Annotated in this window: 36 protein-coding genes and 1 pseudogene (1 of these 37 running past the window's edge); 26 read left to right on the top strand and 11 right to left on the bottom strand. The window is 48.4% G+C overall.

The genetic code is table 11. The features are described from left to right. From GEV47_RS10430 to GEV47_RS10505, 16 genes and pseudogenes are all read left to right on the top strand, one after another. Nucleotides 1–576, top strand: partial view of an SIR2 family NAD-dependent protein deacylase gene (locus GEV47_RS10430; RefSeq protein ID WP_153234682.1) — the 3' portion only. Its footprint begins 3,135 nt before the window's first position; only the last 576 of its 3,711 coding nucleotides appear in the window; its start codon lies beyond the left edge, outside the window; it ends in the stop codon at nucleotides 574–576. 376 nt (nucleotides 577–952) lie between these two features. Continuing rightward, the gene (locus GEV47_RS10435; protein WP_153234683.1) at nucleotides 953–1,333 is read left to right on the top strand and encodes a hypothetical protein; all 381 of its coding nucleotides are present in this window, start codon (nucleotides 953–955) and stop codon (nucleotides 1,331–1,333) included. A gap of 139 nt (nucleotides 1,334–1,472) precedes the next feature. Continuing rightward, entirely contained in the window at nucleotides 1,473–1,724 is a 252-nt protein-coding gene (locus tag GEV47_RS10440; RefSeq protein WP_153234684.1) for an AbrB/MazE/SpoVT family DNA-binding domain-containing protein, read from the top strand. Further along, entirely contained in the window at nucleotides 1,718–2,038 is a 321-nt protein-coding gene (locus tag GEV47_RS10445; RefSeq protein WP_322741609.1) for a type II toxin-antitoxin system PemK/MazF family toxin, read from the top strand. Before GEV47_RS10440 ends, GEV47_RS10445 begins: the two co-directional genes overlap by 7 nt. Nucleotides 2,039–2,179: 141 nt before the next feature. Beyond that, entirely contained in the window at nucleotides 2,180–3,121 is a 942-nt protein-coding gene (locus GEV47_RS10450; RefSeq protein ID WP_194270636.1) for a LysR family transcriptional regulator, read from the top strand. A 220-nt stretch (nucleotides 3,122–3,341) separates the two neighbouring features. Further along, a complete protein-coding gene (locus tag GEV47_RS10455; RefSeq protein WP_194270637.1) occupies nucleotides 3,342–4,604 on the top strand; it encodes an SGNH/GDSL hydrolase family protein in 1,263 nt (420 codons plus the stop codon). 72 nt (nucleotides 4,605–4,676) lie between these two features. After that, complete coding sequence (locus tag GEV47_RS10460) at nucleotides 4,677–5,198, top strand: GNAT family N-acetyltransferase (protein WP_153234687.1); 522 nt, start codon at nucleotides 4,677–4,679, stop codon at nucleotides 5,196–5,198. Nucleotides 5,199–5,548: 350 nt separating this feature from the next. Continuing rightward, a complete protein-coding gene (gene leuB, locus GEV47_RS10465) occupies nucleotides 5,549–6,616 on the top strand; it encodes a 3-isopropylmalate dehydrogenase (protein WP_153234688.1) in 1,068 nt (355 codons plus the stop codon). A 263-nt stretch (nucleotides 6,617–6,879) separates the two neighbouring features. Beyond that, nucleotides 6,880–8,418, top strand: a complete 1,539-nt coding sequence (locus GEV47_RS10470; RefSeq protein WP_194270638.1) for a CYTH and CHAD domain-containing protein — start codon at nucleotides 6,880–6,882, stop codon at nucleotides 8,416–8,418. Nucleotides 8,419–8,577: 159 nt separating this feature from the next. Next, complete coding sequence (locus GEV47_RS10475; protein WP_153234690.1) at nucleotides 8,578–9,351, top strand: 5'-3' exonuclease; 774 nt, start codon at nucleotides 8,578–8,580, stop codon at nucleotides 9,349–9,351. Between the two features lie 69 nt (nucleotides 9,352–9,420). Beyond that, entirely contained in the window at nucleotides 9,421–9,795 is a 375-nt protein-coding gene (locus tag GEV47_RS10480) for a nucleotide pyrophosphohydrolase (protein ID WP_153234691.1), read from the top strand. 33 nt (nucleotides 9,796–9,828) lie between these two features. Beyond that, the gene (locus GEV47_RS10485; RefSeq protein WP_153234692.1) at nucleotides 9,829–10,971 is read left to right on the top strand and encodes a D-alanine--D-alanine ligase family protein; all 1,143 of its coding nucleotides are present in this window, start codon (nucleotides 9,829–9,831) and stop codon (nucleotides 10,969–10,971) included. Nucleotides 10,972–11,073: 102 nt separating this feature from the next. Continuing rightward, nucleotides 11,074–11,337, top strand: coding sequence for a hypothetical protein (locus GEV47_RS10490; RefSeq protein ID WP_153234693.1), 264 nt, complete (start codon nucleotides 11,074–11,076; stop codon nucleotides 11,335–11,337). Between the two features lie 92 nt (nucleotides 11,338–11,429). Further along, a pseudogene (locus GEV47_RS10495) lies at nucleotides 11,430–12,812 on the top strand (HdeD family acid-resistance protein). Between the two features lie 328 nt (nucleotides 12,813–13,140). Then, on the top strand, nucleotides 13,141–14,853 hold the full coding sequence (locus GEV47_RS10500; protein WP_194270639.1) for a peptide-N4-asparagine amidase: 1,713 nt from the start codon (nucleotides 13,141–13,143) through the stop codon (nucleotides 14,851–14,853). Nucleotides 14,854–14,997: 144 nt separating this feature from the next. Then, on the top strand, nucleotides 14,998–15,135 hold the full coding sequence (locus tag GEV47_RS10505) for a hypothetical protein (RefSeq protein WP_153234695.1): 138 nt from the start codon (nucleotides 14,998–15,000) through the stop codon (nucleotides 15,133–15,135). A gap of 32 nt (nucleotides 15,136–15,167) precedes the next feature. Here GEV47_RS10505 and GEV47_RS10510 read toward each other — a convergent pair whose 3' ends face one another. The 3 genes from GEV47_RS10510 to GEV47_RS10520 form a co-directional block, all read right to left on the bottom strand. Beyond that, complete coding sequence (locus tag GEV47_RS10510) at nucleotides 15,168–17,060, bottom strand: potassium transporter Kup (RefSeq protein ID WP_153234696.1); 1,893 nt, start codon at nucleotides 17,058–17,060, stop codon at nucleotides 15,168–15,170. 104 nt (nucleotides 17,061–17,164) lie between these two features. Next, the gene (locus tag GEV47_RS10515) at nucleotides 17,165–17,623 is read right to left on the bottom strand and encodes a hypothetical protein (protein WP_153234697.1); all 459 of its coding nucleotides are present in this window, start codon (nucleotides 17,621–17,623) and stop codon (nucleotides 17,165–17,167) included. A 192-nt stretch (nucleotides 17,624–17,815) separates the two neighbouring features. After that, complete coding sequence (locus GEV47_RS10520) at nucleotides 17,816–18,313, bottom strand: cupin domain-containing protein (RefSeq protein ID WP_153234698.1); 498 nt, start codon at nucleotides 18,311–18,313, stop codon at nucleotides 17,816–17,818. 99 nt (nucleotides 18,314–18,412) lie between these two features. Between GEV47_RS10520 and parS the strand changes: the two genes are divergently transcribed. Both parS and GEV47_RS10530 read left to right on the top strand, forming a co-directional pair. Beyond that, nucleotides 18,413–18,970, top strand: coding sequence for a type II RES/Xre toxin-antitoxin system antitoxin (parS, locus tag GEV47_RS19790; protein ID WP_153234699.1), 558 nt, complete (start codon nucleotides 18,413–18,415; stop codon nucleotides 18,968–18,970). Next, nucleotides 18,967–19,431 (top strand): RES family NAD+ phosphorylase, encoded by a 465-nt coding sequence (locus tag GEV47_RS10530; protein ID WP_153234700.1) that lies wholly within the window; start codon nucleotides 18,967–18,969, stop codon nucleotides 19,429–19,431. The genes parS and GEV47_RS10530 overlap by 4 nt, the downstream gene beginning before the upstream one ends. Here the strand turns inward: GEV47_RS10530 and GEV47_RS10535 are convergent, their stop codons facing one another. Further along, nucleotides 19,432–20,412, bottom strand: coding sequence for a threo-3-hydroxy-L-aspartate ammonia-lyase (locus tag GEV47_RS10535; RefSeq protein WP_153234701.1), 981 nt, complete (start codon nucleotides 20,410–20,412; stop codon nucleotides 19,432–19,434). Between the two features lie 162 nt (nucleotides 20,413–20,574). Continuing rightward, nucleotides 20,575–20,907: a hypothetical protein gene (locus GEV47_RS10540; RefSeq protein WP_153234702.1), complete on the bottom strand. Its 333-nt coding sequence runs from the start codon at nucleotides 20,905–20,907 to the stop codon at nucleotides 20,575–20,577. A 178-nt stretch (nucleotides 20,908–21,085) separates the two neighbouring features. Between GEV47_RS10540 and GEV47_RS10545 the strand changes: the two genes are divergently transcribed. From GEV47_RS10545 to GEV47_RS10555, 3 genes are all read left to right on the top strand, one after another. After that, nucleotides 21,086–22,540, top strand: a complete 1,455-nt coding sequence (locus tag GEV47_RS10545) for an aminotransferase-like domain-containing protein (RefSeq protein ID WP_153234703.1) — start codon at nucleotides 21,086–21,088, stop codon at nucleotides 22,538–22,540. Between the two features lie 396 nt (nucleotides 22,541–22,936). Next, nucleotides 22,937–24,757, top strand: coding sequence for an aminopeptidase P family protein (locus tag GEV47_RS10550; protein WP_153234704.1), 1,821 nt, complete (start codon nucleotides 22,937–22,939; stop codon nucleotides 24,755–24,757). Nucleotides 24,758–25,016: 259 nt separating this feature from the next. Beyond that, nucleotides 25,017–26,915: a potassium transporter Kup gene (locus GEV47_RS10555; protein ID WP_153234705.1), complete on the top strand. Its 1,899-nt coding sequence runs from the start codon at nucleotides 25,017–25,019 to the stop codon at nucleotides 26,913–26,915. Nucleotides 26,916–26,981: 66 nt separating this feature from the next. On the opposite strand, the gene GEV47_RS10560 is transcribed toward GEV47_RS10555, so the two are convergent. Beyond that, a complete protein-coding gene (locus GEV47_RS10560) occupies nucleotides 26,982–27,239 on the bottom strand; it encodes a BTH_I0359 family protein (RefSeq protein WP_153234706.1) in 258 nt (85 codons plus the stop codon). A gap of 289 nt (nucleotides 27,240–27,528) precedes the next feature. Between GEV47_RS10560 and GEV47_RS10565 the strand changes: the two genes are divergently transcribed. Together GEV47_RS10565 and GEV47_RS10570 are read left to right on the top strand one after the other, a co-directional pair. Next, complete coding sequence (locus GEV47_RS10565; RefSeq protein WP_153234707.1) at nucleotides 27,529–28,134, top strand: tRNA-uridine aminocarboxypropyltransferase; 606 nt, start codon at nucleotides 27,529–27,531, stop codon at nucleotides 28,132–28,134. 154 nt (nucleotides 28,135–28,288) lie between these two features. Further along, nucleotides 28,289–28,660 carry a response regulator gene (locus GEV47_RS10570; protein ID WP_194270640.1) on the top strand — a complete coding sequence of 124 codons (372 nt, stop codon included), beginning with the start codon at nucleotides 28,289–28,291 and terminating at the stop codon, nucleotides 28,658–28,660. 35 nt (nucleotides 28,661–28,695) lie between these two features. Here GEV47_RS10570 and GEV47_RS10575 read toward each other — a convergent pair whose 3' ends face one another. Then, the gene (locus GEV47_RS10575) at nucleotides 28,696–30,066 is read right to left on the bottom strand and encodes a YifB family Mg chelatase-like AAA ATPase (protein WP_322741610.1); all 1,371 of its coding nucleotides are present in this window, start codon (nucleotides 30,064–30,066) and stop codon (nucleotides 28,696–28,698) included. A 56-nt stretch (nucleotides 30,067–30,122) separates the two neighbouring features. Between GEV47_RS10575 and GEV47_RS10580 the strand changes: the two genes are divergently transcribed. From GEV47_RS10580 to GEV47_RS10590, 3 genes are read left to right on the top strand one after another with little or no spacing between them, the layout of a single operon-like run. Next, nucleotides 30,123–32,051 (top strand): hypothetical protein, encoded by a 1,929-nt coding sequence (locus GEV47_RS10580; protein ID WP_153234709.1) that lies wholly within the window; start codon nucleotides 30,123–30,125, stop codon nucleotides 32,049–32,051. Next, a complete protein-coding gene (locus GEV47_RS10585; RefSeq protein ID WP_153234710.1) occupies nucleotides 32,048–34,948 on the top strand; it encodes a site-specific integrase in 2,901 nt (966 codons plus the stop codon). The genes GEV47_RS10580 and GEV47_RS10585 overlap by 4 nt, the downstream gene beginning before the upstream one ends. Continuing rightward, entirely contained in the window at nucleotides 34,945–36,141 is a 1,197-nt protein-coding gene (locus GEV47_RS10590) for a site-specific integrase (RefSeq protein ID WP_153234711.1), read from the top strand. Before GEV47_RS10585 ends, GEV47_RS10590 begins: the two co-directional genes overlap by 4 nt. 46 nt (nucleotides 36,142–36,187) lie before the next feature. Here GEV47_RS10590 and GEV47_RS10595 read toward each other — a convergent pair whose 3' ends face one another. The 4 genes from GEV47_RS10595 to GEV47_RS10610 all read right to left on the bottom strand — a co-directional run bounded on the left by GEV47_RS10595 (nucleotide 36,188) and on the right by GEV47_RS10610 (nucleotide 41,543). Further along, nucleotides 36,188–37,933 (bottom strand): DUF4236 domain-containing protein, encoded by a 1,746-nt coding sequence (locus GEV47_RS10595; protein ID WP_153234712.1) that lies wholly within the window; start codon nucleotides 37,931–37,933, stop codon nucleotides 36,188–36,190. A 177-nt stretch (nucleotides 37,934–38,110) separates the two neighbouring features. Next, on the bottom strand, nucleotides 38,111–39,136 hold the full coding sequence (gene xopAX, locus GEV47_RS10600) for a XopAX family type III secretion system effector (RefSeq protein ID WP_153234713.1): 1,026 nt from the start codon (nucleotides 39,134–39,136) through the stop codon (nucleotides 38,111–38,113). An 18-nt stretch (nucleotides 39,137–39,154) separates the two neighbouring features. Next, a complete protein-coding gene (locus GEV47_RS10605; RefSeq protein WP_153234714.1) occupies nucleotides 39,155–39,922 on the bottom strand; it encodes a hypothetical protein in 768 nt (255 codons plus the stop codon). Further along, a complete protein-coding gene (locus GEV47_RS10610; RefSeq protein WP_153234715.1) occupies nucleotides 39,912–41,543 on the bottom strand; it encodes an RNA-directed DNA polymerase in 1,632 nt (543 codons plus the stop codon). Before GEV47_RS10610 ends, GEV47_RS10605 begins: the two co-directional genes overlap by 11 nt. Between the last annotated feature and the right edge of the window lie 72 nt (nucleotides 41,544–41,615).

The raw sequence follows: 41,615 nt of genomic DNA on the forward strand, positions 1-41,615 counted from the left end.
CGTTTTGAACAATTACAGTTACTTTATGAAGAGGTGGAGAAGGCGTTCCATGTCATACCAGCCTTCGTTTTTTTTGTAGAAGCGAATGATGATGTTGCAAATGCAGTTGAAAAAATCATCCGTAAAGCTTTGCAAAGCAATCATGCCAATACAGTAAGTTATGCGGCTTTAGGAATACAAAAATGGGCGGAGTTATCCGAGGAAGTGGAGTTTCCCCACCTTGAGCGTTTGATTTCCAGATTAATTATCATAATCGAATCAGGACGCACGACAGGATTAGCGGCCTTACTTGATGTTGCAAATAACCTCGTCAAGAAGCAGCAATTGTCCAAGCAGCATATTGCGACGCTGATTGAGACTATACCCAGTATTTTTAGTGCAGTTTCCTATGTTGATATTAAATCTCATAGCCCTGAAGAGGTTAGTGCATCGAGCATTCGAGCAGCGTGTGTAAAATTGGCTGATGTACTTCTTAGACAAAACAAAGATGCCATTGCGTTGCGAAATTTGCTTGAGGAGTCTCAATCGGATGCTCTTCCAGAAGTGCGTTTTGCCATCAATTCAGAGGAACCATAAATTTCTTTTCTACTTTTTAAGAGTCCGATGAGTCGATTTTCGATATCGGATTGATGTCACGTGAGGCGCAATACGCTACGCTAATGACACCCTACATTACGTCTTCTCTTATTGTTCAACATCCTCTCCTAAGAGTACAATGCACCTGTCCCAAATAAAAATGGGAACTGGTTTCGCAGCCAGAGTTACAAAAAGCGCACGAGCCGCGCAACGCGGTTTTTTTACGTGTGTACTGTTGCGCCCTCAATGGGCGGCAGTGACGGGGAGCCTTCGGGCTGCCGGTTTTTCTTTTTGTGCCGGTCTGCGAACCCTGTCATTTGCCGCCCTCCCCGTTTCGCAGCGGAGAGGCGGTTTAACCATACAAAAAGAGACCAGCATGCGCAGCCCAACTACACCTGCACCACCTAAAAATCCGTATTTCAACAATCCCGAACGCGCACCATACGAACTCGGTCATTTGCTATTGCAACTACCCGAAAATTTTTCTCCCTTCATTCCGCAACCAGAAAATATCTTGCTTAAAGCCAGTGCGGCCGTCAGCCATGCTTACAGCGCCAATCACGTTCTAATGCACGGGCTGGAATCGTTAGGAAAAATGCTGATGGTCGTCGGCACCAATGAAGAATGGGCTATCGATAATGACGCGTTGATTAATCTCGGTTTGCTAATTCAGCATGTCGCCGTTGAGGCGCAATTTATGCAAGAGACGGAAACGCATTTGAGTTTCACTTTGCGTCATCAGGCCAAAATGCAATAACAAGGTTGGGCTGAAAAGCCCATCATTTACCCCGAAGTAACTGATGACGGTTGCCCATCACAATATCAGCTTGTCGTTTTTATGTTGTAACATTGTGGATATTATTTAATGTTACAATTTTGTTATAACGGAGGATGATATGAAAACAGTATTAAGAAAAATGGGAAATTCACGTGGTGTGTTGATTCCTAAGCCATTTTTGATACAAACGGGATTGGATATTGATGAGGTCGATATTCAGGTAGAGAACGATCGTATCGTGATTAGCCGTCCTGAAAAAACAGTGCGTGCTGGTTGGGCGCAAGCGAGTCAGAAGATTGCTGATAGTGGCGATGATGTTCTTGTCTGGCCGGATTTTGCAAATGAAGATGATCAGGAGCTTGTGTGGTAACGCGAGGTGAAATCTGGTTGGCTGCGCTAGATCCAACGGTCGGTAGTGAAATACAGAAAACACGCCCCTGCGTAATCATTTCTCCTGCTGAAATGCACGACCATCTGCGAACTGTATTGGTAGCGCCAATGACGACGGCGAGTCGACCGGCGCCGTTTAGAATTCCGATTACTTTTATGAAGAAAAAGGGCTTGATTTTGCTCGATCAAGTACGTGTACTTGATAAAACTCGCTTGGTTAAAAAATTGGGTACAACGACCGGTAAAACGTTGACGGAAGTTTTGGAAACACTGCAGGAAGTTTTTGTGGAATAAAAGAGATCGTGGATGTCATGTTGGCACAAATCTAGTTTGAAGACAGATGCTTGCTCAATCGTCTGTATTCAAATCTGTCTTAATGTGTCAACGATCTTAATTTTTTATCCTTACCAGCTTTTGATTAGTGACAATCAAGCTATGCTAAAACCACCTTTCAATTTAAATCTTCTTCGTTCACTGGATGTATTACTCGAAACGCGCAATCTGACGGCTGCGGCAAAAGCGCTTGGGCTGACGCAATCGGCGTTGAGCCGACAGCTGGTGCAATTGCGCGAACAGACTGGTGATCCTTTGCTGATACGCGAAGGCCAACGTTATTTGCTGACGCAGCAGGCTGAGGCGTTGCGCGGCCCGCTTAAAGCACTATTGGCAAATATGGAGGCGCTGCTGCTTGCGCCGGATTTCGATCCTGCGCTATGCGCGCGCCAATTTTCGATGTGCGGATCGGACTATATTGCCGATCATATGCTGCCGGAACTGCTGCAAAGTTTTTCGTTGCAGGCACCGCATCTGCGTGTTGACTTGCGCATGTGGGAACCGGGTCACTATCGATTGCTGGCCGATGAAGGAATCGATCTGGTGCCAGTGATTGCCGACGTGATTCCCGATAATCTTCATGGTCGAGCAATGGGCGAAGACAAGCCGGTGTGCGTGATGCGTAAGAGTCATCCGCTGGCACAGCTAAGCGATATCAGTCTGGAAGACTATATTTATTACCCGCAGATAAAAATCGCTGGCGGCAGCGACAAAAACAATATTATTGAACAGCATTTGGCGCGACTCGGCGTAAAACGCAATATCCGTCTTAGTGTGCCGTTCTACAGTTCCGCATTAAAACTCTGTGTGGATAACGATTTGTTGCTGACGATTCCAATGCATATCGCCATTGCTCTGGCACGCACCGCTGCTATCGTCTGGAAGCCGTTGCCGTTTGATGTGCCGTCGTACCGTTACTGGCTGTTGTGGCACGCACGCAATCATCACGATCCGGCACACCAGTGGTTTCGCAAGCAGGTCTACGATGTATTGCAACGTTCTATGTTCGGCGTGACGCAATTTAATGCGATCAGCGATACCTGATCGCCATTCCCTGCATTCATACCTACTATGCGTTAATCGCCATTGTTCCTTTAACTGCCATCCATTAGACTCCGCTCATCATCCGGTCGGGGGAGAAATCGCGGATGCACCGCTCCACCGGCAAACACTTTTATTTCGGTATGGCGTTGCTGCTTGCTGTGGTTGTCGTCGTTGGATTTTGTCATACGCTGCAATTGATTTTCAATTAAAGGATATGAGTATGAATTGCTCCAGGTTTATCGGCGTCGTGTTCGGTATTGTGTGCAGTTTTATCATCGGTATCACGTCTGCATGGGCAGATGAAAACAACTGGGTGGAAAGCTGGGCCGCTGCGCCTGATCAGGCAGGAAAACCATTGCAAGCGTTGACTGTGCGCGAGGTTGTTCGTACCAGTATGGGAGGCGCCAAGGTAAGGATCAGGTTCTCCAACCTGTACGGCACTGGTCCGGTCAGCATAGCTGCTGCCCACGTTGCGCTACATGCCAGCGGCTCAGCGATTCAGCCGGGCACCGACCATCCACTTACCTTTGGCGGTTCGCCTGTTTTGACGATGAATAAAGGTGAATCGGTATTGAGTGATCCGGTCAATATGTCCGTCGCGCCATTGCAAGAATTGGCGATCAGTCTATACATCAAAACCGATACAGGGCCTTCAACGATACACGGTGTTGCGATGGCGAGTACGTATATAAAAAACGATGTTGATGCAACTGCAGCGATCAACTTAGATGCAACTAAAACTGTCACCAGCTGGTATTTCTTGAGCGATGTCGAAGTTGCCGGCAACGATCATTCCGGCAGCATTGTTGCTGTCGGTTCATCGATTGAAGACGGCGTCGGATCAACCATGGATGCCAACCGCAGATGGCCGGATTTATTGGCATCCCGCTTGCAGTCCGGCGTCGATAATGCGGGGCTGGCATCAATTGGCGTGGCAAATTCCGGTATCGCAGGTAATCGTCTTTTGCGCGATGCTGATGATCCGTTTCGCGGATACAGCGTCTTGCATCGCCTGGATCGCGATGTCCTCGATAAACCGGGTGTACGTTGGGTGATACTCGATATCGGCATCAACGATATCGGTGCTTCTACGGTACTAGGGAAAGCCGATGCGCAAGCATCAGCCCGGCAAATTATCGATGGAATGAAAGAGTTGATTGCCCGTGCTCACGCAAAAAATATCAACGTAATCGGTGCAACGTTGACTCCCTGTGCCGGTGTTGACTTCGGTTCGGGAAAACATTCCTATTATTCAGTGGCAGGAGAAACCAAACGTAAGACAATCAACTATTGGATACGCAATGCGCATGCCTTTGACGGAGTGGTCGATTTTGACAAGATACTGCGCGATCCGAAGCGCCTGGATCATATAAATCCTACCTTTGATAGCGGCGATCATTTGCACCCAAATGATGCCGGATACAAAGCGATGGCGGACGCGGTTGATTTGCGTTTGTTCGGCTATAAACCGATAGTTCGTTGACATGGTTCAGGCTTCTGTGAAACATTACTTCACTACTCAATCGCAACTATCATATTCAGCATCTTTCAAATTATGTCACTTCAATATCGTTACGCAAATAAACAAGACGCAGCAATCATCGCGCAATTAATCAATAGTGCTTATCGAGGCGAATCAAGCCGGGCAGGTTGGACCACCGAAGCAGATCTCCTGACAGGCGATCGTATCGATCCGGAAGGCATTTGTGAAATACTTGACCGAAAAGATTCGGTGATCCTGTTGTGCTTGCAAAATGAGGCCATCGTTGGAACCGTGCATGTGGAAAAAATCGGCAACGCCGCTTATCTTGGTATGTTTGTCGTACAACCCCAATTGCAGGGCGGTGGAATTGGCAAACAACTCATGGAAAAAGCAGAGAGCCTGGTGCAGGCGCAATGGCATGTAACAAAAATATGGATGACGGTGATCAGTATACGCAGTGAATTGATCAACTATTATGAGCGACGGGGATACGTACGCACTGGTCGAATTGAGCCATTTCCTTCGGAAGTGCCGGATGAATTCAGACTTGTCAAAAATCTGCAGTTTGTCGAAATGGAAAAGCAGTTAGCCTGATTGAATAATAACGGTGAAAAACGGACGCTGTCATTATCGTATGTCGGCAATGGTTCACCATGAGGCTTTGCAAGTGGCGCGTTGGGTACAGTGCACTCACTCTACGATGCCGTCGCGTTCTGAATTCATCTCCCCTTACTCACTCATGCTTTCGGCCCGTAGCACCTATGCAGTGCTTGTCAGAGCGGGCGGCAATTCCTTGTGGGTAGTACTCATGATTTTGCATTAGGTATTAGTCACAGTACTAGTATATCCACTAGTCTTGTTCCAGTATAAAAGCATTTATATGATGCATTGGAGAGCGGACATCCGCATTTTTTAATGCTTCATTAAACTGAAGGAACAGGAAGATGAAAATCGCAGTATTGCCAGGCGACGGGATTGGCCCCGAGATCGTTGCACAAGCCGTGCGCGTGCTGGAAGTGTTGCGCACAGAAGGCTTGAAGATTGAAATCGAAGCAGCGCCGCTCGGCGGCGCTGCTTACGACCAGTATGGCGCGCCTTATCCAGAATTTACCCGGAAAATCTGCCGCGCCGCCGATGCCGTATTGCTAGGCGCAGTAGGTGGACCGCAATACGACACGCTGGACAGGCCGCTTCGCCCCGAGCGTGGGTTGCTTGGCATTCGCAAGGATCTTGGTTTATTTGCCAACCTTCGTCCGGCGGTACTGTTTCCGGAATTAGCCAACGGTTCGACGCTGAAGCCAGAAGTTATCAGCGGACTCGACATTATGATCATTCGCGATCTGACCGGCGATATACACTTCGGTGAGCCACGCGGGATGCGTACCAATGATCGCGGCGAGCGCGAAGCGTTCAATACCATGATCTACACGGAACCCGAAATTCGCCGCATCGCGCACGTCGCTTTTGGCATCGCCATGAAGCGCGATAAGAAGCTGTGTTCGGTAGATAAAGCAAACGTACTGGAAGTGAGTGAGTTTTGGAAAGAGATATTCACCGATGTCGCCAGGGAATATCCGCAAGTGCAGCTCTCCCATATGTACGTCGACAACGCTGCGATGCAATTGGTGCGCAATCCTAAGCAATTTGACGTGATGGTTACCACCAACCTGTTTGGCGACATTCTTTCAGATGAAGCGTCGATGCTGACTGGCTCGATAGGCATGCTGGCATCGGCTTCGCTCAACGAATCGAAGAAAGGTTTGTACGAGCCCTCACACGGATCGGCACCCGACATCGCTGGAAAAAATGTGGCCAATCCATTGGCGACCATACTTTCCGTTGCGATGATGATGCGTTACACCTTCAATAATATCGAAGCAGCTGATCGCATTGAAAATGCAGTCAAGAAGGTACTGGAAAAAGGATTCAGAACGGGTGATATTTTTGAACCAGGTATGCAAAAATTGTCGTGCTCCGGCATGGGAAATCAGGTGGTGGCGGCACTTGGTTAGTCGGAATGTTTTCGTCACGAAAAATGTTGATGTTTGCATCAAACTAACCCGTGTTTTGGTGGCTTACTGACGTCGAACGTAGGATGGGTGGAGCATAGCGATACCCATCAATCTCTTATCTGCCTATCGAAATCGACGCGCTTCGATAGGCAACATTCCTCAATAAACAGAATATACTGCCTATATAATTTTTAGCTCTTACCAATAAAACTCCGCTCTAACCCACTTGGATGCGCGCACAAATTTTCCGGTACGGATATGCGATGGAAATTGAATTAAAACTGTTACTCGATCCGGCCGATGTTGCGACCTTCCGACGACATCCATTGCTAAAGCAGCGGGCAATCGCTAAGCCACTTGCACAGCAACTCACCAGCATTTACTTCGATACGCCGGATCTCTATTTCAAGCGGCACGATAGTGCATTGCGCGTGCGCCGAGTAAACCGCGACTGGATCCAGACCCTGAAAGGCGGAGGACAGGTAACCGCGGGTTTGCACCAGCGCGAAGAGTGGGAATCTGAAGTGGATGGGCCGCATCTCGATTTGCCAGCGCTGAACGATTTGGTCGGACACGACACAAGCTGGGCAAAGATATTGGCCGTCCCAAAACTGGCAGATAAGCTGATTCCCATATTCACCACAACGTTTCGACGCACAACTTGGCAATTGCAGTCGGCCCACGGTGATGAAGTCGAACTGGCGCTCGACCAGGGCGATGTGCAACACGGCGCAACCCGGATACCGATTAGTGAAGTCGAACTTGAACTGAAGTCAGGGAATCCTGACGCCCTATTCGACCTTGCTCTGCAATTGCAGTATGCGGTGCCGCTACGCATCAGCGACATCAGCAAGGCGGAACGCGGCTATGCGTTGTACGCGCCGCAACCACCTGCAGTGGTCAAGGCCAGCTGCTTTGCACTTTCCACGAAATTAACTGTGGAGCAGGGATTTCATATCATCGTCGGTAACTGTCTGGCACAAGTCCAGGGCAATGAGGCCGGAGTTGTGCAAGGGCACGACCCTGAAAGCGTGCACCAGATGCGGATCGGCCTGCGCCGTTTGCGCGCGGCACTCACTCTATTTGCACAGGTAACGCCTTGTCCCGCCGCCTTGCGGACAGAGCTTAAATGGCTGGCAGCAGAGTTAGGCGCTGCGCGCGACTGGGAAGTTTTCGTCGGTAGCACGCTTGCCGTAGTCGTCAATGCCTGCGCCGATAAATCGGCATTGCATCAGCTGCAGCAAGCGGCATTGGTGATGGCTCTAAATAATAGGAAAAAGGCGGCAGCGGCTGTCAGCTCGGCGCGATATGCCCGCCTGCTGCTCAGCCTCGGCAGTTGGCTACAGAAATCGGATTGGCGTGCGGAGCTTGCGCAGCCAGAGCGGGAAAGGCTGGAGATGCCGCTCGCCAAATTCGCCACGCAGACGCTTAAGCTCTGTCATGGGAAATTGGAAAAACGTGGCAAGCACCTGAAAGAAGGCGCGCCGTCTGCACGTCATCGCGTGCGTATTGCGGCCAAGAACGTGCGCTATGCGACGGAGTTTTTCCAGTCGTTATATCCAGCCAGACAGGTGCGCCCCTTTGTCCATGCGCTGACCGGCCTGCAGGATGCGCTGGGCTGGCTCAATGACGCCACTGTCGCCGAAGGATTGTTACGTCGCCTCGCGCACAACCATCCCGCCCTGACACACAGTGCCGGTTTCGTTGCAGGTTACCTTGTCGCCAGAACAGAGCAAGATGCCAGACAACTTGACAAACTCTGGCAGCAGTTCAAGCGCTTGAAATGTCCCGATAGGAAATGATGCATAGCTTGAATCTTGTGACGATGCACCGAGATGGAATAAGGTTTACCCGCGATGATAGCCCGACGCAATCGCATCTGCCGATTGATATGCGTATACTGCCGAATTCAGCGCGGCGGGTTTAGCAAACCGCCCGCTTTTCTTGCAATAAGGTAAACGATGGGAAAATTACTCGCAATTGATGGTCTCAACATTGTCCGACGCGTCTACGAAGCGAATCCAGAACCCGATTCGCCGGAAAAGGCCAGCACTGCATTGCGACATTCTCTGTCATCGTTCAAGAAATTATTGGCAACGCACGAACCCACGCACGTTCTTGCTGCTTTCGATTTCGGCGGGCACACATGGCGACACGATCTCTACGAAAAGTACCGGGAAAAACGGCAAGCTATGCCAGCTGTTCTAAAAGAACGTCTTCCTGAATTCTACGAAAATTTATCCGCATTCGGATTAACGGTGGTGTCAGTACCAGAAGTCGAGGCTGATGATGTGATTAACACAGCAATAATGCGCTGGCTAACAGAAGGAAGAGGCGATGCAATCGTTGCGTCTACCGATAAAGATTTGCTGGTATTGATTTCACATGGCGCGCTGGTATGGGATCATTTCAAAGGCGAATGGCACGACCGCGCATGGGTAGTAAAGAAATTTGGCGTCGAGCCAGAAATGCTGGCTGATCTACTCGCCCTGATGGGGGATGCCTCAGATGATATTCCCGGCGTATCCAAGGTAGGTTTAAAGACAGCAGCAAAGCTGTTGCGCGCTTACGGCAGTCTGGATGCCGTGATGGCTGGAGCGGGAATTTTACGAGATACACTGGGCGAAAAATTGCGGAAAGAAGGCGATATGGCAAGGCTCTCGCGGAAATTGGTGGAGCTGAAATCGGATGTGCGGATTGGGGTTAGTTGGAAGATGTTGGAGGTTGCTTCATAAGCACGTTAAATAGGAATTCGTGGGATAACCTAGCTCTGTATTTTGAAAAATTTAGGACGGAACACAACCATGACTGAACATTCCCAAAACAATGATTTTGCCAGACTCCGCGAAGAAATCCGAATTTTCGTTGCCGAGCGCGACTGGGATCAATTTCATACTCCCAAAAATCTATCTTCTGCACTCATTGTTGAAGCCGCCGAACTTCTCGAGCATTTCCAATGGCTGAAAACGGGTAACAAAGATGAACTTGATGATGCAAAACTTGAACAGATCCGACACGAAATGGCGGATGTTTTAGTTTATTTAATTCGTCTTGCGGATAAACTGGATGTTGACCTGCCTGCAGCGGTTGTCGATAAAATGGTGCTTAATCGCGCCAAGTATCCTGCGGGAAAAGTGCGTGGTGATGCGCGCAAGTATTCAGAATATGAGCAAGAGTAAACCAATCAAATTCAGTAAGAAAGTTGAGCGCATATGAGCAAGAAAATTCGAGTTGCCGTTCTGTACGGTGGACGTTCTGGTGAACATGAAGTGTCGCTGCAATCAGCCGCTTCTGTGATTCGCTATCTGGATAAAGAGAAGTACGAGATTATTCCTATCGGTATCGACAAAACCGGGCGCTGGCATTTGTCCGGGCCGGAGGTGCTGGCTTCTACGACGAAAGCTTTGCCTATCTATCGCAACATGCCGGAAGTGGTGATGCCGTCGAATCCGGATGCGCTATCGACGGGCGTGGTTGCTCTCGCTTCCGGTGCTTCAACGCCGACGACGTTTAACGGAAAATTCGATGTGGTTTTTCCGGTCATGCACGGTACTTTCTCTGAGGATGGCACGATCCAAGGTTTGCTTGAGCTGGCGGATGTTCCTTATGTCGGCTGCGGCGTATTGGCTTCTGCGGTGGGCATGGATAAAGACATTGCTAAGCGGGTGATGCGTGATGCCGGTTTGCAGGTTGTTCCGTGGGTGACTGTGCGCAATGGTGAGTGGGCAAGAAATCCATCTGCACTCGAAGCGCGCATTGCTAAAGAACTTGGCTTTCCTTGCTTCGTGAAACCGGCCAATGCTGGCTCTTCAGTTGGCGTACATAAGGTGAAAACGGCTGACGCGTTAGCGGCTGCGATCAACGATGCGCTTCGATACGATACGAAAATCCTGGTTGAAAAAGCGATTTCTGTACGTGAAATTGAATTGTCGGTGCTGGAGAATATTCAGCTCAGCGAAGAGCCGCTGGTTAGCGTGGTGGGTGAAGTGACGCCGACTCACGAATTTTATTCTTATGAAGCCAAGTATCTGGATGAAAATGGCGCGGCTTTGCACATTCCCGCCCTGCTCACACCTACGCAGATGAAAACTGCACAAGACATCGCCAGATGCGTTTTTACAGCGCTCGAATGTGAAGGACTTGCGCGGGTTGATTTGTTTTTGGATAAAGAGTCGGGTGAATTCTACGTCAATGAAATCAACACGCTGCCAGGCTTTACGTCGATTTCTATGTATCCGAAATTGTGGGAAGCGAGCGGGATTTCCTACGCTGATCTTTTGAGTAAACTGGTCGATCTTGCGTTGGCTCGCCATACGCGGAAAAGCAATCTGGTGCGGGATTTTCTTGTGGAATGATTTTTTCTCCACCAGCGATGTTGCCAAAGTTGTTCTGCATGCTAAGAGAGATATCTTCTGGCTATTGATTAAGTTAGAATTTAATTCCCTAATGACAACGTTATGCTCACCCCCGAGGCTTATGTGCGTAATCTTTCCGTAATTAGTATATTAGCTATTGCTGCGCTCACCGGTTGTAGCAGTTCGACCATCAGTTGGCACCGGGATGGTGCATCAAGCACTGACGTTACGCTGGATAAAGGGCTGTGCGAGCATCAGGTAAAAGTGGCGACAGAAAACTATGGTGGAAGTGCGTCGGATCTCGCCACAAGGCGAACCGATCTGATCTACGATTGCATGGCATTGAAGGGTTACAGTCCACATTAAGTAATTCCTGAAACTAACCTTTCTAGCCAGATTGGCTTATGCCTGAACTGGTCTTGAATGGCATCGACAACGCAGATATGCGGAGGCGGTTTATGGTTCAATTGGTACTGCTGCTATTGGGTGCTGAATATCTGCGTAAGCGCTGGCGCAGCATTTATGTGGTCGGCTTGTTGTGGGTGATTGCCGGACTAGTGTTGTTTGTTGACGCACTGGATAATGCGATTTATTTTCCGATCAATTTTTTTGCCTATCTGTTTCTTGCAGAAGGTTTAGCGACACTTGCCGTGGCATGGACCGGCGTTGGTGGACAACGGGTTCTGCGTTATGTAAAAGGCAGCGCCGTGGTACTTGCCTCTGTGCTGATCTTTGCTAGTGATTATCATGGCAATTTCTTGCTGTCGATGATCTTCGGTACTTTGTTTCTGGTCGATGGTCTGTTGCAATGTATTTCTGCTTACATGGTGCGTTATCGTCGCTGGCGCGTGGTGATGTCATGGGGGCTTTTGGAGATCGGGCTGGCTATATTCTTTTACCAGCCTTACCCTACGCATTATGTGGGCACGCTGCCGTATTGTCTGAGTATTTTCCTTATTTTTGGTGGTGGAAATCTACTTGTGCTGGCGACGCGGGTCCGGCGTATGACCGCTAATCCTGCCTTGGCGAGGGAAGGACGACATTCTGCCTTCCAGCCGGACGACGCTACGGAAGGCTCGGCGCTCGCTCTTACGCAAGCGGAATGGGACGGTCCGCCTGAAGATCACGAACACGCGTTGACGGTACACGTCTGGACACCGACCGGCTCTGCGAAGTCACCCACGCAGTCGCGCCCGATTGTGAATCGCTATATTGCGGCGGTCGATGTCAACGGTGTGATTTCTACCGGACATGCGGCGTTAGAATCGGCGGAAGGAATCTATATCAGCTTGTACCCCGGCGTTTAAATTGATCGCTCACCCGATGAATTCGGACGGCTCCTGCGCGCAACCCATGACAACGACGTACCTGGCATATTTCAACCGGACTATGCAACTGAATCTGAAGCGTGGTGCCCGTCAACCGTGCGGGTGCGGATTCGCAATTATGATCCTGTCAGCCTGGAGAAATTTTGGCGGCGTTGTCGTGCCGATGCAACTTACAACCTGACTCACCGGAATTGCTCCAGCACCGTCTCGCAGGCATTGGAAGCAGCTATTGACGGCGCGGTTGGCCGTCTGCGTGGCAATGACGTCGGCTGGAGCGCATTCTTCCGCATTTTGGCGACACCAGAGCTGTGGGTCGCTGCGCAAATCAGAAAACGCGCGCTAACGATGGCGTGGACACCGGGCTTAACGCTGGACTATACGCGCGCTATCAGCATGCTGGCCGATCCGCGTCCCTTCGCATGGTGGAAGGTGACACGGAGCGCGTTAGCAAAAATAATCCAGTTCCGCCGTGAATGGCGGACGCAGGATCGGGATGCCATTGATGCTCCCTGAAAGATGCGACGCCTCGCATCGTTTTTCTTGCAGCTTGCAGAAATATCAAGTAAATTATATTTCCTTTCGGAAATAAATGCGGAGGCACATGACATTGCTTTTCCATGATCATGAAGATGGCTGCCGTAGAAAAAGGAACTTATCCAGTTCCTCATTTCCGAATTTGCCACCACGATCTGGGAGGAATGAAATGCAGTCATGTATCGCTTCTTGCTTGGTATCACCTTCAGTATCTCGCTCTGTACCAACCTCAGTTTCAAACTTTATATCCCATAAAAAAACATCCGCTCTCGCAGCCATTACCGGTTCGCTTTTATTTGCGTTTGGTATGTCTGCGACGGCTGCTGCGCTACCGCCCGGTTTTACACTTGGCTCAGCGAATGTGGCGATTGCAGATCCTGCAGTGCCACGGCCACAAACGCAACCTTGCAGCGTCGTTTTATTCAACAACCAGGCGTTCGCCGACTACAGTAACCACCCTTTTAGCTACGCGCCGCCAGCGGCCTGTCCTGGCCCATGGGCCAAGGTTGTGCTTGAAGTGGATATGTCGATCAACGCTGGTAACCAATACGACCGCACCGCGCATATCTGGCTGGCAGGCGTGAATATTTATACCGGTACGACTGAAGAGCCGTCGGCTACGATAGCGCGTAACTGGCATGTCGAGCGCGACCTCACCGACTACTCGGCATTGTTCAAAAGTGGGCAGCAAGGCAGTGTCGATCTCGGCAATGTGGTGAATGCGACCTACACCGGCGTATTGCATGGTACTGCCACGTTACAGTTCTATCCGGCGATACCGGGCTATAAGCCATCACGCACGCCGGATGCGGTCTATCCTATGTCGGCCTCGGCAACTGGCGGAGCGGTAGCCTTGAATACGTCGACCGATCAACTCAAGCAGACCATCACTTTTCCACCGAATGTAGAACGGGCATTTATCGATGTGCTGGCGCAAGGTCAGTCTGGTGACGAGTTTTGGTACACCTGCGTGCCCAATACGCTGACCAGTCAGCTGCAGAGTTGCGGTAGCACCGCGTTCCGCGAGGCGGAAATCAGCATCGATGGCCAAGCTGCTGGTGTAGCTCCGGTATATCCGTGGATATTCACCGGTGGCATAGATCCATTGTTGTGGCGGCCGACACCGGGCGTGCAGACATTGAATCTGCTGCCGTACCGCATCGATATCTCGCCGTTCGCCGGTCAGTTAAGCAATGGCCAGCCGCATACAGTCGCGATCAGTGTCTACAACGCCAATAGCTATTTCCTCGCATCCGGCGCGGTGCTGGTGTATCGCGATCCACGAACGGCGCACATTACCGGCGCTATCACAGACAACACCTTGGCAGCAGCGGTCGCTCCTATTATCACCAATGGGATCACTACCGATAGCCAAGGCAACGTATCCGGAACGCTGACCACCAGCAGTCGCCGCAATTTCAAGATTGCTGGTTACATTCAAACGTCGCATGGACGTATTGATACGGTAGTGACACAAAATATGCACTATCAGAACAAACAAGCATTCACCATCAATAACAGTGATTACGTGCAAAACATCAGCCAGCAAACCGATGTCGATACCGACACAGCGGTTTCAGGCAACGATGGTCAAACCCATGAACGCCATCACGCGAGCTTCCCATTGACGATGAATATCAACTACGCAAGCGCGCCCGGTCAACCGTCATCTCAGGCGACAACGGTGTCGCAAGCGTTCGACAATACCAACCGGCTAGAACAAAATGGCGTGATGATTTATCAGAGCGAAGTACACAACAAGGTCACACCTTCTGACACGATTGCGTTTGATGCCAATGGCAACTTCACCGGCAACAGCGGGCAGCAAAGCGTGCAGAAATACGGCTTTACCGATACCGCGGGGAGCTGCTACAAACGCTCAGTGACTTCAAGCGCAGGTCTGCTTACCGGCGTGACTGACGGACAAGATTGCCGAGGCAATCAGGATGCGTTGCGTTGGTTTGCCGATCCTTATGGGATTGCGTTGCCGGATGTATCGACGTTGAATATGTATCGATAGTAAACAGGCGCTCGATTTGCTCCTCTCTCACTCAAGCGGACGAGGGGAGCGATATCAATGGAACTTGTCTAAATATTAAAGTGACAGGAACATTTTACGCGGTAGCTGGTCTGTTAGAGTGAACACTTAACCTGTGAGACCACTATGCGCTTGCTTTTCATCACTATTACCGCCCTTTTAATCGCCGCTTGTGGCCACGTTACGCCCAATAGTGATGCTAGCGGTGGCAGCAGCATCACGCCCTATGGCGTGATTGATACCGGCGTTCAGGGCAGGTTCTGATAAACATGCCCTGTTAGCTGTACTTTCCAGTCTTAAATAGCTACCTGTCGCCCAATCAAAATCACCCTGTCTTTCGGCAACCGGAAGAAATCACTGACGTGGATGGAATTGCGTTCCATGACAGTAAACATACCTTCCTGCCATTCCACTAAACCTTGTCCGTCTTCGCGTGGAATAACTTCGATATGGCCGACGTAATACACAGCATCTTTGACGTTCAGATTGGGGTTTTGTAACGCAGCTTGTTGTAATACCGCTGGGATATCTGGTTTTTCCATAAACCCAAAACGTGCCGTCGCGCGCCAATAGTTGGGCTGCACTTCGGTTAGTTTCAAGCGTTCTGCTTCATGCACCCAAGGAATGGATTCACTGATCGCGTTCACTACCAGCAGGTGTTGGTGCAAAGCGCCATTTTGTTTCACATGCCAGATCATGACGGGAGGAGTGCCATCATCGCTTCTGGATAGGAATACGCCAGTGCCCGGTACGCGCGGAATATTGCGTGCGGTAAGCGACGCCATAAACTGATCAACAGGCACGGTTTGTTCACTTACATTTTGCAGAACAGCGTTGGAGCCGCGATGCCAGACCAGCATCGTACCGAATATCAAACTTGCCAGTAATAGCGGGACATAACCGCCCTCTGCAACCTTGGTCAGATTCGCCAAGAAAAAGGCAGTGTCAACGCAGATAAAGGCACCGGCAATCGCACCGCTTCTCAATATGCCCCAGCCCCAGACCTCGCGCATGGCAATGAACAGCAGACCGGAAGTCAACAGCATGGTCGCCGCGACGGCGATACCGTAAGCAGAAGCTAAGTTGTCCGATTTGCGGAACGCCAGCGTCAGACCGACGGTAACGATCATCAGCAACCAATTGACGACGCCGACGTAAATCTGGCCATACCCTTCTTCCGACGTTTGTTTGATGCGCAAGCGTGGCAGCCAACCTAGTTGAATCGCTTGGCGTGTCATCGAGAACGCACCGGTGATGATGGATTGGCTGGCAATAATGGTGGCGACGGTGGCGAGAATCACAAACGGGATCAACAAGAAATCCGGGGCGAGGCGGAAGAAAATGTTATCGGTAGTCGGCGTGCCATCAAGCACCAGCGCGGTTTGCCCTGCATAGTTCAGCAACAGGCTAGGCAGTACCACGCCCGACCAGGCGAAGCGAATCGGCCGTGCACCAAAATGCCCCATATCGGCATACAGCGCTTCCGCACCAGTGACGCACAGGAAAACACCGCCCAGTATCAGGAAGCTGGTATAGCCATTCGAAAACAGATAGCGCAAGCCATACATCGGATTGAGTGCGGCCAGTACCGCCGGATGTTGGGCAATGCCGATGATGCCGAACACTGCCATCACCACAAACCACAGCAGCATGATGGGACCGAAAGCTTTTCCTATCTTGGCAGTGCCGAGCGGTTGAATCGCGAATAGTGCAATTAATATCGTCACTGCGGCAGGCAAGATGTAAGGCTCCACATCTGGCGTGACCAGTTTCAGTCCTTCCAGCGCCGATAACACCGAGATCGCAGGTGTGATCGCGCCATCGCCGTAAATCAGCGCGGCACCAAATAAACCGAGGGCGACGATCATTGGCCGTTTGTGCTTTTTGATGCCGAGCAAGGACATCAAAGCCAGAATTCCACCCTCGCCATCGTTGTCGATGCTCATGGCAAAGGTTACATATTTCACCGACGTGATGATGATCAATGTCCAGACAATCAGCGACAGTACGCCCAGTACCACATCATGCGTAGGGGCGCCGCCCGTCATGCCTAATACAGTTTTGAGTGTATAGAGAGGGCTAGTGCCGATATCGCCAAAAACGATACCTAGTGCGGCTAATCCTGATACGGACAGTCCGGCGCTACTGGCGTTACGAATGGGATTGCTGGAATCAGGTGAGGTCGTCATGGAGGCGAACTTTCGTGATGTAAAGCCACGGTTATAAATGAAAAACGACCCGATCGCAATTGCGGTCGGGTCGCTAAGGCAAATAAAACGCCGATTACAACAGATTAGTAGTGACCGTGCTCGACGTCGTGTACTGCATGTTTTGCGGCTTCAAGCGCATTGTGAACGTGATTCAGAGCGCGGCCTTGCAGGTCTCTTGCTTCTGGATTGTCTTCAGGTCTGGCAAGATCGTCTTCTGCTCTTTTTAGCAATTCAACGGCATGATGCAAGCGACCTGGGCGATCCAGGTTGGCATCTTCGTGCGGATGATCCCGCAAGTCTTTGCCATCAAGCCATGAAGCTTTTTTGAGTTCACCGATGGCGCGGTCGATTTCGTCGATAGCGACGTCTTCCTGGCCGCTGACGGCGGCATCGCCCGGACGACTTTCTATATTCCCACGCGCATCGCGCAGATCAGATAGCGCGTGGAGGTAACCAGGATGTTGTCCTGGAACGTCGGCATGGGCTGCGATTGGTAACACTGCTGCAAGCACGATGGCTAGTGCGGATAATTTTAATTTCATTATGATGACTCCCTGATGACATTCGAAAAATAAACATGTGGCATGGCAGAAGCGTTGAGAACTGTTAAGGAGCAGTTAAGCTGTGCCTTGCTTACAGCTTCAACGATTTGCGCGCGCAAAAGTTTACTGGATAGCCCATCAGAAGTGTAAGAAATTATTTCCATGTGGAAATTTACAACAGCAGCGGTATCATCACTTCGCGTCTGCTTCACCTTCCCAATATTCCATCGTCGCCGTTTTACGATAACCCTCACCCATCAAGCGCACTCCCACGCGGCCGGAGTCGGTATATACCACCACCTCATTCGGATTGCTTTCACCGATCATCAGGAATTTACATACGGCGGGACTGTGATTGTATAAAGAGTGGCCAGCTTTTTGGCCCGCCGGGAAGCAGCAATATTGTCCGGCATGCATCACATAGGATTTATCGTCAAGGTACAGCGTCATTTCCCCTTCCAGCAGATAGAGATGTTCTTCTTCTAACATGTGATAGTGCGTGGGGCAGGAGCGTTTTCCCGGCGCCAGCTCTTCAATTGAGACACCAACATGCGAACCGCCGCCGAAATGGCCGAGACGTCGGAACTTGCTGCCGAATTTTTCGCCCTCTGCATATTCTTCGACAGGCACTTCATCGGCGGAAAAAGGTTCGTAGATTTTGTTTTCGTTGAGTGAGGATGCTCTTGACATGGAGGTCTCTTATATATTGTTAGAAAACGAAGGAAATTTGAATGACGATTACGTAATTAACCATATGGTGTATTATTAGTTTCCAAATGGAGGTGTATTGTGAGTGTTGTAAAAAATTCGGTTGAAAAACAACATCATGTAAAAAAGCGTGTACCTGGCGTGAGTGACGCTGCGTCTAAACGCTCTGCTAAATTAACTGAAACACTTTTAAAAAAGAAGCATGTCGTGCGGCCTCGAAAAGCACACTTGACAGCTTTTTCTCGGATTGTATCAGGTGAACTCCTTGCCGGATTTGCCGCTGTTAAGTCGATTCGGGAAGGATATCCGGCGCACATATTGAAATCAGCCAGCAGCTTTTTCGATGTGCCTGATGCACGAATTCAAAGCATCGCTCAGGTTCCGGCAACAACTGCTAGTCGATTGGAGAAAAAACAGGCCAACATCGATCCTGCTGCAACAGAGCGAATATATCGCATGGGCACTGTTACACGCATGGCCATTGATGTTTTTGAAAATCAGGATGCTGCGATTAAATGGATGTGCCAACCCAATCGCACACTTGGAGGTGTTGCACCACTAGACTTAATGGACACAGAACCTGGTGCTGTGTCTGTGCGGCAGGTACTTAACGCGATTGAGACTGGTGGCGTCGCTTGAAGCTATGGCGTATTACCAACAGAAAATGGGCGCTTGATAAACTTTGCAATGGCGCACGACGCGATGGTGGGCGTTGGAATCCGATCGGTTATCCAGCCATGTATGCCGGTACCACAATAGAAATTTGTGCGTTGGAAAAGTTTGTGCATTTGGCGGGTGCAATATACCCTCCTCTCGTGCTCGTTTCTGTTGAAGTCCCGGACGACAAAAAATTATCTATTCAACCAACGCTGGCAAGTCTCCCAAAAGATTGGTCAGACTTGCCAACTCCTGCGAGTGCGCAAGAGTTTGGCCGCCAATGGCTGGCTTCGACCAATCAATTGGTAATGTTTTTGCCATCAGCAATTATTCCAGAAGCGACGAATGCAATCATCAATCCCTCGCACCCAGCGTATCAGGATGTGAAACTGACGGTGCTAAGAGAGTTTAGTTTTGATGGCAGAATGTTTGAAGTGGGGTAATTACGATATAGGTAAATCACCTTGTATCAGCTCGGCGAAGCGCATCAAATCAATATTGCCACCAGAGACAATCACACCGACTTTCTTGCCTTTCAGGTCGCATTGCTGACTAAAAGCTGCGGCGGCGCTCAGGCAACCGGTTGGCTCGACCATCATTTTCATACGGCTGGCGAAGAACTTCATGGTCTCGACTAACTCTTGGTCGCTGACAGTGAGAATGTCATCTACTCGTTGTTGTATCACTGGAAAAGTAAGTGCTCCCAGTTGCTGGGTTTGGGTACCGTCGGCAATGGTGACGGGAGTTGCAATGCGCACAATTTGCCCACTGCGGAAACTACGCTGGCCATCGTTGCCCGCTTCCGGCTCGACCCCGATCACCGTGCAATGGGGATGCATGGCTTTGGCTGCAGTGGCGGAGCCAGAGAGCAATCCGCCGCCGCCAAGTGGCACGAACAAAACGTCGAGAGCGCCGACTTCGTCGAACAATTCTTTGGCGGCCGTACCTTGGCCCGCCATTACATGTGGATGGTCGTAGGGCGGGATCAGCGTCAGGCCGCGCTCTTCGGCTAGTCGTCGGCTAATTGCATCACGGTCTTCCGTATAGCGATCAAACATGATCACTTCGCCACCGTAGCCACGGGTTGCTGCGATTTTGATCTGCGGTGCATCGGATGGCATTACGATGACTGCTTTGATGCCGAGTAAGCGTGCGGCCAGTGCAATGGCTTGCGCGTGATTACCCGACGAAAAGGCGATCACACCACGCTTTCGCTGTTCCTTAGTAAATTGAGACAAGGCATTGTAGGCGCCGCGAAATTTGAATGCGCCAGCACGCTGAAAATTTTCACATTTGAAAAATATGTTCGCGCCGGTTAACTGATCGGCGGTGGTCGATGTCATGACCGGTGTGCGATGCGCAACACTGGCGATGCGCTCATGCGCATGGACGATGTCTTCGTAAGAAATGGGTAGTTGCTGCATTTTGTGTCTTTCGTAAGTTGCGTTTTTTTATAGAGCTTAGTCACAATTAATTCGGAACAGAGTGGGTACGCCATTTTTTATTCGTGCGGAGAACCCAGCTCAGGAAGTGGTTAAATTAAGAGATGGTTACTCAAGCATACTCCTGGCATGGATGCCGTTGGCTCAATACCGCGCGGGTAAAAAATGGCGTACCCACTCTGCTCCAGCGTCACGAATTTTGTCCCACCCTCGCCATACCGACAGTGGTGCAGTGATCTGTAATGTCGCATCAGACATCACATCTACCTGCATCCAGCCAGAACGCGGTGCTACCCACTGCCCGTTTTCTGTCAACGTAACGATTTCTCGCCAGTGATATCCATCCATTTGTCTGCTATCCAGATTAATCCGTAACTTTCCACTTTGTAATGTGATCACGGTATCGGCAGCGCTGTAAAAATGGAGTGTCTGGCCAGATTTGGCTGATTTTGCTGGCATGTTTGCAAAAGTGGACATGATGAATAGCTAACTGTGATTGGAGGAGATCACAGCTTAGGCCTATCAGCAGCGCGGAAAAATAGACAGTCTGCAGCTATCTGTACCGCATCACATGCAATTTTCAGTATCTGTTATGGTTCTCTTTTGCGCATTCTGTATCTATGCGCCACAACACATTCATTGGAATATGGCAGCTATGGACAGTTCATTACAAACACCCCATCAACCACTCTATCGGCGACTGGCTGCGCATTATCTGGACGCGATCAATGCCTCGACCTTACGCGCGGGTGATCGTATGCCTTCGGTGCGAGAGCTGGTGCGCCAGCATGCAGTCAGTCTTTCCACTGCACTGCAAACTTGTCGTTTTCTGGAAAATGAAGGCTGGTTAGAGGCGCGACCGCGTTCTGGTTATTTCGTCAAGGCCGCCAAACGTTTGGCGGTGCCGGCCATTACCGAACCAGATATGCGCAAGCCGCATGATGCTGCGCAGTTTGTTGGCATTCATGAAAAAGTATCGGAAATTATCAGCAAAGGTCAGCGCAAAATTCGGATTAATTTAGGCCGTGCGGCTGGTGCACCGGAGCTGTATCCGGGCAAACAACTGAATGCCTTGGCCAGTCGTATGTTGCGACAGCGCCCAAACTTATTTTCCAAGCAGACTTCGCCCACTGGTAACAAGACCTTTAAAACTGTGCTGGCAAAGCGTGCGTTGAGCAGTGGCATGACACTTAATCCAGATGATATTTTGGTCACCTATGGCTGCATAGAAGCACTCAATCTGGCACTGCGTGCGGTGGCACAGCCGGGCGATGTGATCGCAGTGGAGTCGCCGACTTTCTATGGTTTGTTGCAAGTGATGGAAAGTCTGGGCATGCGCGCGCTGGAAATTCCGACTAGCGCGCAGACTGGGATTTCGCTGGAAGCATTGGAACTGGCGATGCGAACCACCGACAATATCAAGGCCGTAGTGGTGGTGCCGCATTTGCAAAATCCTATGGGTAGCATCATGCCGGATGCGCACAAAAGACGCCTGGTAGCGTTATGCGAAAACCACGACATCGCACTCATCGAAGATGATTCATATAGTGCTTTGGTACATGACGGTTTGCCGCTAGCATCATTGAAATCGTATGACACCACCGATAACGTGATTCATTGCGCATCGCTGCATAAAGCGCTGGCACCTGGCCTGCGTCTGGGCTGGATGACGGCGGGACGCTGGCAAGCGCGGGTTAACATGCTGAAATATGCGCAAACCCGTTATAACGACGAATGGTCGCAATCCGTTGCCGCGGAATTCATGGCGTCGCCTGCTTACGACCGACATTTACGCCAGATTCGCACCGCCTTGCGCACGCAACGCGATTTGACCGCGGATGCTATTGCCACTTATTTTCCACCAGAGACGCGCTGTAGTTTGCCCAACGGCGGTGTTTCGGTCTGGGTAGAATTGCCAACGGGATCATCATCCAAAAAAATCTTTGAAGAAGCGCTCAAGCACGGGATTCTGACTTCTCCCGGGCTGTTATTTTCTAACTCGCACCGTTACGATCATTTCATGCGCCTTAACTGCGGCATGCCTTTTACGGATGAGGTGACGCAGGCTTACGCGCAGCTTGGGCGGATAGTGCGGGATGTGGCGGGATAGCCAGATTTAACTTCGAATGGTGATGTTATTTGACCCCAGGAAGAAGCCTTTCTCTGCGTCGCAAGATAGCTGTGAAAAAATAAATGCCATTATTTCAATATTTATTGTTTGGACGATAAAACTTCTCTTATAGAAGGTATTCCGATTCCCACATCTGTTTGGCGCGGTGGTATGCTTGCCTTCCGGGCAAATTCCCTAGACGTCATTCGGAACCTACTGTGCGTCCCTATATTGCACCTGTGATGCTCTCTGTACCTGCGTACGGCCGCAGAGATTAAGCATCGTCGGCACAATTTTGAGACGCTCGCTACGGTTCGGAAAGAAGTCTGATAGACGCATAACAATAAAAACGCGCTGTTTTTGCCTTCCATATCAACGCAAATATTCAGGTTATCCATGAACTCTCCCAATTTTCCACCATCAGCAATAACTCCTCGTATTCAAAGTCTGCGTGACACTATGAAAAAGCACAAGATTGATGCCTATCTGGTGCCATCATCTGATCCGCATTTATCCGAATATTTACCAGTACGCTGGAAGGGGCGTGAATGGCTGTCTGGTTTTACCGGTTCAATGGCGAATTTGATTGTGACGGCTGATTTTGTTGGATTGTGGGCGGACAGCCGTTACTGGTCGCAAGCAGAAGCGCAACTGGCAGGTACTGGTATCGAGTTGATGAAAACCGTTTCCGGCGCGAGTCTGGCGCATCTGGAATGGCTGGGTGAGCATTTCGCTGCCGGGCAAACCGTTGCGGTTGATGGCACGGTATTGGGATTGGCACCAGCGCGAGTATTGGAAGCTGTGTTGAAAAAAAGTGGCGCAATGTTGCGCACGGATGTCGATCTGTTTAACGACATCTGGACAGACCGCCCAAGTCTTCCTATGCCACCGGTATATGAGCATCAACCACCTTACGCACAGCTATCGCGTGCCGACAAGCTACAAACATTGCGCGCAGCGATGCACGGTCATGGCGCATCAGCGCATTTCATTTCTACTTTGGACGACATCGCGTATCTGTTTAATTTACGTGGCAGTGATGTCAATTTCAATCCGATTTTTATCGCACACGCGTTGATTAATGAACAAGGTGCGACTTTGTTTGTCGCCGACGGTAAAGTGGATGCAGCGTTGCAAAAAGTACTTGCGGCGGATGGCGTTACTATTGCTCCATACGCACAGGCGACTGTGACATTGGCAGAGTTAGCTGCTGATACTACCTTGTTAATCGATCCACGTCGTATCACGCTCGGTCTGCGTCAGGCGGTTCCGGCCAACGTCAAAGTGGTGGAAGCAATTAATCCGACAACGTTTGCCAAATCACGCAAAACCGATACGGAAGCCAATCATGTGCGTTCTGCGATGGAGCAAGACGGTGCAGCGTTGTGCGAATTCTTTACCTGGTTAGAGCAGGCTGTCGAGAAGCGCGAAGAAGAAACGCTGACGGAAGTGATGATTGACAAGCAAATTACCGCCGCTCGCGCACGTCGCCCCGGTTTTGTTTCCCAAAGTTTTGCCACTATCGCCGGTTTCAACGGCAACGGCGCGATGCCGCACTACAAAGCATCCGAAGAGTCACATGCCATCATTCATGGTGAGGGTTTGTTGTTGATCGACTCAGGTGGCCAATATGTGAACGGCACTACTGATATCACGCGCATGATGCCGATCGGCCAGCCGTCGCCTGCGCAACAACGTGATTGCACCTTGGTACTCAAAGGGGTGATTGCATTGTCTAGTGCGCAATTCCCGCGCGGGATCAAATCGCCGTTGTTAGATGCTATTGCCCGTGCGCCTATGTGGGCAGAGGGCGTTGATTATGGTCACGGCACCGGTCATGGCGTGGGTTATTTCCTTAACGTTCATGAAGGCCCGCAAGTGATTTCTTACTATGCCATGCCAGAAGCACATACCGCGATGGAAGCAGGCATGATTACCTCGATTGAACCGGGTATTTATCGCCCGACACGCTGGGGTGTACGGATCGAGAATCTGGTGCTGAATCAACCTGCCGCTACGACCGAATTTGGTGAGTTCCTGCGTTTTGAAACGTTGACTCTATGCCCGATTGACACGCGTTGTCTTGATCTCAGTTTGCTACGGCAAGACGAACGTGACTGGCTTAATGCCTATCACGCGCAAGTGCGTGCACGTTTGTCGCCGCTTGTGACCGGCGATGCACAGCGTTGGTTAGAGACCAGAACGCAAGCGGTGTGATGGTGTATTGACTACTGCAGCATGCGGTGACGACGTAATGACAAAAGGCATCATTTGATGCCTTTTGCTTTTTTGCAACATAAACCGACCGGTAGCGGTTGATGGCGCGGTTAAGGTGTAAAAAAAGCGTAAAATCCCCGACTCTGCAGGATGCACAATCGATAAGTAAATTCCATTGAGCAAGAGTGTTGATAGCGCATTAAGCCTGTGTATACTGCGTTACAGGCTGTAAAAGTTTTGTAAAAACACGAAGGAAACCATGAGCAATACGCAAACAGGCAATGCCCCTTTTAGCTCTGCCCGCTTCCATGTCATCACACTGGCGGCGCTGGGAGTGGTGTTTGGTGATATCGGTACCAGCCCACTTTATGCCTTGAAAGAAAGTTTTAGCCCAGATCACGGTATCCCATTTTCTCCGGCCTCGGTGATGGGGATTATTTCCATGTTGTTCTGGTCGATCATGGTCGTGGTGACATTGAAATACATTTATTTCGTCATGCGTGCCGATAATAACGGTGAGGGTGGCGTGCTGGCCTTGATGGCATTGGCACTACGCACGGCCAAAAGTGGCTCGCGCTGGGCGCACTTTTTGATGATGCTGGGCGTTTTCGGCGCCTGTATGTTTTATGGCGACGTCGTGATTACACCGGCCATTTCAGTATTGTCAGCGGTTGAAGGTATCGAAATTGCGACGCCAGCGTTTGCCCATTTTGTGGTGCCGATTACGCTGTTGATTTTGATCGGTTTGTTTTTGATTCAAAAACATGGCACGTCAGTAGTCGGCAAATTATTCGGGCCAGTCATGTTTTTCTGGTTCATTTCATTGGGCTTGCTCGGTTTGTTTAATATCGTCAAAGCCCCGGCAATTTTAGCCGCCATCAATCCTTATTATGCTGTTGCCTTCATGGTTGAGCATGCGAAGCTGGCATTTGTGGTGCTGGGGTCGGTGGTGCTGGTGCTGACTGGGGTTGAAGCGCTCTATGCAGACATGGGACACTTCGGCATCCGCCCTATTCGCTTCGCCTGGCTCTATACGGTGATGCCGTGTTTGATGCTGTGTTATTTCGGCCAGGGAGCTAATTTGCTGGTCAATCCTGCCGCCGTATCTAATCCGTTTTATTTGATGGTACCGGATGTCTTGTTGATTCCGATGGTGGTGTTGTCGACGCTGGCGACGGTGATCGCATCGCAAGCGGTGATATCCGGCGCATTCTCGCTGACCAGTCAGGCGATACTACTGGGTTTTGTGCCTCGCATGCGAATTTTGCACACATCAGAAGATGAGCGTGGCCAGATTTATGTGCCGGTGATCAACTGGATGCTGTTGATCCTGGTGGTCGCGGTCGTCGTTGCGTTCAAAAAATCGGACAATCTGGCAGCGGCTTACGGTGTTGCTGTGACGGCCACGATGCTCATTACAACGATTTTGGCTGCAGTGGTAATGCGCAATGTGTGGAAGTGGAATCCTTATCTGGTGGCCTTGCTTATCTCGTTCTTGTTTATCGTTGATTTCGGCTTCTTTGCCGCCAATCTGATGAAAATTCCAGATGGCGGTTGGTTCACTGTGATGCTCGGCGTGATTCTGTTCTTCTTGTTGATTACCTGGTACAGCGGGCGCATGTTGTTGCGCGCGCGGACTAAAGATGAAGGGATTCCGCTGGAACCATTTATCGAAGGTTTGTTAGCGCATCCACCGTACCGGGTCGAAGGTACTGCGGTATTTTTGACCGGCAATGTGGAAACAGTCCCAGTGGCCATGTTGCACAATTTGAAGCACAATCGGATTTTGCATAAACGCGTTTTCTTTTTGAAAATCAGTGTCTGGGATGTGCCTTATGTCGCCGATGATAAGCGTCTGACGTTAAAAGAAATGGGTGGTAACGTCTTCCAGTTACGCGCTGCTTTTGGCTTTAAAGAAGATCCCGATGTGCATACTGTGATGACTTTGTGTAATACACAATTTGGTCAGGAATTTGATCTGATGGATACCTCGTTCTTCCTGGCCCGCGATACTATCGTGCCAAGCAAATTACCGGGTATGTGGGAATGGCGTGAGAAGTTATTTGCATGGATGTACGCCAATGCCGCCAAGCCATCTGATTTTTTCCATATTCCGGTGAATCGGGTCGTGGAGTTGGGGACTAAGGTTGAGATGTAGTAAGTCTTAGGCAAAAATAAAAAAGGAACCGATGGTTCCTTTTTTAGTTAGTGGAGATAAATTGGATTATTGCAATGTGACAGGTTGGCTCATCAGTGGGTCGTAATTACCGAGGAAAGCATCAATATCTTCGACACTGGGTTCCGATGCAATTAGTTCTTCAACGCCTTGGCGGAAAAATTCTGCCAACGCGCCACCGAGAAAAATTTCGCGTTTAAATGATTTGTCGACGATTTCGTAGCCGCCGAATCGCAATGCTTCGCGTTGATCGTCGGCACCAAATTCAACGACGCTGTATTGGTCACTGTTGTAGATCAGGTTCATATGCGCTCCCGGTAAAGTTAGACAGAAGGTGATGATCGTTAAGCAGTTTTCAAGTCAGCAGGTGTAAATATTCTGAAATAAACGCTCCTTCTTATAAGGCGTGAATCAAATACAAATTACACTGATGAAGAAATGATGAAGCCGTTGTTGACGTTTTATTCATGTGAACGTACCGTCGATTTCAATACTACGCCTCCACCATTTTTTGTCACGTAATAAATGTCATTTGGCAAAACGCTGTTACAGTTTTTACCATCCTCACTCACTTCCCACTGAGATTTCGCTTCAGATGTCCTCCGATCGCCAACATTGCCCGCGTTGTACACGCCCAAAAAGTCATTGCGTGTGCGCATTTATCCCCCATATGGATAGTCGTACGCGTATCTTGATACTGCAACATTCCAGTGAAGTAAAACACGCGCTTAATACTGCGCGTTTAGCTGCATTGGGTTTGTCTAATGCGACGTTGCTGGTGGGCGAGGTATTCGAGCAATTACCTGCAGTATTGGCACAAACTCAATATCAAGCTTGTTTATTATTTCCTGGCGACACGGCACTTCCTTTGATTGCGTATGCCGAGCAAGCGTGCGCGCAACCGTTGCTGTTAATTGTGCCGGACGGCACCTGGCGTAAAGCGCACAAAATACTCCATAAAAATCCGTTGCTTGCTACTCTGCCGAGAGTCGCTCTGCCTGACGGTTTGCGTTCTCGCTATCGGCTTCGCAAAGCGCCGATGGATGGCGCGGTTTCGACCCTTGAAGCGATTGTGCATGCATTGAATCAGCTGGAAGCGCCGCACAATTTCGATGCGTTGTTAGCACCATTTGAGAAGTTGATCGATGATCAAATTACGGCGATGGGCGAAGAAGTGTTTTCGCGCAATTACAGTAAATAGTTGAAATTTCTCCTATCGTTAAAACATTTCGATAATGAGAAGTAACATTCATTTTTGCCAAGTAGGGTTACCATGTATCCGGCTAGTTTCCACGCATATACTGTTTGTCGGGATAGTGTCTCCGCTCTTTTACTACCGAATAAAGAAGGTGAAAATGCAACGCGCACTCATTATCGATAAGCATCCGTTGGTACGCTTGGCACTATATGATCTTTTGACTAATGAAGATTTTACCGAAATTTCAGAAGCAAATTGCAATGAGGATGTGCTTAAACATGCTCATCAGTTGCGACCAGAATTGATCATCATGGGAATTAATCAGTATGCGGAACTGATCCTATTGCAGAAACTCACTTTTTTACCTATTACGTCCAAAATTCTCGTGTACACAGCGGTATCAAAGGCGCATTTTTATGAGCATAATTTAGTCGCAAGTGTTGCCGCCATCATTTGCAAAACAGAACAATTATCTGCAATGAGAGATGCCATCAGAGGTGCCGCTCTGGATGGTCGCCGCATACATTAAGTTTCTTTCTCAACCGTCGCGAGATGTCTCTGACATTACTTTTCGCGCAAGGCCCGCCTATATTGAATAGCCTCCGCAACATGGGCTTTGGCAATATCCTTCACCCCAGCCAGATCAGCAATTGTGCGCGCCACTTTCAGCACGCGATGATAACCTCGTGCTGACCAATTGAGATGTGTCATCGCCGTCTGTAGTAGTTTTTCTCCTGCAGTATCGGGTTTGCAGAAGGCGTCAATTTCGTTAGTGGACAGTGCCTGATTTGCCTTGCCTTGACGCGTTAATTGTCTTGCATATGCCTGTTCAACGCGATTGGCGATGATGGCAGAAGGTTCGCCATCGGCCTGTCTTTGCAGTTCATCATGGCTTAACGAGCCGACTTGAATTTGCATGTCGATGCGATCTAACAACGGCCCGGAAATTTTGTCCTGATAACGCGCGATGTTGTCGGGTGTGCAGCGGCATTTATTGGAAGCATGTCCCAAATAACCGCAGGGACAAGGATTCATTGCGGCGATCAGTTGAAAGCATGCAGGGAAATCGGCTTGACGGGCGGCGCGTGAAATCGTGATGTGACCCGACTCCAACGGTTCGCGCAGCACTTCTAATACGCGCCGATCAAATTCCGGCAATTCATCTAAAAATAAAACACCACGATGTGCCAATGAAATCTCACCCGGACGCGGCGTGCCGCCACCGCCGACCAAAGCGATACCGGACGCAGTGTGATGCGGCGATCGATAGGGCCTTACCTTCCACTGCTTACTGGAAAAGCCGCTGGTAAGAGATTGAACGGCAGCAGATTCCAATGCTTCCCGATCTGTCATCGGTGGCAAAATGCCCGGGAAGCGAGACGCCAACATCGATTTTCCCGTGCCTGGCGGCCCCACCAGTAAGGCACTATGATTTCCGGCCGCAGCAACTTCCAAAGCACGTTTCGCTTGCAGTTGCCCTTTTACATCGTTGAAGTCTGGATAGCGTGGCGCATGTGTTTGTGGAGCGGGAATGTGACGAACTAAGCGACCGCTACTTTCATGCGCAGAAAAGTGAGCACATACCTGCAGCAAAGAATCGGCAGGAAATATTGCTGCATCAGTGACCAATGCCGCTTCGTCTGCATTGTCGCGTGGCAGGATGAAGGCGCGTTGTGATCGTTGCGAGTTTGATGCGGTTGACGATGAAGTCATGGCAAACGTCATGGCCAATGCACCGCGTATCGGACGTAATTTACCCGATAAAGAAAGTTCGCCGGCAAATTCATATTGATCAAGTTCACCGCCGGGCATTTGATCCGATGCGGCCAGAATACCAAGCGCAATCGGTAAATCAAAACGGCCCGATTCTTTTGGTAAATCGGCGGGCGCTAAATTGACGGTAGTACTTAAGGTAGTATTAACAAAATGAATCACACAGATTCGGCCCTAGGAACAGTGCCGACACGCTCAACTCGCCTACCAGGTGTAACGTGAATAGACTATTAAAAGTTGAAACGGTTAAAACTAGCCACGGCAAGGAACGCAAGACGACTTATCAATTCGATTTCACCTTATTTGGGTGCACTTCTTCAAACTGGCTCGGCATAGTACTGCAGAACATGGCTGCGCGTTCTTTAGTGTCGTCGATGCAGACACCAGATTTTCGCCTTTTTCGTCTGTTGCTCGAAGAGTTAAAGAACAACATCATTTGTAGAAATATTTACACGAAATATCCAGGCAATGTCACCCGTAAGGACATGCACATTTTGTTTGCGCAAATGGAAAATTGCCTAGAAGATAATTTTAACTGGGGGCCGGCAGTGAAAGCGAGGGCATCGATGCATTTTCGCCGATCAATGATTGATGAAATACCGGACGGTGCATTCGGAGAGTCACTAAGCCGGCACAATCTTTCATTTCAAACGAAACTCACTGGTCGTCACCCTCCCAGGGCGACATTAAGTGAAATGGATGTTTGTCCTGATGGATCCGGTCTTTCCCCCATTGACGCAATTCCGCATACAAATGTGCGTGATCTTAGGAGCCAGATATCTCAACGGTTAGATTTAGACTTAAACAAACTCATAAACATTTGTATTTCGGAAATAGATTTTTGGGCCGAAACCAGGAAAAAACTTGTCGATCTAGGAAGTCGGCGTTACAGCAAGTTGGAGCTAGCCGTGGCTTGCAATTTTCTAAAATACGGCGCGGACACACATCGCAACATACGGATAGTCGGTAGCATTAAACCCAGGCGTCTTATTGGGGCCTGTGCACAAGTTTGCCAAGATAAAGAGTTAGTCAAAGCAGGTTTCGTAAAATTGCGTGGAATGCCGTTAGCAATAGGATCCAATGTGCTTGAAATCCTTGGACTTGATAAAGAGCAAGTTCATAAAGTTCCGGCGGCGCAGATTCTGCAATTACCGCTGAGAGTACATTATTACGAAATCGCTGCCGCGTTTGTTTTACTTTTGGCCAATACAGCGTGGAACGCGAATTCGCTCAGACAGATGCCCGTAACCTGCATTCAGCGCGTGAAGAATGGATTTGTTATACAGGGTTTTAAACGAAAAACAGGACAGCATACTCCCGAGGTTTTCATCGATTCTGCCAACAAAGGAGGAATTCAGGCTCTGGAATTGATTCTCTGGAATCACGCGCAACTAAAAAGCTTCGGTTTTATAGCTGAGAACGACCACAATTGTTGGTATGCCTGGCCGAGGTCTAGGATAAAGCATCAAACCGAAGCAATCGAGGATTTAGGTAGGGCCATAAAATTATGGGTATCAAAGTATGGTATTCGCCGCTTTAGCTTAGATCAAATACGTACTCATATGCTCGTAAGGATTGCGGTCAGCCATGGCACAGCTGAGGCTGCTCGGGCCGTTGCTGGGCATTCTTCGATTTCCACAACGGGTAGCTACCTTGATCAATTCTTGACCAATTTATTGAGCAAGAGCATAAACCTCGAATTTCAAAGACGCATCGAGGCTCAAGTAGCATTTAATTCAGAAGCGACATCGTTACAGCCAGAAACAACTGACAACGAAGTGAGGCCTCATTCTTCACTCTTTAAGTCGGTTGGAGATGGTACGACATGCTCGAACCCTCGCAATCCGCCAAATCCCAGTTGGCTGTCAGACTCTCAGTGCGACGCAAGAAGTTGCCACTTAGACGGTGGGTGCACAAACAATCGTATAGAAATTACGAAAGATCGATTAGAAGAAATTGTTAGATTAAATTTTTACTATCAAAATCATTGGAGGCATCTATATCAAGAAAATTCAGAAAAATTCGAAAAATTTCACGGACAGGCCATTCTCTTCAACTCAGCATTATTCGAGTATCTGAAGAGTAGCGTTTTGCAGTCTGTTATTACGGCTTTGGAAGAAAAAATAAAAAGAGAAATTGCCTCATGACCCCGAACGCAGGAATTCGTCAGAACGATCAAAGAAAAATATCTTGCGCCGATATTAGAGAAGAGCTATTTCATGCGGATCTGACACTCAGTAACGATTGGGTGCTTGGATTGAAACGATTGGAGGCTAGACCCGATGAAAATCAATATTGGCGTTTCGATTTTAAGAACGCTCGACTCCCAGCAAATTCATTGTTTCCTTACGTGCAGAGATTCAGTGACCGTACTGAGCTAATAAAAACGGTATGTCTGGTGATGCAGCGATATCTATTGCGAAGCACGAACTCGAAAGAGCGTACTAACAGGGCGAAGACGACTTTGCATAACACCTTGATGGTGATTGAATTTCTTTGGATGCAAAACGCACTTAGCCTCAGCTCAGTAGTCCCAGAGAATTTCAATTCTTTACCAGAAAAATTAGCAAAGAATGGGTGGTATAGCGCGCTCGAAATATTGGAGCGAGCTAAAAATATTCAGCCTGCAAAAATGAAAAAACTCATCAAGGCCAGAACTGCCACAGAGAATTTTGAGGGAGGAGGAGCCAAGCAGTTTGATCTGCAAGAAGCTCTTGGGACTAACTGTAACAATGTCCTATCTTTTTTGAGAAAAAATGAAAATAAAGCCAGCCACAAAACTTCCAAAATTTTTAGTTCGCTTCCTGATGGACATGCCTCGGCAAGGACGATCACAGATAAGCTGACAATAATAAATCTACTTTACGACATTGGTCCGGAAAATGGGCTTTCGTTTCCCCCATTTGAAAAACCAGAAGCTACTGGAAATAAATTCGGAAGACCTAAGTCTCGAACTGCGAATATTCCGGTTGATATTGCCGCCAAAATAATTTCAACGGCTTATTTGTGGGTGTCTGAATACGGTTCAATCGTAGCAGAATTACTAGAAGAAGTTAGTGAAGAGGTAATCGCCGGTCGAACGCTAACTCGGAAATGGTTGGGCAGGCGACTGAAGGTATTCTTCGATAGATCCTCGAAAAGGAAGGAAGCATGTGCTGTCTTACCGTTCCCAATTGAGCTACTCGATTTTGGTCGACTCGACACGAAAGGGAAAAATTCATTGCGCGAAGCGGTACTTTGCACGATGACTAGTTGTTTCGTCGTGATCGCAACAATGAATGCTCGCCGCAAAGACGAAATATTGCATCGAAAATTCGGCCTTCGTGTAGGCGATTTGCGAATGCTTAGTGAAGATCACTCCCTGTTTGAAGTGGATTTTTATATCGAAAAAACGTATCGACGACGTGTCCCGTTCTATGTCAATCAGCTTACGGCGGATGCGATCAAACTATTAGAGCGAATAGAGAGGGCTTTTCACCGCATCGATATTAGCGTGCCTGCCGATGACATAGTAAGGACTGGCATAGCTGATCGAAGCCTATTTTCTTACCGCAGATTTAGCTTGATGAAAGGTGTGGGGAAAACCAGAAAGTGGTATGACTTCCAAGCTTATGCTCACGAGTCAGATGCAAGTAAATTCTTGGAACTGGCGTTAGCAGGGAGTAAAAAAATAGGAATCAGCGCGCACATGTTTCGTCGGATGTATGCGCTAGTTTTTTATTATCAGTATGAGAATGCAGATTTATTGGCATTGATGTATCAGCTGGGGCATCGAAATTTGGAGTCAACACTGATTTATGTTACGGATCCAGATTCGCGCCCAGAATTAGAGAAAATTAGTGCGGTCATGGACATTTCGACGACGGAAATGCAGCGTGCTAGAAGACAGCACTTGGCGATAGTAGAAGAAGAATTGGCTGAGGTAGGATTTGAAAAACATGCGGAAGACGTTTTCAATATCTTATCTGGAAAAATTTATGCCGGCGGTTATGCAAAATATGTCCGGAGGATAAGCACTCGTTTTAGCCAATCAGTGCGGATTGATGTCCGTAGCGAGGATGCAATACTAGCCGCGGTGAAGCAGCGCGGACATTTTCCTCGCCCCATGCAGCATGGTCAATGTATGGCAGGCAGGACATTGGCAATTCAATCGGCTCGATGTATAACGAAGGAAAAAGATCGGCTGCAGAGAGAGCTTGCCGGTGTAGAAATGTGTTCAAATTGTATTTTTCATCTTACGTCTCCTGCGTACTTGAAAAGTATGGATTTGGATCTTGAGCGACAAAAAGAAGAAGTTGATTTAATTACTCCCGACTCTCTAATATTTGAGCAAAGAAAAAGAGAAGTAGAAAATCTCGAAAGAGCTATTAATTTATTAAAAATTCGCTTTGTCAATACACCCCCTTTGTTAACTCGATGGGCAATGAGGATGGCAATGAAGAAGTCAAACAAGAAGCCAAGCGTGGCATATCGGAATCAAGCAGCGGCCGAAGAAAATATCCTAAGAAAATCTAAAATATTAGATGACGCATTGATCGGTGCCCGCGAGTCGATAGCTACCTATCCTCTATCGACTACACTTGTTCGACACGATGGAATGCCCATCAGCTATCCAAAAACCCTGCGCCAATTTAATCTGTGGGACGAAGTAAAAGGTCCATTTTTTCAGGGCCTAGATGCCATGCGAGTCGTTAGAAATTCAAATGAAACTCTTAGACGATATCCTTTGCATAAAAAGCATATCGAGATCATTCTTTTTTCGTTGAACGAATTGTCTGCCGACCGTTCCACGGTATCTAGACGTAACCCATTTCGTGTGCTGAAAAATAAGCTCGAGGAATCTGAACGTTTGAGGCAGCTGCTTGAGTTAGAACCACTAGAGTTAAACAGGGACTTTCGACAATTAGACGTTCAAAAATGTAGTTTGCAGCAGGAGCTTCTGCAACTAAGGCAGTCCTTTCAAAGTGAAATTTTGAAGGCCCGCGCTGCAGGACCTCGTACTTCTTCTCGTCGTTCGGCAACTATCTCGAAACTCCAAAAATGAAAAACAATGGGTTAGCGCCATGTTCATGGATAAAATTTTCTTGGCATGAAATTGATGGCAAAGACTATTTAATAGCTTACGATTTGGAAAATTATGAGCTTATAAAACCACTTATTGACTACGCCCTTCATTTATCTGATAAGCAGATGTTGGATCCGAAGACCGTTCGAAATGAAATGGTATTTTTGAAAGCTTTTTTTAAATTTTTAGGACCTAATGGAGTTTTGGTAAATGTCACTGACAGTACATTGATTGCGTTTAGAGACGACGAACTTGCTAAGATTGTCTGTAGCTGCAATTCCAGAGGCGATGATTTTATTAGCAAGCGTACTGTCAATTTGAAGCTTCGAAGAGTTTATTATTTTTTGAGTTGGTGCCAAGAGTCCAAAAAAATTCCTCCTGGAAGTATTGGTCAGAGTGGCTGTAAGGTTACTGCCAATTTTCAATGTCTCTCCCCGTATGCACCGTTCTCTGTCAGTCGTTTACGGCTTAAAAAAGTTCATTTCCCAGTTCTATTTCGAAAAGCAGGCGGTGCTTCAACAAATCGACCAAGACATTTTGCAACGGAGGACGAAAAAATTAAGCTGCATGAATATTTTCGAATGAACGGAACGGAATTTACTTTCATGAGGAATGTTCTTCTTATGGAGATTGCAGACAGAGCAGGATTGAGACGGGGATCAATCAACGCGCTCACGTGCAGGCAATTTGATCCTGATTATTCAACGATAACTTCTACCGAAACACTCGAAATATGTCCAAGTCAACAGAAATTTGGGAGTAGAAATATCTACAGAGTTGAATTTGACTTGAGACTTCGTGTGAATGCCTTCATAAAATCTTTTCGCGCCCAGTTTTTACGGGATATGGGTTGGAATGAGGACCGTACCGGCGATTGCATTTTTATTTCTGCCCGTGACGGCCGGCCTCTGACTGTTCAAGCCATTTCGGCAATTTTTGGGAAGGCGTTTAAGGCTATTGGCGCTCCCCATGGAGCAGGAATTCATTCATTTCGTCGAAAATATGCGGACGGTAAAGTGGAAAAAGAAATTCGAGCTCGAATAAGGCTTGGTCTTGATACTAGTGTCGCTTCTGTTGCGGCGTCAGTTGCGATAGAGATGGGACACTCCAATCCAGACTCAATCACCTCTTACGTGAATCGTGCTCAATCTCGAATGTTAGTAGAAAAATAGAGTCTGTTGACTGTCACTGAATTAGGTGGCTATATTCTCGTTGCTACTAGTTTGAACCAGTCTCCACGATTTGCCTGAGCGTAGCTTTCTGGCTGGCATACCAGCTCACGATACAGTCTCGATTGTGACAATTCCTCTCGCGATAATTCCATGCCTTCCGGGTGCGTTCCTTGAAGGAAACCTGATCGGTGACCGCGGCCTTTGCTTTGGCAAATACGCTCGCCAGTTCGAGGTCGTCCGCCGCTAATTCGCGGTCACCGCAAATCAGACGTTCTGCGTCTGAGCGGGCCTTGGTGCAATCGAAGCTGGTTTGAAGGGTGGGGTGCGGAGTCGAATCTGATCCAATTGCTTCAGCAGTACTAATTTTCATACCATTTGAATTGGCCCATGCAACCAAGGGAGTCGAGGCGATCGGCGTGTCACTCCAGACGAAACCATTGGCAACCATCTTGTTGGAAGTGAAATCGGATGATTCTTTATAGATCACATCCCCCTTCCCCGTTGCTTCATTAATTGCAAAAGCCGCATTATCCGAATCACAAAAATGAGCCTTACAACCATCTCCAAAGTAGTAGCCATCCTTCGATTGAATTCCATCTGCATTGGTAACTGCTAGGCGATCGGCGATCTTCCTCCATTCATTAGGTGAAACATCATTAAATGCAGCCCTGAATCGACGATCATTCACCACGTCAGAAGGATATTTTCCAATCAGCCATTTGAAATCGATCTGTGATCGATGAGGTGTTGAGGACTTAACGGGCACAGATGCCGAAATCTGCAATGTGGGCTTGTTGTCGTCTCGGACGTTCTTATCAACTGGATTTGAATTTTCCGATGAAATCAATGCCGCTCGCCCTATATCCTGCGGGCGATAGACGACGACAATCAACGCAAGCACCACAGTGATTCCCGCAAGCATCAATGCTTTAATGTGAACCGTATCCTTGGAATTCGGTACAACCGGACGTGGTGAGATTTCGTTCGTTACCAATGAATCAAACTTGGTATTCGCTTCAGTAATCTCAGCCAGCACCGAAACCTTCTTTTTTTCAAAAGATTTAAGCTTGTAGATACCATATAGGGCCGAGCCCACAATCAGAGTCGGTCCAAAGGTGAAATTCCCCATTAAAAGGAATAAGCACCCGAGAAGACTTAACAGAAATGGCCAAAAAAAAGAGGGGGATATTGGCCATGCCAACACTTTATTCCACAGCGAGGTTGCCGCTTCGTCCAACTCGCTACGATCACCCTGGTGATCTTCGCACTTCCTCTCTATCTCATAAAGTGCGATCATCGCCTTTTCCTTTTCGACTAGCGATATTGTTCCGATATCCACTGCTAGCTTAATAGCTTTGGTAGTCACCTCAAATTCTCGGGTAAGACTCCCGAGAAATTCCTGATGGTCCTCAAGTGTTACAGCGTCTGCGAGGTTTTCCGCGACGACATAGGCACCATGCGAGATGAAGTATTGCCGAAGCGCCTTTGTCGTTCGATTTTGTACTTGTGTCACAAAATCTCGCGTTACCTGCTCCCGTTTTGACAGTCGATCCGTACTGGCAGAGTCAATATGTTGGCTGGCCGAGACAGCAGAGCGAATAGGTCTTGCTGTTCTGCGAGCATTCAGGTTCTGGGTATGGCGAATTCCCGTTCCGGGAATGCTCGTGGTAAGACGTCCACGAGTGTTATAGGTAAGCCCTTTCCCACCGATTGAGGTACTTATACCGCTCTTGCTCAAATTTATCCGCACACCGGGTACTATTTTTATAGTTCTCCTGAAGCTCCACCCCATTTTCGCCCCCTTTATTTTCAATTCAAACAGACTAAATGTTATGTGCGTGGATAACGTCCGTAGATAGTCGGTTGTTATTCCTCAAAGGCGATTTAGTCGCGATAAAATCTGAGGCTGTATATATGACTGAGTTTGAACCAATACGCACAAAAAATGATTGGCAAACTCGACTAGTACTTACAACATTTTTTGTCTATTCAGATTTCCAGTCATTTGGATCAGGAATTTGGTTGCTTCATGCGGGGTCTGATCATGTCGTGCGCGTCCCTCAAAATAAAGAGCACATAGTCCGACAAATATCGAAGGTTCAACCCTGTAAGGTGAATTGTGATCGTATTCAAGAAATCCCATGGATTCGAGTGTCTCGATTGCGCTCGGGATTTCTTTTAACTCGCATTCGTTTTGACCTATATTCGACAATGCGGCAGATTCGATATCGTTAATAGAGAGTTCTCGCTCGCCTTCTAGTGCGGCACCGAGCACGGTTAGTACAATATTTTGTGCGCCAATTTCCAACTCTTGTATCTCGCGTTGAGCCATTTTCAGAACTTCGTCGTCTTTGCAAAGAAGGAGCGTACAAATAGCATCAATCTCGTTATCTTCCATCTGCAGGAATGACATTGCCTCTCTTGGAGTGACGTGTTTAATTTTAAGCGAGTCGATTTTTCCACTTGTTAATTCCACGGTGATTGCGCTGACGAGCTTTCGGTGTTTAAGCATGTCAAAGCCACTTATTACCCACCACTCATCTATGTTTGCATGCCGTTCCGCTTCAAACGCTTGCCGCTTTAAAGTTGCGGTGATTGATTCGCCACCCCCCTTTACTTTCGTCGCATTATTGTCGGCTTCCTTATTCGATTTGATTTGAAATCCTATCCTTTGCGTGTTTCCAGCGTCGTTCTCGAAACGTAATCTGACATCGACACCATGGTCTCGTATGTATTGCGTTGGTACCACCTCTGTGCCATATCGTCTAAATGATTCCAAGATAACTTCAATCTTTTCTGCCCATGCCGTCTCTAACCAGTCGTGGCTTGCACGTTCATTTGAGAAGAATTCCTTAGTGTCGCTCGCCTTAATTCCTCTCGTCCTCCCTATCAATTCGGACAAGATATCAAGCGGCGTGTATTCAGCATTGGTAATTCTCATATACTCGACCTTAAATTGAACGACATAGCTATGCTGAGACAACTGTTGATCCATGAAGGCTGAAATTTTGGATTAATGATTTGAGTCGAATTTATGGAAATTGTGATCTCCGACCATTGAAGAGAACAGTTCGAGAAGCTCTACTTTTGATCTACCTGCTCCAATAACACCGATGATTTTTCTGAAAGGAAACCTGATGATACGATTCAAACGAGGATTCATCAAAATTCCCTCAGACCATTCTGGTGTATCGTTCTCTACCGATGATGCGTAGCCAAGAAGCCAATACATAATAATTTGTCGATAGTCAGACGATGAAAAATGTCTGCCAGTGCATTTAACTTCGATTAGTTTTGTTCCAATCGAAAAATCACCTGTACCTGATGCGATCCATTGGTAGCCCGGTATAGCTGGCGAATGAACGAGCGATTCAGTATCAGAGCCCGAGTTCATCTTGCTTAGCATAGCGACCAGATTTCGGGACACCCATTCGGCGGCAACTTTATCCGCCGGCGATAGTGATACAGGAATCTTTGCGTCGAAGTGCCTCTGTTGTCTGGAGACTGCTACATCCAGGCATGTATCCCAAACAATGTGACCTTCTTTCTTTAGCAACTGTTCGGCAGCCGCGACAGCAATTTCAAACAACATCGCTCGTTCCAAACTACTACCGGCAATAAGGTTGGCAGGCAAAGGTGCGCAGCCAGCTACGGGATTAGATTCGCGATTGAAACTTGCTACGACACCCGGTGAAAGTTGTGGGAAAAGAGCATCAAATATTCCTGGAATATCGCGTGCAACAGTTCTGGGGTCGTTTGCGGAGATTTTCTTATTTGACATTTTCTGCCCACTTAACATAAATGGATGAAAACGTTTGCTTGCCTTTGCGTTCAATTCCCAATGCCCAGGCCTGGGGGAGGCTGTTGATAACTTGTTTGCGGAATTTTTCGCCATCGTCACCGAGTTCTGCAGCTGTCAACCAAAGCATTCGTTGTTCCTCAGTAGACAAGGTTTGCCATTTGTTTCGCAATCGGATGAAGGCATCACGGTCACGCCAATGTCGCCAACAATCGACACATGCGCGTTTGACAGTCTCCGATTGGGCCGAACCATAAAGATGCAGCAGATATTCGGCACGGGACTGCGTTTGCCTAAACCGAATGGTCCTAAGATAATGTAGGCAATTCGCCTCTGCCAAAAGCAAGTGAGGTGAATGGGTGGGAATGATATCAAGTAGTTTATCCACCCTATCGAAAATATCTTTGAATATTTCATCAGTCCGCAACGCGGCGACGCCTTTCATTATTTTTGACCACGAACCTCGAAAAGCATGCAAATTGGTCGGGGCAAGAAGGGTTCTGCAAAGTTCCAAGGCAGTTTTTGGCTCATGCAGCTTTAATGTTCTTCCAATTTGCGCAACAACGAACGTGTCCGGCTGACCTTTTTTGAGCTCAAGCTCGAGGATGGCACTAATTTCCAAGGTCTCGACGGTTTCTTTCAGCTCCTGGTAATCCGAGTCAGCAGTGTCAGAATAGGGATCGAAGTGAAGGTCAATATCGCGGAGCTTGTTTGCTTCTTCCCCTGAGCCACCAAGTTGCGTACGTACGTAATCAATGTAGTGCTTGCCGGTTAGCACCGTGGTTTTCGTTCTATTAAGGGTCAGCCCGTAGTCAGCCAATGCATGCGATAGAACAGAGAGCGCACGATAGGCTTCGGCATGTGTTGCCGTAATCAATACAAAATCGTCAACGTACCTACGCCATTGGATCTTCGCGTTGGTAAGGGTGCGATCAATTGATGCCATTAACAATTCAGCGAGAATACGCGAACATTGACCGCCGATTGGTAAACCAAACGATCTCCCAGAGGAAAATTTGTTCAGAAGCCGATCAATTTGAGTGGGGATGGTCGATCCACTTTGAAAAAGATCTGCGATACAGTTTTCCAGGCGATGGTGGTAAATATGTTCGTAAAAGCTTGAAATATCAGTTTGAACGACAATCGCTTTATCGCCGAAGGCCTCGCAATCGGCAATACTTGCTTCTCGAAACGAGCGCCAAGATGAGTCCCGATCGAAGAGACTTTCCCCTTGTGCCTTGAATCTGTAGGCATGAGCACGGTTGCTTCGAGTAGGCTCATGCAATTCCGCAATTGCAATTCCCAGGCCATTGAAATAGATATTCCAAAACGGGTGCACTTTCGTTGCAATGCGAAATCCAGAAATTCCAGAAGGAACCAGTAGTCGCTCACAAAATATTTGCAAAGAATTTATAGCATTGTTTGCGAAGCCTTTATTACCTGATTCCATTTCCTCGGAAAACGTAAATGCCAATTTCGCCAAGCTGTCCTGATTGTCAGCGATGAATCGTGTGTCGATATCAAATGGCAAGGTATCGTTGTCGCCATGGGCGCCAATGTCCGCCGCTGCGCGCTCAAAATGTTCCAGCCTTACGTTCGACATTTTCGTAGCTCTGGACTTCCCCTAATTCAGTAGACATTTAATAATGTCGAAACTGAAAAGAGGAACGAGCAA

The organism is Glaciimonas soli, from assembly GCF_009497155.1.
In the GTDB taxonomy this organism is placed as follows: Bacteria; Pseudomonadota; Gammaproteobacteria; order Burkholderiales; family Burkholderiaceae_D; genus Glaciimonas; species Glaciimonas soli.

Excerpts from the sequence above, each read along its gene's own strand:
- GEV47_RS10435 (WP_153234683.1), top strand. The coding sequence starts at position 953 with ATGCGCAGCCCAACTACACCTGCACCACCTAAAAATCCGTATTTCAAC.
- GEV47_RS10440 (WP_153234684.1), top strand. The coding sequence starts at position 1,473 with ATGAAAACAGTATTAAGAAAAATGGGAAATTCACGTGGTGTGTTGATT.
- GEV47_RS10450 (WP_194270636.1), top strand. The coding sequence starts at position 2,180 with ATGCTAAAACCACCTTTCAATTTAAATCTTCTTCGTTCACTGGATGTA.
- GEV47_RS10455 (WP_194270637.1), top strand. The coding sequence starts at position 3,342 with ATGAATTGCTCCAGGTTTATCGGCGTCGTGTTCGGTATTGTGTGCAGT.
- GEV47_RS10460 (WP_153234687.1), top strand. The coding sequence starts at position 4,677 with ATGTCACTTCAATATCGTTACGCAAATAAACAAGACGCAGCAATCATC.
- leuB (WP_153234688.1), top strand. The coding sequence starts at position 5,549 with ATGAAAATCGCAGTATTGCCAGGCGACGGGATTGGCCCCGAGATCGTT.
- GEV47_RS10470 (WP_194270638.1), top strand. The coding sequence starts at position 6,880 with ATGGAAATTGAATTAAAACTGTTACTCGATCCGGCCGATGTTGCGACC.
- GEV47_RS10475 (WP_153234690.1), top strand. The coding sequence starts at position 8,578 with ATGGGAAAATTACTCGCAATTGATGGTCTCAACATTGTCCGACGCGTC.
- GEV47_RS10480 (WP_153234691.1), top strand. The coding sequence starts at position 9,421 with ATGACTGAACATTCCCAAAACAATGATTTTGCCAGACTCCGCGAAGAA.
- GEV47_RS10485 (WP_153234692.1), top strand. The coding sequence starts at position 9,829 with ATGAGCAAGAAAATTCGAGTTGCCGTTCTGTACGGTGGACGTTCTGGT.
- GEV47_RS10490 (WP_153234693.1), top strand. The coding sequence starts at position 11,074 with ATGCTCACCCCCGAGGCTTATGTGCGTAATCTTTCCGTAATTAGTATA.
- GEV47_RS10500 (WP_194270639.1), top strand. The coding sequence starts at position 13,141 with ATGTCTGCGACGGCTGCTGCGCTACCGCCCGGTTTTACACTTGGCTCA.
- GEV47_RS10505 (WP_153234695.1), top strand. The coding sequence starts at position 14,998 with ATGCGCTTGCTTTTCATCACTATTACCGCCCTTTTAATCGCCGCTTGT.
- GEV47_RS10510 (WP_153234696.1), bottom strand. The coding sequence starts at position 17,060 with ATGACGACCTCACCTGATTCCAGCAATCCCATTCGTAACGCCAGTAGC.
- GEV47_RS10515 (WP_153234697.1), bottom strand. The coding sequence starts at position 17,623 with ATGAAATTAAAATTATCCGCACTAGCCATCGTGCTTGCAGCAGTGTTA.
- GEV47_RS10520 (WP_153234698.1), bottom strand. The coding sequence starts at position 18,313 with ATGTCAAGAGCATCCTCACTCAACGAAAACAAAATCTACGAACCTTTT.
- GEV47_RS10535 (WP_153234701.1), bottom strand. The coding sequence starts at position 20,412 with ATGCAGCAACTACCCATTTCTTACGAAGACATCGTCCATGCGCATGAG.
- GEV47_RS10540 (WP_153234702.1), bottom strand. The coding sequence starts at position 20,907 with ATGTCCACTTTTGCAAACATGCCAGCAAAATCAGCCAAATCTGGCCAG.
- GEV47_RS10545 (WP_153234703.1), top strand. The coding sequence starts at position 21,086 with ATGGACAGTTCATTACAAACACCCCATCAACCACTCTATCGGCGACTG.
- GEV47_RS10550 (WP_153234704.1), top strand. The coding sequence starts at position 22,937 with ATGAACTCTCCCAATTTTCCACCATCAGCAATAACTCCTCGTATTCAA.
- GEV47_RS10555 (WP_153234705.1), top strand. The coding sequence starts at position 25,017 with ATGAGCAATACGCAAACAGGCAATGCCCCTTTTAGCTCTGCCCGCTTC.
- GEV47_RS10560 (WP_153234706.1), bottom strand. The coding sequence starts at position 27,239 with ATGAACCTGATCTACAACAGTGACCAATACAGCGTCGTTGAATTTGGT.
- GEV47_RS10565 (WP_153234707.1), top strand. The coding sequence starts at position 27,529 with ATGTCCTCCGATCGCCAACATTGCCCGCGTTGTACACGCCCAAAAAGT.
- GEV47_RS10570 (WP_194270640.1), top strand. The coding sequence starts at position 28,289 with ATGCAACGCGCACTCATTATCGATAAGCATCCGTTGGTACGCTTGGCA.
- GEV47_RS10585 (WP_153234710.1), top strand. The coding sequence starts at position 32,048 with ATGACCCCGAACGCAGGAATTCGTCAGAACGATCAAAGAAAAATATCT.
- GEV47_RS10590 (WP_153234711.1), top strand. The coding sequence starts at position 34,945 with ATGAAAAACAATGGGTTAGCGCCATGTTCATGGATAAAATTTTCTTGG.
- GEV47_RS10595 (WP_153234712.1), bottom strand. The coding sequence starts at position 37,933 with ATGGGGTGGAGCTTCAGGAGAACTATAAAAATAGTACCCGGTGTGCGG.
- xopAX (WP_153234713.1), bottom strand. The coding sequence starts at position 39,136 with ATGGATCAACAGTTGTCTCAGCATAGCTATGTCGTTCAATTTAAGGTC.
- GEV47_RS10605 (WP_153234714.1), bottom strand. The coding sequence starts at position 39,922 with ATGTCAAATAAGAAAATCTCCGCAAACGACCCCAGAACTGTTGCACGC.
- GEV47_RS10610 (WP_153234715.1), bottom strand. The coding sequence starts at position 41,543 with ATGTCGAACGTAAGGCTGGAACATTTTGAGCGCGCAGCGGCGGACATT.